We start from the raw sequence: 54,700 nt of genomic DNA on the forward strand, positions 1-54,700 counted from the left end.
GTAGTGAACTTTTATACCATTGGACGATGATTCAACTCCATCATTTCCCATCATTCTTTATACGTTAAATATTAGGGTGGTTATAATCGGAGTATTTAAGCACGGTGCTTAGGGACAACAGAGCGGGTCATTAGCTCAGTTGGTAGAGCAGTGGACTTTTAATCCATTGGTCGATGGTTCAAGTCCATCATGACCCACCATTCTTTATTCGTTGAATAATAGGGTGGTTTATAATCGGCGGATCTACGCAGCGTGCTTAGGCAAATCAGAGCGGGTCATTAGCTCAGTTGGTAGAGCAGTGGACTTTTAATCCATTGGTCGATGGTTCAAGTCCATCATGACCCACCATTCTTTATTCGTAGAATAGTAGAGTGGTTATAATCGGCGGATTTACGCAGCGTGCTTAGGCACATCAGAGCGGGTCATTAGCTCAGTTGGTAGAGCAGTGGACTTTTAATCCATTGGTCGATGGTTCAAGTCCATCATGACCCACCATTCTGGTTTATTCAATTTCAGTTTATCTGACTCCCAGTTAGTAAATTCATATCGCTTCATATAAAAAGCAAAAAACACTTACATAATCATCGTCAAGCTAAATATAATTGCGTTAATCAAATTGCTTTACTCACCATTACTGTTATTTAGTTTTATATTCTCGTATAATCCGCCCCATAATTGCACTGTAGATTAAGTGGTCGAGAAATGAATTTAGCTCAAACTATTATGCCTGAAGGTTATATCTTTCCTCCTAAACCAGCTCCATTGAATAATGATGAGCAGGCGCAATACAAAGCACGTATCAAACAATTATTGATTGATAAAAATGCCGTATTGGTTGCCCATTATTATACTGATCCTGAAATTCAAGCGCTTGCAGAAGAAACCGGTGGTTGTGTTGCTGATTCGCTAGAAATGGCTCGCTTTGGTGCTAAGCACGATGCCGACATGATTATCGTTGCCGGTGTACGTTTTATGGGTGAAACAGCAAAAATACTGACACCGAATAAAACCGTGGTTATGCCAACACTAGAAGCAACCTGTTCGCTTGATATTGGTTGCCCAATTGATGAGTTCTCTGCGTTTTGTGATCAGCACCCTGATCGTAAAGTAGTTGTATACGCAAATACATCAACTGCCGTTAAAGCTCGCGCTGATTGGATTGTTACCTCATCGTGTGCCCTTGAGATTGTTGAGCACCTAGATGAAATGGGTGAAAAAATCATTTGGGGCCCAGATAAACATTTAGGTGCCTATATTCAAAAGAATACTGGCGCTGATATGATCATGTGGAATGGCGCATGTATCGTGCATGACGAATTTAAAACCAAAGCGTTAAAAGACATGAAAGCGCTGTACCCTGATGCTGGCGTTTTGGTTCATCCAGAATCACCAGCAGAGATTGTAGCGTTAGCTGATGCAGTAGGTTCAACCAGTCAATTGATCAAAGCGGCACAAACGATGAACAATCAAAAGTTTATTGTAGCTACAGATCGCGGCATTTTTTATAAAATGCAGCAGTTATGCCCAGATAAAGAATTTGTTGCCGCACCAACGGCTGGCGAAGGCGCAACCTGTAAGAGTTGTGCGCACTGCCCGTGGATGGCAATGAACGGCCTCAAAGCGATTGAGGAAGCGTTATTAGATGCAACTGGCAAAGAAGTGTTTGTAGATATGGACCTTCGTGAAGGCGCACTCAAGTCGCTTAATCGGATGCTCGACTTCTCAGCGTCACTCCAACGCTAAACCAAGTTATAAAGATAAGGCCGCTGATACTGCTATCAGCGGCCTTTTTTGTTTGTTTACTAGGCAGTTAACAGGCAAAAGGGAAAAACACCTTGCACCGCCGCGTGCTATTTCATACTATTACGCCGCGTTATACATTAACGCCTGCGGTGAGGTGGCTGAGTGGCTGAAGGCGCACGCCTGGAAAGTGTGTTTAGGTTAATCCCTAACGAGGGTTCGAATCCCTCCCTCACCGCCATTATTCTATATTAGGACGCCTCATGGCGTCCTTTTTTGTGCCTGCATCAATACGAACTTTTTCAGCCCTTGATATCAAGGTTATTAACAATATAATTATTTTAGTCTGTAAATAGCTCATTAATTCAATTGCTATAAAGTAAAACTAATTATTCAAGTTTAGTCCAATATCTCCCACTACTATAAAATTATTAACACGTTGATTTTATATTTTTCAGTTAGTTTTTATTTACTAAGTAGCTAATTTATAAAGTAAATGCTTATTCAAGAAGAGTGCAGTTTATAATGTATGAATAAAAAGCAGCCAAACGGATAGCGTGTAATAATTATGCTTTGTTGTTATCTTAAATGGATTGTCCAGTAATCTTTTTGATAATAATTATCATTGCAATTGATTTTTGCGTTGCCATTACTGGTAAGTACCTTTATTATATTGCCCTTAATTTATATTACAATAATATTGATGGGTTGGTTTATGCTTTTTTGTCGTTTTTTAAAAGCTACGTTTATATTCCCTAAGCGGTTCTTTGTTTTTTCTTGTTTAAGTCTTTTGTTATTAAGTGGTTGTGTATCTGTACCGGAACAATCGAAGCCTTGGGCTGATGGCGTTACAGTCGGTAAGCTCGATAATGGTTTAACTTATTATTTGTATGACAGCGAAGAACAAACAGATCCTTTTAATATCCGTTTAATTGTTAATGCTGGCTCCGTTGATGAGGCAACGCCAAGCGGCGTTGCTCATATGGTTGAACATATGGTATTTCGTACCACAAAATCACACCCAGAATCCCTTCATCAGTATTTTAATACTTTAGGTTGGTCAACGGGCAAGCAGGTCAATGCTGTTACTCGTGAATCATTAACCCAGTTCATGATCCGTACGCGTGTTAATGATGCACTTGATTTATCACAATCTTTGGCGCTAATGGCTGATATTGCCTTTGGTGCGCAATTTAAAGAGCAAGATTGGCAAAAAGAGCAAAGCATTATTTTAGAAGAGTGGCGTCGCGGTGAAAATGTTGCTAAGCGTGTTAGCCGACTTAAAAAAGAGCAGGTTAGACATGGCTCTCGTTATGTGAGCAGGCCGGCTATAGGTACAAGAGAAAGTATTTTAGCAACGACGGCAGCTGATATTGCTCAGTTTTATAAAACGTTTTATGTACCGAGTAATATGTCGTTGGTTATTTCTGGCAATATAGACAAAAAACAAGCAATTGAAGCACTTAATAAATATTTTGCACCGCAAAATAACACGCCTAAGCCGAATAGAGACTACGTTGAGTTACCATTAAAAAAACAATTTCATATTGGTAGTATTCAAGATCCACAAGGAAGCTCTACTGCAACCGTTCTCGGTTTTAGAAGTAAACTTGCTGAGCCGAGTTCTCTTGCCGCTGAAGAAGACCGCTTAGTTCGCTATTTTTTACGTAAAATGATCCGTGATCAAGTTATCCGTGACCGTAAATTTTATGATCAACGTAAAGTCAGTTTACATTTAAAACAACCAACCAATGAGCGAATTATTGCTGCTTTTGTGTCACGTTCAAAAAACCACCACCAAGGTCTCAAGGACATCTGGACAGAGCGCCGTCGTTTATTAAGCTTTGGATTGGATGAGCTTGAGTTACAAGCACATAAAGAAAAAGCCCGAGCGATACTGCAACGCCAACTAGGTAAAGGAGAAGACAGCCGCGATTATAATGGCTGGGAAGATAAAATCACCAATGCTGTGACCAGTAATAAAATACTGCTCAATAGTCGTGACAAAGCACGTTTTCAACTTGATTTACTTAATAAAATTACAATTGAACGTTTAAATATTCGTCTTAAAGAATTGCTAAACGCGGGCGATCAATTTTTGTATTTACAATTTCCCGGTGATGTTGAAAAGTATCAATTATCATTAACACAAGTCAAAGCGATACAAGCGTTAACAGCTAAAGACCTTGCTCCACCTGTCGCTTATACAGCGCCTAAAAAGGAACCAAAGCCTGTACTGCCGTCAGTAAATTTGCCAGATATGAGCAAATTTGTTGCGGGTCACATCATTAGTAAACAACAAATTGCAGCCAGTGGTGATGCGCCTGAGATCACTGTTTGGCAATTAGATAATAATGATGAAGTTGTTTGGTTAAATAAACCAACCGCAAAAAACCAACTTTATATCAATATTACGACAGCAGCAGGTTATGATAATCAACAGCAATCACCTAGCTTAAGTCAGCTTGCAGTGCAATTGTGGCAACAAACACCGCCTAAAGGGTTTACTGAACAACAGTGGCAGCAATTACCCAAGTGGTCTTGGGTGTATAAAGCTGATCAACTAAGTATTGGTGCCGTTGTTGAAGAACACGAGTTTACTGATTTATTGAAAACTTACCGCTTACACATTGAGCAAGGCCAACTTGACTCACAAGGCTTTGCTGACACTAAGCAGGAACTTATAAAGTTTTACGATAAACAAGCTAAGCCAAATACATCACTGAAAAAGATCATTTCTCAAGCTCGTTTTTCAGCAGATGATTTAGCTGATACTGCCAGTGATAATATTGAGGGCTTAACTAAGGCATCATTAGAGTCGATAGCGAAAGATGTTTTATTGCAACCAGTAACGATATATATTTTAGGAAAACAACCCGCTAACAGTGATGAGCTGTTAACTCATTTATTAGCATCTATTAAGCGAACTCCTGCACTAACATCCAAACCAGTCATACAGCAAAGTGGCATTAAGCAGCTAGAGGTTAATTATTATAATGAACCTAAAAGTAAAGTTATGCGAGAAGGCTTTACTTCGTTTACGTGGACTCCTGAAAACGCTTTTTTAGTGGCAACCTTATCAGAGGTGACACGTCAACAATTAAAACAGCGTTTAAGGTATGAATTATCAGGTATATATAATATTGATTTTTCGATGAAATTAGATCAATTTACGAATCAGGTGCAACTATCGTTATCATTTATTTGTGCACCAAATAGACGTGAAGAGCTAATAGCAGCGACAGATAATGTACTTGCGACTATGCCAGAGATTTTAAAAACACTTGATTTAATTAAGCTAAAGCAAAACCTTGTATATGCCGAAAAGCAACGTTTAAAGCAACCATCTACATGGTTAAAGCGTTTGGAACTGAGTATGCAAAGTTATGATGATGCGCGGTATTTAGCTCATATAAATAGTTTACCTAGTTTAGTAACGAATATGAGTTTGTCATCTATTGCGGGGCAAATTTTGCCATTACAAAATCAAGTTACGCTTGTAACAAAACCAATTGAAGAAACTAAATAACTCATTTTAAATACATTATAAGGATTCGATATGTTTGCAAAACACTTAGTGGCAGCTTTAATAGCCTGCTCAATGTTTTTTACTGTACACGCGGCGCAAAACCAGTTTGGTGAAACTGTTAATTCAGATGACGTTATCAAAGTATCAACTGTATTAGCAACGCCAGATAGTTATGTTGATAAGCAAATCGTTATCAAAGGAATTGTTACCAATGTGTGTAGCAAAAGAGGCTGTTGGATGACGGTACAATCTGATCAGCGCTTTCAAGAACTTTTTGTAAAAGTTCGTGATGGTGAGATGGTTTTTCCGATGAGCGCACGTGGCAAAGATGCTTTAATAAAAGGAAAGCTCACAAGCCATCCGTTATCTCTTGAGCAAAGTAAAAGTTATTTAGCTGATGAAGCTAAAAAACAAGGCAAAGCGTTTGATCCTGAATCAGTCACGGCGGCGGTTAACTTTTATCAATTAACACCATCAGGGGTAACCATTCTTGACTAGAAAGCAGTCTTTTAGCTGGTTTAAGTTAAACCGTACATTGCACCGAGACATTGGCTATTTTTGTATCGGTTTAACTATTATTTTTGCGGTTTCAGGTATTGCAGTTAATCATATTGACGACTGGAATCCTAACTATGCGGTTGAGCGTTCAGAGTATAGTTTGCCTAAGCAACCCTGGTTAGAAATGAATGATGAGGCAATTAATAAAGCCGTAATAAAAGCTGTTGATACCAGTAAAGGTTTTAAAAGTAGTTACTGGAGTTCGGCGCAAGAATACCGAGTATTTTTAAAAGATGGCTCAAACCTGACTTTAAATATACCTACGTCATCATTGGTGTTTGAAGAAATATCACCGCGATATGTATTGCAAGCATTTAATCGTTTGCATTTAAACGAAAGCCATAAAGCATGGGTGATTTTCTCTGATATTTACGCTGTATTATTATTATTTTTAGCGGTGTCGGCGTTATTTATGGTGAAAGGTAAAAATAGTCCGTGGCGCAAAAAATCGATCTACTTGGTCGCAGGAATTACATTACCAGCACTATTTATATTTTTATAAAAAGCAGTGCAGTTATGGTGTTTAAAATAATAAATAAACTGCACAGCAATCTAAAATGACAATTTAAAAGCTTAAAAATCGAACTTTTGCAATCACGATAGTGAATACTAATTATTTACATTGGTGTGTCGTTGTTTGTTTTCAATAAGGATTGAGTCAATAAATGAATGTATTATTTAAAAGTTTGCCTATAGCAGCTGCGCTTATAATGGCTGGCTGTGGAGGAGGTAGCGATAGTGATGAGGCTCCCACTTTTGCCAATGAAACACAAACGGTTGTGCTCAAAGAGGATACTGCTTATACCGATCAAGTCGCTGTGACAAATGCCAGTGATGATATTCGCTATATTTTAGGTTCTGCAGCAAACCATGGCGCGGTAAAAATTAATAATAATGGCGAGTATACTTATACGCCCGATGAGAATTATTTTGGTGCAGACAGTATTAACATCACTGCAACAAATGGCTCAAAAAGTAGCCGTGTTGTTATTAACTTTACAGTTGAAAATGTTAATGATATTCCGCAGTTGTTGTCAACGAGCGTTGCCGTTACATCATCGACAACCACTGAAGGTCAGATTGAATTTTACGATCCAGATGGCGACTCAGTGACAGTCAAAGTGCTAAAGGCGCCAGAAGAAGGAACGCTAGTACTGAATGAAAATACGGGCGAGTTTATTTATACCGCACCGACACTCAACAGTATTTCTGGTAGTTTTACCATCAGTTATACAGATGGCCGTATTGAAACGCCATTGACTGCTGTTATTAATCTTATTCCTTCGTATGTTACTAACCAAGACAAGCATAATTATTATTATAGTTCTTCTAAGTCACACCTTAAGCAAGCTCAGGTAATTGCAAACACCATCAATGATGATCTAATACTTAATGACATTCGAGAGGCATTATCAATTAGTTATACTGTTGCGGGGTTTGAAGAAACAGGCCAAGAGTTTATTGATAAAATGTCCGATGAGTTTGTTCGTTCACAAGCTTATAAAGCGTTAGCTGATAAGTATATTGAATTGGGCTTAATGGATAAAGCATACCCTTATTTAATGACCAGCTTTAGCTTAGCCAATAGTTCGCTTGCAAACAAGGGGGTTGCCAATATTACCAGTAAAGATACATCGTTTTTTTATACGTTGACGAAAGGCTTTATCAATGCGAATTATGTGAGTGAAGCAGTTACTGTACTCAATAAATTGAAAGAGTATGCACTTGTAGTGCGTGAAGATACATATACAAGTTCTTATGGTTATTATCTTAACGGTGCGTATTCAGCAACTAGCCAGTTGTTAGATAACTACTTGGCTAAACCGACATCTGAAAACCGCGAACAAGCCTCCTTGATACTGGATAATTACATTGAGTTAATTGAGTTGACCCCGCCTTACATTCAAAAAAGGGGTGTTTATAAAGATGAAAAGCAAAATCAATTTAATGCATTACATATTGCTCGAGCGACTCAGCTTGCCTACCAATTAGGAAAAATAGACTTAGCTAAACAACTTTTAAATAAAGGGCTTAGTTACTATGGAATTGTTGGCCTCGATAACGCTTATCCTTATACAGCCTCGCCTTATTCAGAAGCAACGGTCGGCAGTTATACTTACCCTTTAACTTCTTTATCGGGTTTAATTGTGGCGCTGTACGGTGAACAAGAGACGAACCCTGTTTACGCTAAACTCACTAAATCAACAGATATTGATAATGCCAAAGCGGCTGAATTAAAATATATTGTTTTAACAAAACTATTGAATGGTTTTAGTGTTGATGATGCTTTTGCACCGCTCGATAAACTCTATCAAGATAACGCAGACACAAGAGATTATGTAAGCTTAATTTTAGACGCTGATACTGGTTTGATGACACTACTGAATAATTTGGGTGAAACTCAGCTGGCGCTTAAATTAGTAGATAAAGCTAACACTTTAATCAGTAATGATGAGTATATTCTCCAGCAACTTACTAGTTATATTAGTGGTTATAAAGGCTGTACACTCATAACTAAGCATGTTGCTAATTTAGGTGGTGATGTAGCAGCACAGATCCAGTTTTGTAGTGATTTGGTATTCAATAAGCTTCTTTCAGAAACTAAAAATACACAGTCTCATATCTCAGCGCTCAATGATTTATTAAAAACCCACATATTCGCCAACGATAAAACAGATACCAGTAGAGTAACAAATTCATTAAATGCAGAAATTGCTCGTTTATTTGAGGGTGAAAATACTGAAATAAAAGATCAATTTAAATTTCTATATGAGTACTTAGGCTCTTACATCCAATTAGGCGAGTTAGCACCAGCACAAGAGCAAATCAAACGCTCTTTAGCGATATATAAACAACATGCAGATACCTTAACGGCAAGCGACCGAATGGTTATCTTAAAATCTATTAATACTTACCTTATTAATAACCAGATAGATAGCTCTTTGAGCTTTGTTGCACAGCTGTCGATTAGTGTCGCTAATATTCCTGACTATCAAGCACAGCGAGCACACGTTATTGAAGTAGCTACTGAAATCGTTAACTCTATTGTTGATACAACACTGCAATCTTCAGATAAAGAAATACAGGATGCAGGAGAAGAAATGGTTTTTGCTTTAACTATGTTAAACGCATATGACAAAGCATTACAAGTGGTTAACTCATCTGCTTTTGCAGAAGCTGATCGCATGGAATTAAATGCACAAAGAGCACTGTTGATCGCCCAAAAAGATGATTTTTTAGGGAGCCAAGTGGCAAGTGTCGATACCGATTATGATGGTAGACCTAACTTTTTCTTACCAGGGGTTTCGCAAAGTGAAATTGATGAGTCTGGTTTGGTGGCTGATGACGACGCAGATAGCGATGGTATACCAGACAATCAAGACATAACACCCATTGGGAATTAATAGGATGAAACAAATGCAACACATGCAAACACCGTGTCTATTGACGTGTTTACTCTTTGTTACTGCATTACCCAATGCTTATGGGAATGAAGTAAAAGAGCAGAGTAATCAAACAGAAAAACAGCACTGCGAAACAAAAGATTGTGCAAACCTTGAGCACATTCAGGTTAATGGCCAGTTTATTGGTATTGAAGTGCCCGAAGTGATTGGCCGCGCATATTTAAATAGAGATTTTATTAATGCGACTCCTAAAGGAAACGGCGATATTAATGAACTAATTTCTCTTTTGCCTGGTGTGCAATTAAGTGATGAAGCGATGAGTATTGATAGTCTTGCGGAAATTACCGCACCTGAGATCTCAATTTCAGGTGCTCAGCCGTGGCAAACAGGGTTTAGTTTAGATGGCATGAACTACAATAATCGTGTTGATCCTGCAACCAGCTCACGGCTTACGGCCAGTGCAAATGATGTATCTGGTGGTGTGCAAACGATGAATGTAAACAGCGATATTGTTGATTCAATAACGGTGTACGATCACAACATTCCCGCCGAGTATGGGGATTTTTCCGGTGGCATTGTTGATGTAAAAACAAAGTCCCCCTTTTTAACTGGCGACTCGGGCAGTATTGCGTATCGTACAAATCAAAGTGACTGGGGGCAATACCACGTTATCCAAGGTGATGAGGAAAGAGTTAGCGAGACGGCGGGTGCGTTAGAGCCACCCAGTTATACAAAAGAAAACCTAGATTTATCATTACAAAAACGCTTTAACAAACACCACGGTGTTTTATTCAGCGTTAATTATATGCAAAGTGAAATATCGGATTTGTCATTACAAACTATGCAAACGCAAAAGCGTACAAATATAAATTCGTTAATTAAATACAGCTATCGTGATGGCTGGATAGATAAGCTTGATTTAACTGCAATGTATTCACCGTATCAAAGTGATGCTTATTTAAAAGATGTTGCTGCAAGTGATTATAAACTTGAAGGTGGCAATATGGGACTTATTGCAAATTTTGCTAATGACACTAAGTTTGGATATTGGGATACAAAAATTAACTACAGTCGATCAGACAGTAGCCGAGAAGGGCCCGAGCATTACTTTAGTTGGCTACAAATTAAAGGAAAAGAGTGGGGACAGTTAGCCGATCAGGGAGATGATATTCGGTTATCGCAAGAGGGCGGTTATGGTAATTTGGACACAGTGCAAGATACTATCAATATTAAATCATCGTTAGATGTCCCTCGTTTTGAATGGTTAAGTATGGAGCATGATATTAAGCTCGGAGGTGAATACACTTCGCAGTCAGTAAAACGCGATCGTGATCAAGACAGCTATAATTACAATGCCCCTCAATATATTTTTAATCCTAACAATCCACTGGATTGTAACGGCTACACACTTGATTGTGTACAAGAGCAGTACCGCGTTGACTTAACCACCTTAGCTGAGCAATTTGGGGGGACATTTAATTTTAATGATCCCGAGCAATCATTAGCATATGCTGAGAACACTCTCGTTGCAGCGCAATATTTTTCATCACGTCAGGTAACGCCGCAAGAACATATTGATGTGTCGTTATCTCGTCAATCTCTGTTTATCACCGATAGTTTAAAGTGGTGGCGGTTATCGCTAAATCTAGGTTTGCGTTATGATTATGATGACTTTTTAAAAAATCACAATATAGCTCCACGCTTATCAGTGGGTTACGATATTTTTGATGATGGCAACACATTGCTCACGGCGGGTGCAAACCGTTATTATGATGCTAGTTTGATGAGTTATAAAATTCGTGAACAGCAACGTTTTTCTTATCGGGAATATCGTCCTATTCGTGATTCACGTTTGCAAGGCTGGCAGCCATCGGCTTATACCGGTGAGTTTAAATACCAGTTTGATGAGCTTGATACACCCTATGATGATGAAATTGCTTTAGGCCTTAAACACGCAACACAAAGCTTTGGTAATTTTTCGGTTAAGTATGTAAGGCGACTTAAAAAACAACAGTTTTCACGTGTTAGATCAGATGAAGTCAGTGAAGATGGTTATAAATACATCCGAATGACCAATAATGGCACAGGCTCAAGTAAACGTTACTCAATAGCCTGGGATGCGCGCTTTGCTGGGCACTCGTTATGGGCGAATGTTAGCTATAGTGAAAATAAAGCGTCGAACCTTAGTTACGATGCCGATGCAGATAATACTCCGCTTGAAGAATTAGTTTATTATCAAGAGGGGGACGAAGGACGAGCGGTAAGTTTAAGTCAGCTACAAATGTTGAAAACAAACTTTGCCAGCCCCGTGATTGCAAATATAGGTTGGAATGTCGATTGGCTAGATAGCTTAAGTACAGGTTTAAGCGCGACCTACAAAGGTGCTTATGATAATGCAGTAAAAACAACTAGGCTCGAATCATATGGTTTAACGCAAGAGTGCAGTACCTGCGCTATTGAAACTGTTTATCTATCCGTGTATGAAAAGCGTGAGATTGAAGCACGTATTATGGTTGGCTTAAATTTACGCTTTAATTATGAGTTTGTTAAAGGTCAAAATGTTGAGTTAAGAGCCGATATTACTAATTTATTTAATGCACGTACCAACACAGTGACCGAAGGGTTCTCAGGCGTTGAGCCTGGTCGAATGTATTGGTTAGGCGCAAGCTATAATTTTTAGTAAGCTTATTACCTCTAAGTGCAGTTTTATAAAAGGACGTTTTGACGTCCTTTTACCGTTTTATAGGTATTTACAAGCTATTTTATAAAGGGACTAAAGTGGCTAATTGCAACCGAAATTGTTATGTTATAGGTAACATTTAAAATAAATTATCTGTAATGAAAAAAAGTAAACGTTCCTCTTTGCAGGATATAGCCGATGCTGTAGGTATGACTAAAATGACGGTAAGTCGTTATTTAAAAAGTCCTACAAAAGTATCTGAGGCTACGCGCAGTAAAATCAGTGCAGCGATTGATTTACTTGGTTATATACCTAATAAAGCCCCCGATTTATTGTCAAATGCGAAAAGCTTTTCTATTGGTGTGCTGGTTCCATCATTGACTAACCAAGTGTTTGCACAAGTGATCCGAGGAATTGAAGAAATAACTGAACCGGCAGGTTATCAAACCATGCTCGCGCATTATGGTTATAGCCCAGAGATTGAAGAGAAAAGGGTGGAGTATTTATTGTCTTATCATGTCGATGGATTAATTTTATCTGAGACAATTCACACCGAACGAACACGGCAAATGATAAAAATGGCAGGTATTCCAGTTGTTGAAATAATGGATATTAACCATCCACCCATTCAGTATTCAATTGGCTTTGATAATATTAAAGCGGCCTTTGATATGACCAGCGCTCTTATAGATAAAGGCTATAAACATATTGTTTATTTAGGTGCCAGGCTCGATATGAGAACCAAACTGAAACTGCAAGGTTATACCGCTGCGATGACTAAAAGGGGATTGACGCCACAAAGTATCATGACAGATAAACCATCGTCGTATAGTTTAGGTGCCAAGCTTATAGTGAAAACACTCAAGGATTACCCTGATACAGACTGTGTTTTTTGTACCAATGATGACTTGGCGATTGGTGCGATTTTCGAGTGTCAAAAAAGTAATATAGCAGTACCAGAGCAAATGGCTATTGTTGGCTTTCATGGTCACGATGTCGGTCAATCTATGGTGCCGCAACTTGCCAGTGTAATAACGCCACGTCAACGGATTGGTAATCTTGCTGGTGAAACGTTACTAAGTGCGATTGATAACAAGCTTGATATTATAGCTAAAGACCGGGTTTTTGATGTGGGTTATAAAATTAATTTAGGCGAAAGTGCTTAGTATTAAAAAATGCTCAAGCGAATATAGCTTGAGCATTTAGTCGCTATAGAAACAGCGAGATCAATATTGCGACTATCGCGCCACATGTACCAATAATTGTTTCCATCACCGTCCACGTTTTAAGAGTTTGCATTTCAGTTAGACCAAGATAGCGACTTGCCAGCCAAAACCCCGAGTCATTAACATGAGAAAGCACGATAGAGCCACCACCTATCGCAATCGTAATTGCAGCAAGTTGCGCGCCACTGAGCCCAAGAGGCGCTAACATTGGGGTAATTAAGCCACATGCTGTTAGCATAGCAACGGTTGCAGAACCTTGAATTACTCTAACTGCCGCGGATAAAATAAACGCTAAAATAACAATGGGTAAACCTGAACCTGCAAGATAATTACCCAATGCATCACCGACACCAGAATCAATTAATACTTGTTTGAACACACCACCAGCACCGGTTACAAGAATAATGACTCCCGCGGGTTGCAGCGCACTACCGCAGATCTCCATTATTCGGCTATTAGGCACACCTCGTCTGGCACCCAGAAGATAAAAAGCCATTAAGCAAGCGGTTAAAATGGCAGTAAAAGGATGACCAATAAATGCAAGCCAATGTGCGATGTTCGAGTCGTTTTGCACAAACCGGCCACCTAAGGTGTTTAAGCTGATCATAAGCAAAGGTAGGGCAATTAAACCAAGGGCAAGAGCGAAGCTAGGAGTGCCTTTACCTTCTCTTGTTTCGTTCTCTGTTTGAGCATGAGCGGGCAGTTCAACATGAATAGATTTTGAGATAAACGCTCCCCAGATAGGGCCGCCAAGTAGCATCGCGGGAATACCTGCAAGTAAGCCAAACAAAATCATATAGCCATAGTCAGCCCCTAATTCAGAAGCCACTAAAATAGGGCCCGGCGCGGGAATTAAAAATGCTTGGCAAGATGCTATTCCTGCTAGTAAACCAATGCCAATTTTAATTACACTGCCGCCGCCTTTTCTGACCACCGCAAAAACAATCCCAATTAAAAGCACCACAGCAACATCAAAAAATAATGGTAAAGCACAAATGAAACCAGTAAAAGTCAGTGCCCAATTGGCATTTTTATCACCAAACCTGTGTAAAAGAGTATGTGCAATGCGATCCAGTGCACCCGTTTCTTCCATAACCTTGCCAAACATAGCACCTAAGGCAACCACTACAGCTACAAAGCCGAGTGTCCCAGCCATGCCTTTTTCAATTGTTTTTGTGATCATTTCAGGGCTCATGCCTGAGCACAATCCTGCGATCATCGAGACTAATATCAAAGATACAACGGCATGAAGCCTTACTTTCATTACGAGAAAAAGTAATAAAAAGATAGAGCCTACTGCAGTTAAAATTAAAGATAAATCTGACATATACTTCCTACTAATACGATCTTAATCATTTTTCGGTTAATTGTGTTTAACTTCACATAATTAATTGTTACGGGTAACATACTACCTGTAACTTAAAATAATAAATACATTGAACAGCAATGAATTTAAAATTAAATAGAGGTTAATCAAGTGAGCCAAACAAAAACTGGGCGTATATTTATTATTATGGGCGTATCAAGCACTGGCAAATCAAGTGTTGGCTCAGCATTAGCAAAAAAAATGAACGTTAAGTTTATTGATGGTGATGACCTGCATCCAAAAGCAAATATATTAAAAATGTCTGCTGGGGAGCCACTTAATGATAATGATAGAACGCCGTGGTTAGAAAGAATTCGTGATGCTGCTTTTAGTATTGAAAAGAAAAATGAAGTCGCAGTGATAGTTTGCTCTGCCTTGAAGCAAAAATACCGTCAGCAAATATGTGATGGCAATGTGGGAATTACGTTTTTACACCTTCATGGTGAGTTTGAACTAGTGAAAAAAAGAATGCACGATAGAACTGGGCACTTTATGCCAGTTGAATTGTTAAAAAGCCAATTTGATACGCTTGAAATGCCGGATGAAAACAATGTTATTACTATCGATATAGACCAACCATTTGCAGACGTCGTTGAAAGTTGTTTTAAAGCGACCTTGAAATAAACCTATAAAGTGCTTCTTTCAGAGGGGGTGTGAGTAATAAAAGTCGCAGGAAACCAAGTAACCTGCGACTGATACATATTTAATTAGTAACGCTTTTTAGGTGCTTTTAGTTGTGAATCAAATTCATCAGGAAATAAAATTGTGCCGTCGTCTTCTTCAGTTGGAAAAACGGCGATAAGTAAGTCATCTTGTTCAAGACCGGGTGTCCATCGGGTTGTCCAATCTTTCAATGGAATTGCTTTAGCTGTGCAATTTTCCCACTCACCGGTAGCCCATGCCTCGGCATAAATACGTTCAGGCCATACCGGTACACAATCATCATCTTCGTTGGCGAGCATAACACAGCCATCGTCGTCATTTAATATCCACACTTGTTTGAACTCTTGGACGGTCTCAAACATAAAAGCCAATCTTTTTTTGGCTCCTAAATTTAAGATTGTCTCGAATTTTTCAGATGCGGTTGCAGTTGCATTACTCATTAATAGACTCTCTCTAGAATGGCTTAGGTATAGTATATTTACTAATATGACAAAATGTCGGTTAGTTAAAAATTAATTACACATTGCGTGGTATAAATCGTCGGCGAGTTGGCTTAGATCTTGTTCGCAGCGGTTAGTCAGTGCATAGGTTCGCAAGCCGTAAAGGCCCATTGCTAAAAAACGAGCTAGATGCTCAGCTGTGCGTGTGTTTGGTATTTCACCTGCTTTTATCGCGCGCTCAAATTGTTCGGCGAGGGCGTTTTCGTAAGCGTTTAAATTTGTCATCAGTACGTGGCTGATCTGTGAATCTTGCCCTTCAACTTCACTAATACTTTTAGTCAGTAAACATACTTTCATCGCATCACCACTGATACACTCGTTGACTATTGAGTCTAAGTATTGGCGTAGGCTTGGTAAAACGGGTTTATGTTGACAAAAAAGTGACGTAAATTGCTGATTTCGATCAGCCTGATATTGCTCAATAGCCGCTAAAAAAATACCTTTTTTGTTGCCAAACGCAGCATATAAAGATCCCGGATGAAGCGCTGTAACTTGCGTTAATTTTTGCATACTCGTTTTAGCATAACCGTGTTGCATAAAAGCCAGCATCGCTTGGCGAAGTACAAATTCACGGTCAAATTCGGCTATTCTCATAGGGCGCTCTGTTGCATTCTATTTGACTTATAAGGTGTATGTGGGGTTAGTTTACTTAATCTTGAACAAATATTCAAAAATAGACTTGAATGTTTTATTGTTCGCCCTTATCTTGAATGTACACTCAAGATAAGGATTGATAAGAATGACCACTGATCTACTGCAACCGTTTAAGCTTAATGACACGATTGAATTACAAAACCGTATACTTATGGCACCGCTAACGCGTTGTATGGCTGACGATAACTTAGTGCCAACCCAAGCGATGGTTGATTACTACGCACGCCGTGCTGAAGCCGGTTTAATAATTAGTGAAGCCACGATTATTCGCCCTGATGCGCAAGGTTACCCGAATACGCCAGGTTTATTTACCAGCGCACAAATTCAAGGCTGGAAAAAAGTAACCGATGCTGTGCATGAGCAGGGCGGTAAAATGTTTGCACAACTTTGGCATGTTGGTCGGGTTGCACATCCACACTTTTTTGATGGCGACGTTTTAGCCCCATCTGCGATTGGTGTTGAAGGCTCTGTACCACGTATGCGTGAGCTTACTTATATTACCCCAAAAGCAGCAACCACTGCCGATATTAAGTCATTAATTGCAGATTATGCAAAGGCTGCAGAGAATGCGCTTGAAGCAGGGTTTGATGGCGTTGAGATCCATGGTGCGAATGGTTACTTAATCGATCAGTTTTTACATTATGCAGCCAATGAGCGTGATGATGAATACGGGCAAACTCCAGAGAATATGTCGCGTTTTGCACTTGAAGTTGTTGATGCGGTAATTAATGTCATCGGCGCAGATAAAACTGGGCTACGTTTATCTCCTGGTGCTTACTTTAATATGAGCGAAGATAGCCGCGATAAAGCGGTATTTGATTACCTCTTAAACGAGTTGAATAGCCGAGCACTCGCTTACTTACATGGCGGTATTTTTGACGATAGCATGCGCTTTGCAAGCCTTGCAGATAAAACGACGTCAGAATATTTACGTGCGGCTTATTCAGGTACTTTAGTGGGTGTTGGTAGCTATGATTTTGACACGGCTAAAGCTGCTATTAACGCCAATAAGTTTGATTTAATTGCTATTGGTCGCCCGTTTATTGCAAACCCAGATTACATCAGTAAAATCAAAAATGCTGAAGAAGTGGTTCCGTATAGTGATGAAATGTTGGCTGAACTAATTTAAACGTAATTTATTTTAGTCACTAAACCACCTACGCCCGTAGGTGGTTGCATTAACGCCATGCATGTTGATTGCAAACTCGTTTTAGGTATTTATTTGCGATTAGCAATATTGCCTTTTAATCGTTACTAATACTGTGAAAAATACTCTTTCGTATTGATTTAACTCCCTCTCTATTTCCTACAAATATTACCGCGATAGACTGTTATTTAAATTATAATATCTTTATATGTTAATTGGTTAAGCTGCATTGTTGCCATAAATAATCAATATATTTGTCACTGTTACGTCAATTTTTTCGAGCTTTTTTGTCATATATTCCCTCCATACTTTGCCCGTATACAAAACAATAATTGCAAATGGGACAACAATGCGTACTTTTACTAAAAGATCGACTTTAAGCTTAGCAATCGCTTTAGCGTTTTCAACTAATAGCTTTGCAAATACCAACGAAATAGAAGAAGTCACGGTCGTGGCAAAACCAACGAGCTATGCAAATAGTGTGATTGAGCAATCAATGATTGAACAGCAGAGTTCGGTATCAAGTGTATTATCGGTGATGGATAACCTACCGGGAATTAGTATTAACGAAGGTGATGCATTTGGTGGTGATGATTGGTCTACCACTATTACGATGCGCGGCTTTAGTATCGATGGTAACCAGCAGCAGTTAGGTATGACGGTTGATGGTATTCCAAACGGCGGCTCTAATTATGGCGGTGGTGCAAAAGCTAATCGCTATCTAGACAGCGAAAACTTAGCCACGGTTGAAGTGGGCCAAGGTACCTCAGATATCGCCTCAGCATCACTTGAAGCACTCGGTGGTACGTTTAATTTTGTTAGTAAAGATCCTAGCCTTGAGCGAGGAACTACATTTGCTTACACCAATGGTGACCATGATGCGACCCGTTATTATTTTAAGCATGAAACTGGCACTCTCTTTGATAACACGCAAGCTTATGTGAGTTATTCACAAACCAATACTAGCCGCTGGATAGGTGATGGCAGTAATGGCGGTAAAGATAATCAACATGCTGAGGCTAAATTTGTATCTAATTTTAATGCGCTGACTGTAACAGGGCGTTTATCGTATGATGATGTAAGTGAGACCAACTATAACAGTGTGAGCTTGCAGCAATTTGCGCAAACACCAGATTGGGATCAACTAACTTGGAATTGGACTGGCGTGCCACACTTTGACCAAATGTTTGCAGAAGGTTGGGGTACATTGCGTGAAAATGCGTTAGGTTACGTAAAGTTTGAATACGCAATCTCACCTTCGTCATTATTAACAATCAGCCCTTATTACCATAAAAACTCAGGGCGTGGTGATTGGATCCCACCTTATTTAACATCACCTGTCGATAAAGACGGTAATCCAACAACCGAAGGCGGCACAAATGCTGGCTCATATGGTTTTGCAGATAGCCAAGGTAAGCCATTAACGCCTAATGCAAATTGTACGGATACACTCAGTTGGCCATGGGATTCAGGCACAGGGTTGAATCCGGCGTGTTACCCAGATTCCGCAATACCGGTAATGTCATATCGCCATACACACTATGACAAGGACCGTTTAGGTTTAACCGCCGATTATAAATTAACCTTAGGGATGCACGATATTGAAGCAGGTATTTGGCTTGAGCAAACTGATCGTGACGAATCTCGTGATTGGCATAAAGTTATTGACGCTCGCGTGTATCATCACTTTGATAGCACCCCATACTGGACGCAATATAAAAATACTTTTGAAACAGATACCTTTAAGTGGTACGTACAAGATTCTATCAGCCTAGGCGATTTTACAGTTAATCTTGGCGCTAAACAGTATTTAGTTGAATTACAAAAATACGATCATTTTGCAGATCTACGCTCTGATAAAATAAACAGTGATTCAGATGTGTTATTTAGTGCAGGTGCTTTGTACCAGCTAACTAGCAGTACTGAGTTATTTGCCAGTTTTAGTGAAAATTTCTCAGCAATTAAAGATGGAGTGCTGGAGCGTGATAGTTCTACACTCACAGAAATTGAACCAGAAACAGCTGAAAATATCGACTTTGGTGTACGTTATAAAGCAGACCGCTTGAGCCTAACTGCGACCGCTTATTCTATTGCCTTTGATAACCGTATTACTTTTATCGCACCTGGCAGTGATACCGGCGGGATTGATTATACGATAGGTACAAATGGCTCTTACATCAATGTAGGTGGTATTGACTCGCAAGGTATTGAACTATCAGCAAGTTATATGCTTACAAATGAATGGAATATTTATACTTCATACACTAATAACAGCTCTGAATACGCATCGCACGATCCAAGTGCCTACGATGCCGATGGTGTTATCCTCAAAGATGAAGACGGAAAAGCGCTACCGCCAAGCTTTAAAAAAGGCGATGACGTTATCGATTCACCAAGCGATATGTTTGTGCTTTCGACCGATTATTACAGTGGCGACTTCCGCTTTGGTATATCCGCTAAATATACCGGTGAACGCTTAGGTGCATTTTTAGATGAGCAAACTCGTACACGTAATAAAGTTGATGGTTATACCGTGCTTGATATCAATGCCGGTTATGCTGCAGACGTCAATGCCGGCCCATTTAAATCAATCGATATTGCTTTTGCTGTCACTAACGTAACAGATAAACAGTATTTAGCGGGTGGGACAGGTAATGGCAGCACTTATTTTATTGGTGCACCACGAACTGCAGCACTTACATTTACTGCTAATTTTTAAGCCCTAATTATAAAAATAATAACCAAAACCCATCCTTGTTGATGGGTTTTTATTGATAGGAATACTATGAAAGCAATAGCTAAACTGGCCGTAATAGGCTGTACATTAATGGTAAGTCATATTGTCAAAGCCAGTGATAATGTCGTGCTTGTGACGCTTGATGGAGTGCGTTGGCAAGAGGTATTTAACGGCGCCGATCAAAAATTGTTAGCAAATCCCGATTTTGTTAAACAGCCTGAGCAATTGAAACAACAGTTTTGGCGCGATGACAAACACGCCCGACAAGCTCAGTTAATGCCATTTATTAGCAATACGATTGCTCAACACGGTGTGTTAATTGGCGATAGAGAGAATGGTTCAACAATGTCGGTGAGTAACCCGTGGTATTTTTCATACCCAGGCTACAGTGAGATCTTAACTGGCAGTGTTGATGAGGCAATTAACAGTAATGATAAAACGCCAAATCCAAATAAAACTATTTTAGAGCGATTAGAGCAACGCGCTGACTATAAAAATAAAACCGCCTTATTTGGTAGTTGGGATGTATTTCCGTTTATTGTTAATACCAAACGCAGCGACGTATATGTAAATGCGGGTTTTATGCCAATTGAGGCAGACTTATTTGCCGATGCGCCACTATTAAATGCTTTACAACAGGAGATCCCAAGTCCTTGGCATAATGTGCGTTTAGACAGTTTTACATATCGTTTTGCCAAAGCTTATATGCTGGCAAAAAAGCCTAAGTTATTAGTGATCAGCTTAGGTGAAACCGATGATTTTGCCCATGATGGTCATTACGATCACTATTTGCAGTCGGCTAAACAAAGTGACGCTTTTATCAAAGATTTATGGCAAACCATTCAGACTACACCTGGCTATAAAAATAACACAACGCTTATTATCACCACGGATCATGGCCGTGGCAGTAACGCTAATGATTGGCAGCATCATAGTTCAAAACAAGCAATGGCAAAATCGGAGCAAGGTCGTAAAGCTTTTCCTGAGGGAATTATTGGCTCTGAGCATATTTGGTTAGCTGCAATTGGCCCAGATATTAAACCGCAAGGTTTATTAAAAACAACAACAGAGCTCAAACAAGCACAAGTTGCGGCAACGATTTTAACCGTACTTGGCGAAAACCCTAAGCAGCTTAATCCCGCTATGGCGGATGCAATTAATGAGATTTTAAAATGAAGCATTTAATTAAAGCGGCCGCATTGGTAAGCATTGTTGCGAGTTTTTCAGTATTAAGTACACCGCAAAAACTAACGCCACAAAAAATACTGTTTGGCTCATGTGGGCATCAAGATAAAGATATTCCGATTTTTGACGCGATCAATAAAGAGCAGGCAGATTTGTTTATCTTTTTGGGTGATAACATCTACGGCGACACCAACGATATGCGCGTACTTGCCGATAAATATCAGCGCTTAGGCGCTAAGCCCGGCTTTAAAACGTTAAAAGCACAGACTCCCCTTATTGCCATGTGGGATGATCATGATTTTGGCCAAAATGATGCAGGTAAAGAGTACCCACATAAAGAACAGTCTCGGGAAATTATGCTCGACTTTTGGCAAGAGCCACCGGGTTCAGTGCGTCGCACACGTGCCGATGGGATTTATACCTCGTATATGTATGGTGAAGGTGAGCACACGATACAAGTGATCATGCCTGATCTGCGTTGGAACCGCGATGCACTTAACCACGTTAGTGAAACACAATACAAGACTGAGCGTAAAGCGAATAATCAAGGGCCTTATAGCCCAAGTGAAGTAAAAGGCGCATCGATGTTAGGTGAGGCGCAGTGGCAATGGCTTGAACAAGAGCTTAAAAAGCCTGCTGCAATTAAACTGATTGCTTCGAGCTTACAGTTACTGCCTGACTTTACCGGCTGGGAGTCATGGGCTAATTTTCCGGAGGATAGAAACCGTTTATTTGCGTTAATTAAAAAACACAAAGTAAACGGCGTGGTAATTATCAGTGGTGACACACATTGGGGTGAGATATCAAGGTATGAACAAAACCTTGATTATCCACTGATTGAAATGACCAGCTCAGGCCTTACTGAAAAATGGAAAAACGTTAGTCCTAATAAACACCGCGTGGGGAAGTTCACACATGACGTTAATTACGGTGATTTAAGCATTGATTGGCAACAAACAGATCCAGCTATTTCACTCCAGCTAAAAGGCATTGATGGCGATGTGATCATGCAAAGCCAATTTAGCTTATCAAGTATTAGCCCATATAAATAATGACTCCCTCAGAAAATAAAACGCACAGTAGCTATACTGTGCGTATAAAAAGTGAGTTAATTATTGTGCTAACTCGCTGATTTATTAATGCCAATTAGCGACAATGGCTACCCCTATAATTGAAAATATCTTACACTGTTTTTATCTCAAGCAAGAACAGTGTCGCTATGCTCAATATTATTCAATCTAACCGTATGGAAGCCCTGCAAGCGCAGTTTCATCAGCTTTTAAAAGTAAACCCATTAAGCAGCCCGTTTGATAAAGAAGTGGTGTTGGTGCAATCTCCGGGTATGTCGCAGTGGCTGAAAATTGGTTTAAGTGAAAGTTTGGGGGTGGCAGCACAGGTAGATTTTCCACTGCCGTCGAGTTTCATTTGGCAGTTATACCAGCAGCTATTACCGAATGTACCCAAAGAGTCGGCGTTTAATAAACCTAATCTTGCTTGGAAGTTATTTGCTATTTTACCAAACTGCATTGATGAACCGTTATATTTACCCCTTAAAACCTACCTAGCAGGTGATACTGACGGTCAAAAAACCTTTGCTTTATGTGAAAAAATAGCCGATGTATATGACCAATATTTAATGTACCGTCCGCACTGGATAGCCACATGGGACAGCGGCACTGATAAATTAGATGATGTAGATATTAGTATCGCGCCGTGGCAGCCTGATCTGTGGCGAAAAATAGTAGCGCATAGTCAAGTGCTTGGGCAAAGTCAGTTTCATCGCGCCAATATGCAAGGGCAGTTATTAGCCGCGCTTGATAAAATGGACAGTAGCTTATTACCAAAGCGGATCAGTTTATTTGGTATTTCAGCCATTGCCAGTTCGCAACTTGATGTGTTTGATGCATTAAGTAAAAAAACTGAGGTGTTTTTATTCTTTTTTAATCCCAGCGAACATTATTGGGGGGATTTAATTGATGAAAAAACTGCAGCTAAAATAACGGCTAAATACGCCAAAATGCCATTGCTGGAAGCGCAGCAAAAAAAGCAAAGTGAGCCAGAGCAAGACTACTATTTTATTGGTAATCCGTTGTTATCATCGTGGGGTAAATTAGGCCGTGATTACTTTGAACAACTGGTACAGCGTGACGCAAGCTGGATTGATGGCTTTATTGATGTGTTTGACGACAGTTTACTTGGTCAAATTCAAAGCGAAATTTACCAGTTAGCGTTTAAAGGTGAATCCCTTACTGACAATAAAGAATGGTTTATAAACGATGAAGGTAAGCTTGCAATAAGCGCTACCGATACCAGCATTGCTCTAAGTGATTGCCATACTCCACTTAGAGAAGTTGAGCGTTTGCACGATTACTTACTTAATTTATTTAATCAAAACCCCGCACTCACCGCAAAAGATATTATAGTAATGATGCCGGATGTTGGCACTTATAGCCCTTACATCGAAGCGGTATTTGGTGGTGCGCAGGGTAACCGTTTTATTCCCTATGCGTTAGCCGATCTAGCCATTGAGCAAGAAAAACCGGTACTGAGTTCGTTTGCAAGCTTAGCTGATCTGCCGTTTTCGCGCTTTGGTGTGTCAGATATCCTTGATTTACTGCAAGTGACGCAAATAGCTGAAAAGTTTAGTGTTGAAGCGCACGAATATGAGCAAATTCAATATTGGCTTGAGCGTGTTGGCGTCAAGTGGGGAATAAACGCCGAGCATAAGCATAGCTTTGATTTACCCGCGATAGAATTAAATACCTGGCAACATGGCTTAAACCGCTTATTGTTAGGTATTGCCCAACGTGATGAACAATGCCCGTTTAATGGCATATATAGCGCTGATGAAGTGGAAGGGATGGCACTTGATACACTCAATAAATTAGTGCATTTTATTGATGTATTGCAACACTTTAAACACAGGCTCACCCCAGACGACACGCTAACTAATAAAACCCTTATCCTGAGTGAACTATTAACGGCTATTTACGAGAGCGAAAGCGACGATAGCTGGGATTTACTGGTACTGCAAAAGGTGCTCGAAGAGCTGCAAAAGCACCATGATAATGGCGATTACACGCAAGTAGTGTCACAGCGTATTGTGAGTTATTTAATTAAACAAGGCATTCAAGAAAAAGGTGTAGGGCAACGCTTTTTAGTCGGCCAAGTGAACTTTTGTACGCTAATGCCAATGCGTGCTGTGCCATTTAAAGTGGTGTGTATGTTAGGGCTTAACGATGCCGATTACCCACGAACTGTGCAGCCGATTGGTTTTGATTTAGTGCCTTATTCGAAAAAGCAAAAAGGTGACCGATCGCGCAAATTAGATGACCGTTACTTATTTTTAGAAGCGCTGCTCAGTGCCCGTGATAACTTATACATGAGCTATATTGGCCGTTCATGTTTTGATAATCAACCGCGTATGCCATCAACCTTAGTGAGTGAATTACTAGAATACATTGGCCGCAGTTTCAAATTTGCTGAGCCAAGTGAGCAAACCTTGCCTGAGTGTTTGATCAATAAACAGCATTTACAGCCTTTTAATAGCCTAAATTATCAGGCAGATACCACTAATACGCTGCAATCCAATCACAGTTATAATCCAATTTGGTTACCCGCTCAGGCGATAATCCCAGAGCCACTGACGGCGCTTGAGGTCAGCGCACCTGAACATCTTGAGCTGGATATGTTTATCCGCAGCGTATGCAATGCACAAGAGAGTTTTTATCAGCAAAGTTTAGGGTTGCGTTTAGCACAATTTAACGAAGTAGCTAAAGATGAAGAGCCATTTAGTTTAGACGCACTGCAGCGTTATTTTTATCTCGACGAAATACTCGAAGCGGCTATTTTTGAGCAGCCCCTTAGTCGTGAGCAAATACTGCAACGAGGCGAGTTACCGCAGGCGCATGTTGGAGATTTGATCTTTGAGAAAATGCAGCACCGGGTTGATGCACTGGCAGGGCAAGTTAAAGAGCACATCAAGGGCGGCAAAAATGAACCGATTGAAGTTGCGCTAACACTTCACAGTGATAACAACAGTACTGAGCTTGAAGGCTGGTTAAATCATCTTTATCAGCACAAACAAGTGTTTTATCGTAGTGCCAGTATCAAGGCAAAAGATCTCATCAAGGGCTTTATATATCACCTTGTTGCGCAGTGCGTGGATCAACATGTAGAAACTGTATTACTTGGGCTTGATAAACAAATCACTTTTGCAGCTTTGGATAAAGCAGATGCCCAAGCACTGTTGCAAGATTGGTTTACTTTATATAACGCGCTACTTAAAGAACCCGTAGCGTTTTTTCCTGTGAGTGGCTATGAATACGTAAAAAGTGGTGGCGATATTGGCAAAGCAATGAGCAAATTTAGCCCACAATATATTGGCCGAGGCGAGGGCGAGAACCCCTATATTCGCTTAACAACGCAATCGTTGAATGAGTGCCAAGAGGAATTTATACGCTGGAGCGATATGCTACTTGCGCCGTTATTTGCACATGCAAAGGAGAGTGACCATGCAAGCGCTTAATCCACTTACGATGCCGCTTATTGGGCAAAGTCTCATTGAAGCCAGTGCAGGCACCGGTAAAACTTATACTATTACAGGTTTATATTTACGTTATTTACTCGGCATGCAAATCGCGCAACAACACTCATCGCCCGTAAATACTCCGTTGAGTGTTGAACAAATATTGGTCGTTACGTTTACCGATGCCGCCACCCAAGAAATTAAAGACCGTGTGCGCACTCGTATTATAGCAGCACGTGATGCACTGCTTGGCCAAGCAACAGAGGATGAGCTGATCAATGCTGTGATCGCCACAATCGATGATAAACACCGTGCATTTGATTTGCTCGATGCCGCCGCTAAATCGATGGATGAAGCAGCAATATTCACCATTCATGGTTTTTGCCAACGAATGTTAAAACAGCATGCGTTTGAGTCTGGTGTGGCGTTTAATTTGGAGTTTATTTTAGATCAACGGGAGATCTTGCTTGAAACCATTAAAGATTTTTGGCGAGTGTTTGTATATCCACTCAATAAAGAAAAAACCGATGCAATTTTAGAGGTATTTGCTGCCCCTGAAGCGTTATTTAGTAAAGTGGCCAACATACTTAATAAAGGCAATGCGCTGGTTACTCCGCAAATAAAACTAGATGATGTGTGGCAAGCACGCGAGCTATATCTTGGTAAAGTCGCGAGCTTTAAAAAAGCCTGCCTTGATAGCGAATTTATTGCAGCTGTAAAAAGCTCTGGCTTAAGTGGTGCCAAAACACCTGCACGTAAAGGTAGCCTTGCAGCGCTTGAGGCATTTTGTAAAGGTGATGAGCTATTTTTTGAGTTTGGTACAAACAAGTACTCTTATGAAATATGGAGTACTGAAAACCTCAGTGACGAAGCTAATTATAAAAAAAATCAGCCTTTGTTTAGTCATGTAATGCTTAGCCAGTTTGATGAAATGGCTAAGCTTGTTAACACTGTTAATCAAGGCTTGGCAATCGCTATTGTGCAACATGCGGCAAGTTGGGTTAAACAAGCCATTGTAAAACGCAAGCAAGAGCAAAGCGTTATAACTCCTGATGATTTATTAACTAATTTGCACAGTGCACTCAATACAGAGCAAGGCGCAGCACTGGCAGAAAAAATAGCGCAGTTGTTCCCGGTAGCGATGATTGATGAGTTTCAAGATACTGATCCCATTCAGTACGGTATTTTTAGTAAAATTTATAGCCAAGAAAACACCACGCTTGCCATGATAGGCGACCCTAAACAAGCTATTTACGGTTTTAGGGGCGCGGATATTTTTACGTACATTGGTGCTAAACACGAAGTGGCAAAGGAGCAGCAATTTACCCTTGGTACTAACTTTCGTTCCAGTAGCGATGTGGTTGCAAGCGTCAATGCACTGTTTAGTAAACACGATAACAGCTTTATTTATAACGATGCGATCCCGTTTAATCGCGTGGCGGCACAAGGTAAAAAAGCCGATAAATCGTTTTTAATAGATGGCCAACCTGCCACCGCCTTTGAGTTTTGTGTGTTTGCAGATAGCGCCGCAGATGAAAAAAATAAACCAACTAATAAAGGCATTGGCCAGCAACATTTAGCTAGCTATTTTGCCAATAAAATAGTGATCTTACTTGAGCAAGCACAGCAAGGGCGTGCGTGTATTGCGAATAAGCCAGTCACGGCGGCAGATATTTGTATTTTGGTGCGTGATCGGGTTGAAGCGCAAATTATGAAAAAAGCCCTCAGTGATGCCAAAATTGCGAGCGTGTACTTATCCCGTGAGAGTGTATTTAGCCAAGAGCTGAGCCATCATTTACTTAATTTTTTATCGGCTTTACATGGCCAATACAACGAATCATTGTTGCGAGGCGTGTTAGCTGGGCCACTATTTTGCTTAAGTTATAATGACATTTATGCCTTGGCTGATGATGAAGCACAGTGGCAAGAGCATCTTAACTTTTTTGCTTACCTGAGCTCTATTTGGTACAAACAAGGTGCAATGGCAATGCTTGAGCACTTACTCAGTCACAATCAATTAAGCGCGAAATGGCAAGGGTTGGGTTACAACGTTGAACGTTGGCTGACCGATTTTCGTCATTTAGGCGAGATCCTACAGCAAAAACAAATCGAGCTAGAGGGTACTTTACGGTTATTACGTTGGTTTGCGCAGCAAGTAAGTCAACAAGATGGTGAAACCGTGCAAGTACGCCTTGAGAGTGATGCCAATTTGGTAAAAATAGTCACTATGCATGCTTCAAAAGGGCTTGAATACCCGCTGGTATTTATGCCATTTGCCAGCGGTTATCGTGAAACGAAAGATGCGTTGTATCATCAGGATGGCCAGCTGATTTACGATCTCAGTAAAAACGATGATGCGTTACAAAAAGCGGAGCAAGAACGCCTAGCTGAAGATCTACGGTTATTGTATGTTGCACTCACTCGCGCCGTTCATTACTGCGCAATTGGTATGTATAACCTAGGCCAAGGACAAAGTAGTCGGTTGGCAATTCAAAGTAGCTCCTTAGGGCATGTATTATTTGCAGGACTTGATATCACCAGTAGTTTAGTGTGGCGCACGCATTTACAAGAGTTTTGTGCTGACAAACCAGCCATGAGCTATCAACAGTTTACTAGCGAAGAGTTATCTCAGCAGGGTGCATTATCACTGCAATCAAGCCAAACACAAAGTCACAGTGTGAGTGTTAATAAGGTTAAAGTTAAAATTGAACGTGATTGGCGCATCACCAGTTTTAGTGCGCTGAGTTTTAAAAGTCATAGCGAGCATTTAGAACCTGGGCGCAGCGACGAAGATCATCAAAAAGATGAGTTTGCCACGCAACAAGACGATATTCGCTCACCTTATAGCTTTCCCAAGGGGGCAAAACCGGGTAGTTGTTTACACGAGATTTTTGAGCAATTGGATTTCACCAGCCCAGAGCAGCACCCCACAAACCATGAGCAAAACCTAAGCGTGGTAGTTGAGCGCAGCTTAAACAAATACCATATTAGTGAGCAATGGCAAGAGACAACTGAGCAATGGGTGCTTGCCGCGTTAAACTGCCCATTGAATGAAAACGGTTTAAGCTTAAGTAAATTAACGCCACGGGATTGTTTGGTTGAAATGGAGTTTAATCTGCCAATTACCAGTTTAACGGCAAAAGGCTTGAATGAAACATTGATTAAGCACTTTGGTTTTAATCAAAGTAGGCTCGATTTTTATGATGTAAAAGGCTTATTAAAAGGGTTTGTCGATTTAATATTTTGTCATAACGAGCAGTATTTTATTTTGGATTATAAGTCTAACTTTTTAGGCAACCAGCCAACTGATTATGAGCAAGAGCATTTAGAGCAAGCTATGAGTAGCCACCAGTACCATTTACAGTATCTAATTTACACCGTGGCATTGCATCGGTTATTAAAACAACGGATCAACAATTACAGCATTGAGCAGCATTTAGGTGGCGTATATTACACCTTTTTACGTGGTATGGCAGATGGAAAAGGTGTGTACTTTAAAAAGTTGACCGCCGAGCAAGTTATTATTTTAGATGGGCTTTTTAGTCAAGGCAGTGTTGCCCAAAGCATAGATGAGGCAACCGAAAATAGCCAAGGAGCAATGCTATGAGCGTGTTAGATACCAATACAGCCATTGCAACAGCAGCGACGAACGACGTACAAATAGTGCCATTATTTGATTACCTACTTAGCGAAAACCGGCTACGAATGGTTGATATAAAACTGGCAGAATTACTGTGTAGCAGTGAGCAAACTCAACAACCAAACGACGTTTATTCACTGCTTTTATTACTCTGTTTATCGCAGCAAAGTCAGCACAGCTGTTTAGATTTAGCGCAGGTAGATTGGCGTAATCCGTTTAATTTACGCCAAAGTGATTTTACCAAACTAGCGGGCATAATTCCTGACACACTCAGCCCGTTTAACGACACATTTACCACCGCAGAGGCAATTAATTGCTTGCAAAACCATCCTAGTGTCGGGGAGACTAAACCGTTACAGTTACTTGAACAACGACTTTATTTTGCACGTCTAAGCGGTTATGAGCAAACACTGGCATCAAGATTGTTGTTAATGAGTGAGCGTAAGCTCGATATTGATAGCGATAAGTTAACTCAGTTACTTTGTGACTATTTCCCCGAACAAGATGCACCAGAGCAAGGGCTCGATTGGCAAAAGGTTGCCTGTGCGATGGCAGCAACCAAAGGCTTTAGCGTTATTACCGGTGGCCCAGGAACAGGTAAAACCACGACCGTGACTAAGCTACTAGCAATTTTACAATCGCTTTATCAAAATGCCCCACTGAGTATTAAGTTGGTGGCACCGACAGGCAAAGCCGCTGCGCGATTAAGTGAATCAATCCTTGGGGCAAAACAACAGTTAAAAGATAAAATAAGCGCTGCTATTACGCCGCTGATCCCAGAAAGCGCGCAAACGATTCACCGGTTACTGGGGGTAAAACCGTTTACTAATAAGTTTAGGCATAACCGCAGTAATCCATTGCATTTAGATGTATTGATCATTGATGAAGCGTCGATGGTTGATTTATCGCTGATGGCTAAACTAATTGAGGCCTTACCAGAGCATGCGCGACTTATATTACTCGGTGACAAAGACCAGCTTGCCTCGGTTGATACCGGCAGTGTAATGAGCGATTTATGCCAAGGTTTAGTGCTTGGCCAAACACCAAGTTATTCAGAGGCGCGTTGCGCTGAACTAAACAGCTTATGCTTTAATAACCAGCGCAAATTAGTCGCAGGTAATAGTCAATTCAAACTGGCCGACTGTATCGCGTTTTTACAGCACAGTTACCGTTTCACAGCCGACAGCGGCATAGGTCAATTAGCATTAGCGGTTAATACCAATAACAGCGGCAAGCTCAATTATGTAGAGCAAGAGCTGAGCAGCGGCCAATTTAAAGACGTTATTTTAGACTATGACATTGTAAGTAAACCGATTGATAAACTAGTACAAAGCGCCGCCAGTAAATACGCTCAGTATCTTAATTTAATTAAACAACACGCGAGCGTACAAGACATACATAAAGCTTTTGCCAGTTACCAGTTGTTAGCCGCAGTACGCGAAGGCGATTATGGCGTTCATAGTTTAAATAAACGCATTGAAACGCAATTAAGCCAGCAAGGATTGATTAATGTAAACTCAAATCAGCGGCATTATTTGGGCATGCCGATTATGATTGCGCAAAACGATTATCAGCTAAAACTATTTAATGGAGATATTGGGATTTTAATGCACGACGACAGTGCCCAGCTCAAAGCCATATTTATTGACGAGCAGGGCAATCAACGGGCATTTTCACCAGCCAGACTACCAGCCCATGACACAGTTTATGTAATGACTATTCATAAATCACAAGGCTCCGAGTTTGCCTATACGGCTATGGTACTGCCACCACAAAACCAAGCAACTGCCGGCATCAACCGCCAGTTAGTCTACACCGGCATTACCCGTGCTAAAAACACTTTCGAGCTGGTGGCTGATAAAAAAGTGTTGTTAATGGCAATGAATAAATCAGTCAGCAGGGCATCAGGATTGTATGAGAGGTTGGTGGAGTTTTGAAAGGGAAAGCTTTAAGTTTTAAGCTGCTTGCTCTGACCCCGTTAAATTTATCATGTAGGTCAAGCTTTAGCTTTTTTGTTGTCACAGATGCTTTGATATAAAATGCTGGTTAATCAGAATCATGGGATTAAATAGATGAATTCTTTATTGGTTATTTTGCTTTTAATACCATTTGTGGCATTTTCACATAGCCCAAAATTTCAACAAGTGGAGCAAGAAGCTAGGTTAATCGAAGTGACGCTTTCGGGCCGGATAGGGGTAACGGTTCTTGATACTAAAAATGGAGAATACTGGGATTACAAAGGTGATGAACGCTTCCCTTTGACAAGTACTTTTAAAACAATTGCTTGTGCAAAGTTATTGTATGACTCTGAGCAAGGGGATATTAATCTTAATAGTACAGTCAAAATTAAAAAGACAGATCTTGTGACGTATTCTCCGGTTATAGAAAAGTATGTAGGACAAGCAATAACCCTCGATGATGTGTGCTCTGCAACCATGAAAACAAGTGATAATACCGCGGCAAACATCATCATAAATGCAGTAGGGGGCACAGAAAGCATAACTGATTTTGTAAGGCACACAGGGGATGAAAAAACTCGCTTAGACCGTTTTGAGCCCGAGTTAAATGAAGGAATACCAGGAGACTTAAGGGATACAACGACTCCTAAATCAATAGCAAACACTTTAAATGAACTATTATTCGGCTCAACACTTTCTCCAATGAGCCAAGAAAAGTTAAAAGCATGGATGGTCAATAACCAAGTAACTGGTAACTTGTTGCGCTCAGTGTTGCCTGAAGGTTGGAACATAGCCGATCGTTCCGGAGCTGGTGGCTTTGGTGCTCGAAGCATTACAGCTGTAGTATGGAGTGAACATCAATCACCGATCATAATTAGCATCTATATAGCGCAAACTGAGGTCTCAATGAAAGAACGCAATGAGGTGATCGCTAAACTAGGGAACTCCATTTTTAAAGTTTATACATCGCAGTCTCGTTGATAAAGCTAACGTTGAGGTCTTTCATGGATAAAGAGTTAAGTCTGATGATCCTGCCAGAACAGCTAAACCATTGAATCAAAATAGCAACTCGGCTATGGTTGATGGATTAAAAGATAAATAAAACGAGTCACTTTTAAGGCTCGTTATAGAGGGAGTAGGTACAGGTGGATATTGAAGTTGCTTTGGTAAGTGCGTTTACAGTAAATGGCAAAGGTGGCAACCCTGCTGGTGTTGTGTTTAATGCTGACAGGTTCACAGATGCTCAAAAATTAAAAATTGCCCAAGCTGTTGGGTATTCAGAAACGGCTTTTGTTGCTAGTGATAATGAAGCTGATTTTGAGGTGTCTTTTTTTTACTACAACAGCAGAAGTTGATTTTTGTGGCCATGCTACGTTAGCTACTTTTTCTACTATGTTCCAAGAAGGTATGCTTACTGCGGGCACTTATGTTCAGCGCACCAAGGCTGGCATGTTATCAGTGAGTATTGAACCAAATGGTAAGGTTGTCATGGATCAGCAGTTACCTGAAAAAATAGCTGGTTTTTCATATCAAGAAATTGCCCATGTGATAGGTATTGAAAGTGATATACTTGAAAGCACAAACTTACCTATTGAAGCTATTTCAACAGGACTAGCCGATGTCATTATTGCTGTTCCTCATGGCTATTTAGATGCAATAGAGCCAAACGATGAACGTATCGCTGATTTTTGCAAACAGCATAACCTTGTTGGCTTTCATGTTTTTGAGCTTTGTGAAGTGCAAAGTAAACATACAGCCAGCTGCCGTAACTTTGCTCCTTTGTTTGGTATTTCTGAAGAGTCAGCAACAGGAAGCTCTTGTGGGGCTTTAGCATGTTACCTTACCGAGCACCTTACTGAGTTAGGAAGTGAATATGTTTTTGAACAAGGTAGGGCTATGAATTGCCATTCAATAATTACAGCATCAGTTGAGTCTAACAATTCAATAATAAACAGCGTAAAGGTGGGTGGTTTTGCCAATAGTATAGGCTCAGTAATAGTTGCCGTATAACAGCTACTCTCTTAAGCCTAGTAATTGACAATAGCGTACAATTGACTGTTTTTATTCTATGTTGAAGAAGCTTGTTTTAGCGAAGGTTAGATTACTTTAAAGGACTCAGTGTGAAATGAATACTATATTTTTGCCCATGTTCGCGCACGTGATTTTTGTGTGTTGTGCTATATGGTTTGCTCACTATTGCCAGAGCCCCAAGTGTATGGGGGCTTGGTAAAAGAGCGGATGGCTCTAATCCATTTCAATCTATACAGCCAAAACTCAGCGCTAATTTGAGCAACCAATTCGAGTGGCCGGTATTTTTTCATCTGGTTTGTGTGCTTTTAATTTCTACTGATTCAACAATTAGTTCAGCTTATTATTTGCTAGCTTGGGTCTTTATCGCTGGGCGAGTGTTGCACAGTGGTGTTCAAATATTCACTTCAAACATCAGGCTGCGAGGAAGTGTTTTTACAATTAACTTCATCGCAGTACTCGCAATGTGGGTGATGTATAGCATTGAAAAAATGAGCAGTTAACAAGGTGGAAAGACTCGCAAACGTATCAAAAAATCAAACTAAACAGCTTGTAACCACTTAAGCCAAAAATAAGCACTAACACCGGTAAAGTAAGTAAGTTTACCAACATTGAGTTGGTGTATTTGCCCATTACTGTTTTTTGGTTAACCAGCCACACTAGGTAGGTGGTTACAATAGGCAGTAATAGTCCATTAGCTGCTTGGGCAAAAATTATCACGGCAACAGGGTCTAAACCCAGAGACGCCACGGCTGCACCAAATAATAAAATAACAATGGCGACACTTTTAAAGCGGGTGTTATCCATTTTATTTGACCAACCTAACATGCCACATACTGCATACGCACCGGCAAGAGGGGCTGTTATTGCGCTGGTTAAACCTGCTGCAAATAAGCCAATAGCAAAAAAGTAATGGGCAGCATCGCCAAGTAATGGCTCAAGTTGTACCGCCATGTTGGCAGCGCTAATTTGCCCTGCATCTGTGCCATAAAATGCCACTGACGCGGTTGATAAAATAGCCAGCGTGATCACGCCACCTAAGGTGATAGACACACCCGTATCTACATTAGTTTGCTTAATGACTTTTTGCTTATCACTTTTGCTGTCGTGTCTTGCAGCTAAAACACCTGAGTGTAAAAATAAGTTATACGGCACTATGGTGGTGCCCACTAATGCCAATACGGTGGTAATTGAACCCTCAGGCATACTAGGAATAAACCCTGCTAACACATCACTCAGCGAGGGAGCAGCCATAACTAACGTAGAGATAAACACTAGGCTCATTAAAATCACTAATAAAATAAGCGCGTTTTCAACGACTTTGTGTTTACCGCTGTAAAGTAACACCGCACTTAAAAATGCAATGAGTGGCGTCCAAAGCTGGGCATTAACATGAGGGAATATTTCAATTAATCCCATGCTGGCACCGCTAAGGTTGCCAGCTTCATAGGCGGCACTGCCTACTCCAATGGCGCTGATCACTAAAAATATAGCGAGAGATTTAAATAGGGGCGTTTCAATGTGAGCTCTTAGCGCTTGCGCTAAATCTTGCCCGGTGGCTACGCCAAGGCGCGCCGCCATAGATTGTAATAATATGGTGGCAATAACTGAAAACAGTAATGTCCATATTAGTGCAAAACCAAAGTTTGCACCTGCCACGCTGGCAGTCGTAATAGTCCCTGGTCCAATGAAGGCAGCGGTGACGAGTAGTCCTGGTCCTAATCGCATAATTGACCTTAATAGTACTTTTGTATATTGCTATTTAAAGTTACATCTAACGTTTTATAACGCGATGCCTGTATTATTGCTGCCACTTATATTAAGTGCCTTGCAGCGATAGCCGCCCCTTGGCAAACCCTTTTTTGATGATAATCATATGTTAAAAAAGGTCGCGTAGCATACCAACTTATATATAAATTTAAAGGGGGTGTGGCGCGTTTGCACAAAATTAATACAATCAATAAATAACAGTAATAACCGCTTACCTCAGTTTAGGGCTTATTTAACGGCTTAGAGGATGACTGAATAACCTTAAATTGTTTACAGGTTTATGCCAATAACTATAGGCACTATAAACGCTTTGCACGCACTGTATTCACGCAAAGGGTTTGAATGCCCCACACAATATCACTCCATTCATGCCATCACGGCTTTAATGGCCTCTAAGCCTTTTCGCAAAGTGTTGGCATCGGTTGCATAATTAATGCGAATGCACTGGTGTTTGTGTGCCCAAGCATCATCAATACCAATAAAAAAATTATGCCCGGGAATAATATAAACATCCTGCTCTTTAAGCTTTTGGTAAAGTTGTTCGCTGGTTATTTTTGCCTCTTTAAACCACAGCCACATAAAAAATGCGCCTTCTACTTTGTGTAAGTAAACGGGGAGGTGGGCAAATATTTCATCAAACAAGTTCATTGCTGTTTGTGCTTTTTCTCGATAAAAAGGCAGCACTGAATTTTTACACAGCGGGAGGAGTTCATCTTCATTAATTAGGCGTGTTACTAAACTTGGGCCAAAACTGTTAGGCGATAAAACCATACTGCCATTTACACGGCCAATGGCTTTAATTATGTCATTGTTAGCCACTACAATACCGGTTCGCAACCCCGGTAGGCCAAGCTTTGAAAGCGACATGCATAAAATAATGTTTGAGTTCCAGGTTAAGTTTACATCGGTATAAATACACCCAGGGAATGGGTCGCCGTAGGCGTTATCAATGATCAGTGGGATATTATATTGCTTAGCCAATAAATCGAGATGATGTACTTCTTCATCAGTAATGACATTGCCTGTAGGGTTAGTCGGGCGAGACATACACAGTGCGCTAATGCTGCTGTCGCTTGCTAATACTTGCTCAACAGCTTTAAAATTAATGATATATTTAAATTGGTTTGAGCCACTTTCAGTATTTAAAATTTCGATATCGGGCTTTATTGCTACAAACATATCGTCAGTTAAGCCTTGATCTGCATAGCCTACATATTCAGGTGCCAGCGGAAATAAAATCTTTTTATGGCTTCCATCAGGCATACTGCCAGCTAACAGATTAAATAACACAAAAAAATTGGCTTGGCTGCCATTACCAAGCGCTATATTATTTGCGGTTAAATCCCATGAGTATTCACTTTTTAGTTGCTTGGCCAGAGCTGCACGAAATGCATCATTACCTGTTGGGCCATCGTAAAGTCCAAATACGTTGGAAAGTGTATTATTAGCAACAAGCTTTTGTAACTCATTGATAAAAATATTATTAACCTCAGGCACTAAGGCCGGATTACCACCACCGAGCATAACAATATTTGGATTATTACTGTTTTTAGCATCGCCTAAATCTTCCATTAACTGAGTAATACCATTAGGTTGAGTAAATTTAGTGCCGAAGTTTGAGTAATCCATAATGACCGTGTGCCTTAAAAAATGATAAGTTAGTGTAAATTAACACTATGAATTTGATATTGAAAAATTTTCACCGATTAGATTACTATAGCGATAACCCGCTATAATCGTTTTTCATATTTTAAGTAGGGCAGCCTTATCAGCAACCTTGAATCACACACTAAAACACCTTTAAACACCACAGCAGACGATTCGGTTATTACTGATACGATTCTTAAAATTGCCACTTTTAACTTGTTTAATTACCTTGAGCCGCCTAATGCCTATTATGAATTTGAACGCATATACACCGCAGAGCAGTGGGCTAAAAAGCAGCGTTGGCTTATTAATTACTTAACCGAGCATCAGCCTGATGTGATTGGTTTTCAAGAAGTATTTAGTATTGAGTCGCTTAAAGAATTAGTTAAAGAGCAAGGTTATGCGTACTTTGCCGTGGTAGATGAGCCCCAGGTAATCGACGACTTTATTTACAAACGCCCTGTAGTAGCGCTTGCTGCTAAATACCCCATCGTTGAAGTGGCAACTGTTGAGCATGACCATGAGTTTGCTGAAACCCTTGGTTTAACTGAGGATTTTACATTTAGCCGAAAGGTGCTTAGAGCTACAATAACCTTACCGCATATCGGCAACACGGATTGTTATGTGGTGCATTTTAAGTCTAAGCGCTCAATGATAGAGCTTGATGAGCAAAACAAAGACCTCACACCCGAAAAAAACATTATTGAGTTATTAAAAGCCGATATAGCAGGGAGTTGGGGCTCAACTATTCAGCGCGGCAGTGAAGCCACATTACTGATGATGGACATCATTGCGCGCCGCGAATCTACACAAAACCCAATGGTTTTAATGGGCGATTTTAACAACGACTTAGCCGATGGCGTTTTAAGCCATTTACTAACAAATACACTGCGCTTTGCCCCCACGTTTGACAGTAAAACTTACCTTGTAAAATATTGCCTTAACGACGCATGGCAGTTATTTGCAAAGTCGCAATTAAATTTGGCTAATCAAAATAATGAAAATACAGTGGATTTAAAGCGAAAGCCTACCCATTATTTTGGCGCGAGAAGCTCAGTGCTTGACTACATTTTGCTATCTTGCGAGTTTGACTCAAGTTACGACGACAGCTTTTTTGAGGTGAGCCAGTACCATACTTACGATCGTCATTTAATTAACCCTGAATTTGAGCGTGATGATTTAAGCACCGATCATGGCGTGGTATTGATTAGCTTAGCATTAAGGTCGTAGCGGGTTTTGTTACTATAAATTGTAAGCTAATCTGCCGCTGACATAATTAGTATTAAGGCGCTCAGTAGGTGCCTTGATGTTTTCCCTTTCTTTTATCCTGCTGTTTTAAAAAATCAGCAGTAATTAGTGCATTAACTCTAATTTATATTGATCTACATCATCTTTATTAACGGTGAGAGTGGTAAATTAGTGACGGTGGATTTTTAAGTTCGTTTAAATCACTTATTACAACTACCCTTGTTGTACTTACAAAGCAGGGTTGCTTTCATATAACAATTAGCGTGCTGTATCCTAACAATTTTTACCTTAACTACCCTCACTTACATTACTTTTACATACATGGAGTTTTAGCACATGACAATTAAATCAACGTTCAAATCTTTGAGTAAACTCGCTGTTTTGGTCATTGTGGGCGGGGCTGGCTGGTATGCTTGGCAAACCTTGCAACCTACATCATTTGCTGAACAACTCCCTGACAGTGTTGCCTATGGAAATGGCCGAATTGAAGCAACCGAGTACGATATTGCTACAAAACTACCGGGCCGCTTAGTTGACGTTATGGTGCAAGAAGGCGATATGGTCAAAGCGGGTCAAACGTTAGCGGTTATTGATACTGATGATTTAAATGCACAGTTACGTGAAGCTCAGGCGGGGCTTCGTGTTGCCAATGAGTCTCGTAAATACGCATTAGCGATTGTAGAGCAGCATAAAAGTGAGCTTAATTTTGCACAAACTGAATTGCGCCGCTCTGCAAAATTATTAGAAAAAGGCCATATTTCAAAAGAAGTGGTAGATCAACAACGAACCACCTCTGCTATTGCGCAAGCTGCTTTAACCGCGGCAAACGTAAAAGTTGTGCAGTCGGATGCTGAAATAGAAGCAGCGCAGGCACGTATTGAGCGATTACAAAGCAACATAGCCGACAGCACGCTCACAGCACCAATCAATGGACGCATATTGTATCGATTAGCTGAGCCTGGCGAAGTGCTTGGCAGTGGTGGCAAGGTTTTATCGTTATTGGATTTAACCGATGTTTATATGAGTATATATTTACCAACAGCGCAAGCAGGCAAGGTAACAATAGGCTCACAAGCACGCATTGTTATTGATGCTGTTGCCGAGTATACATTACCGGCTAAAGTGACGTTTGTGTCTGCACAGGCGCAATTTACCCCTAAATCGGTAGAAACCCGAAACGAGCGCGATAAACTGATGTTTAGAGTTAAGGTAAAACTCGACTCGCAGTTATTAAAAGACCATATCAAACAAGTAAAAACAGGGGTGCCAGGGCTTGCTTATGTGTTGTTAGCGCCTGAAAAAAATTGGCCTACGTCATTACAGGTACGAGTACCTGAATAATGGATAACGACGATAAAAACATTCAACAGCCACCACGTGAAAGTGTGGTTACGCTTACTAAGGTGAGCCATCGCTATGCTAATAATCGCGTGCTGGACAACATTAGTATTTCATTACCTGCCGGGAAAATGGTCGGGTTTATAGGCCCTGATGGCGTAGGAAAATCAAGCTTGCTGGCACTTATAGCGGGGGCAAGGGCGATTCAAGTGGGAGAGGTTGAGGTATTAAACGGCAATATGCGCAGCAGTGGTTTTCGTAATACGGTGCAGCCACGCATTGCTTACATGCCTCAAGGGCTTGGCAAAAATGTGTATCCAACACTTTCTGTGTTTGAAAATATAGATTTTTTTGGTCGTCTATTTTCTCAAAATAAAGCCGAGCGAAAACAACGAATTAATAACCTTTTAAAAAGTACAGGCTTAGAGGCATTTGCCGATCGCCCCGCAGAAAAGCTCTCTGGTGGGATGAAACAAAAACTCGGTTTGTGCTGCGCACTGATCCATGACCCTCAATTATTAATTTTAGATGAGCCAACTACCGGAGTTGATCCGCTATCGCGTCGTCAATTTTGGCAATTAATAAACAGTATTCGTGCTGAAAATACACAAATGAGCGTACTGGTTGCGACCGCCTACATGGAAGAAGCCGATGATTTTGATTGGCTAGTTGCTATGGACGATGGAAAAGTAATCGGTACGGGCAGCCCACAAAACCTGAAAGCGCAAACTAATAAAGAATCGCTTGATGAAGCCTTTATAGCATTACTTCCTGAAGAAAAGCGCCATGATCATCAGCGGTTAGTTGTGCCACCTCGTAAACAAGACTTAAACACAACTCAGTTCGCTATAGAAGCAAATGGATTATGTAAAACATTTGGCGATTTTACCGCCGTTAACAAGGTGAGCTTGAGTATTGAACAAGGTGAAATTTTTGGCTTTTTAGGCTCAAATGGCTGTGGAAAAACTACCACAATGAAAATGCTTACGGGGTTACAACCGGCAACCAGTGGCGAAGCAAAATTGTTTGGTGAAAAGGTCGATGCCAATAACATCGAAAGCCGCAAGCGCGTTGGTTTTATGTCACAAGCGTTTTCGCTTTATAACGAGCTTACAGTGAAGCAAAACTTGGTATTGCATGCGCGTTTATTTCACTTACCCGCAGAGAAAATAGAGCCGCGCGTTAAAGATTTAATTACTCGGTTTAACCTTAAAAAATACAGTGACGATTTTCCTACCGATTTGCCCCTAGGTATTCGCCAGCGTTTATCGCTTGCTGTTGCGGTAGTACATAGCCCTGAAATGCTCATACTTGATGAGCCCACATCGGGGGTAGACCCCGTTGCAAGGGATGACTTTTGGCAGCTACTCATAGAGCTTTCGCGCGAACAAGGCGTGACTATTTTTATTTCGACTCACTTTATGGATGAAGCGGCACGTTGCGATAGAATTTCGTTAATGCATGCAGGTAAAATACTTGCCAGCGATACGCCAGCTGCACTGTGCCAAGCGCGTAATACCGACACACTAGAAGCTGCCTTTATTGAATATTTAGAAGAGGCGGTAAATGCAGCGGGAGCAAGCTCGGCGATACAAGCATCGATAACGGATAAACCCAAAGCATTGGCTACAGCGCCCGCTACTCGTAAAAATAACACTAACCCCACATTTAGTTTGTTGCGGTTATTTGGTTATGCGCATCGCGAAACGCTAGAGTTATGGCGCGATCCTATTCGCCTAACGTTTGCTTTGCTGGGCTCGATAATTTTGCTGTTTATTTTAGGTTATGGCATTACATTTGATGTTGAAGATTTAAGCTTTGCGGTACTAGATCAAGACCAATCACCCGAGAGCCGCAACTACATTCAAAATATGGCAGGTTCGCGTTACTTTATTCAAAAAGCAGATATTAAAAGCCCGCAAGAACTTGATAAACGAATGCGCAGTGGTGAGTTAAGCGTGGCCGTTGAAATTCCACCTAACTTTGCTCAGCAATTTAAACGCGGCCGTAAACCTGAAATTGTAGTGTGGATTGATGGTTCTATGCCGTTTAGGGCAGAAACGATTAATGGTTATATGAGCGGCGTGTATTACAGCTATTTAACCAACTTATCTTTACGCACTTATGCACAAGTACCAAACTTAGTGCCAGCTAATATTGAATCTCGATATCGTTATAACCAAGATTTTAAAAGCATTGAGGCCATGGTGCCGGCGGTTATTCCACTACTATTGGTATTTATACCTGCGATATTGATGGCGCTTGGCGTAGTGCGGGAAAAAGAGTTGGGTTCAATCATAAACTTATATGTAACACCGGTTAACCGGCTGGAATTTATTATTGGCAAACAGCTGCCTTACATTTTAGTGAGTATGATCAGCTTTTTTGGCTTAGTCGCACTTGCTATTACCGTGTTTGGTGTGGCGCTAAAAGGCAGCTTTTGGGCGCTTAGTTTGGCTGCATTATTATACGTTACAGCGACTACGGGGGTGGGGCTGTTAATTTCGGCTTTTACAAAAACACAAATTTCAGCACTGGCAGCCACTACGGTGGTGGTGTTGATGATTGCCGTTAACTTTTGTGGGCTAATTGACCCTGTTTCTTCCTTGGAAGGGTTTGGGGCGATTATTGGCAAATTGTTTCCGACCACCTACTTTTTAGAAGCGTGTCGAGGGGTCTTTAATAAAGCGCTTAATTTTTCTGATTTATCAGCCCAGCTACTGCCTTTATTCGCTTTTATACCCGTGCTGACTCTGGCCAGTGTATTTTTACTTCCAAAGCAGGACAAATAGCCATGCAACGTCGCGGAAACATTATTAATTTAGGTATTAAAGAGTTGCGTAGTTTATGGCGTGATAAGGTTTTACTGCTATTTGTTTTTTTTGCTTTTACTGGGCTGATTTATGTAGTGGCTTCAGCCACGTCGATAGAGTTAAATAATGCACCAATTGCAGTTGTTGATCACGACCAATCGCAATTATCCAAGCGTATTATTGATGCCTTTTATGAGCCTTACTTTAAAACGCCAGACAGTATTTCATTAAGCGATGTTGACTCAGCTATGGATAATGGCCGTTATACTTTTGTGCTTAATATCCCGCCTTATTTTGAGCGTGATGTACTTGCAGCTAAGCAACCTACAATTCAAGTAAATATAGATGCTACGCGCATGTCGCAAGCATTTATTGGTGATAACTATATTCAAACCATTATTAACGGCGAAGTAAATGAGTTTGTGCAAGGTTATCGAACCGTTTATTCATTGCCAATAAAGCAATCGGCGCACATTATGTTTAATCCAAACATGACAAGCGTATGGTTTGGTAGCGTAATGGAATTGATGAACGTGATCACAATGATTTCGATTATTTTAACTGGCGCCGCGGTGATCCGTGAACGCGAACACGGCACATTAGAGCATTTATTAGTGATGCCATTAAGCCCTTTTGAAATAGTGATGGCGAAAATTTGGGCCAATGGGTTAGTGATTTTATTACTGACTACGTTTTCATTATTTATTGTGATCGAAGGTTTGTTACAAGTGCCTATTCATGGCTCGCCAGGCTTATTTTTATTTGGCGTTGCTATTCATTTATTTGCGACCACATCACTGGGTATATTGTTAGGGACGCAGGCGCGTACCATGCCGCAACTCGGGTTATTGATGATCTTAATTTTATTACCATTACAAATGCTCTCTGGCGGTGTTACGCCGCGAGAAAGTATGCCTGAGGTGGTGCAAAATATTATGTTATTGGCGCCAACAACGCATTTTGTAAAATTTGCTCAAGCAATTTTATACCGAGGGGCAGGGTGGGATGTAGTTTGGCCTTACTTTTTAGCGTTAGTTGTTATTGGCAGTGTGTTTTTTACTGTTGCATTAATGCGCTTTCGTAAATCAGTGGCGCAAGGTTAGGGTAATATACCAACCTGCATAAATATTTGAACAATTTAACGAATTAAATCACCCTATAACGTTGTTAAAAATTTTTCATTTAGAACAACTAGATATCAAAAATTTTGCCTAGTTATAGAGCAATTTTCTTATCGTTAAAATAGATCCCATATCCAAGCAGATTGGTATTAAATATAACGCGTGTTTTCAAAAAAGTGGCTGTTTAAGATAAAGCCACCCGTTAACGTTAAAGCGCTAATGGGTGGCTATTGAAGTATGGGGGAGTGATACCATCCGCAATAATAATTAAGCGAATGGGGATGACTTAGTTTAGTCTTGGGTTAATTTCTAAAGGAGACAGCGTAATGGTCGCATTACTGCTTGCTCCTTTATATTCTTGATAGTCTTTGTTTTCAAACAGCGTGTAAAAAACATCAACATAATCGTCATTATTAGTAAACCATTCATCCGGCATTGCTTTTAGTAGTTCATTGGTCAGCTTAGGGATAATGGCATAACCTTGCGCTTGTAAATCAGGAATGCTCGCCATTACTTGCTCTGATATTTCTAATAATTTTATTGCTAGAGTTTTATAGTTGGTGTTGTCATCTTGTTCCATTAAGAGTAAATCGACCGCTTGCCAACGATAACGCTGCCAATGAATTAAAACCTGATTAGGGCTGTAATCGGTTTGATCATGATCTAAATACGGTAAATCAACGATATCTAATATTGGTTCATCTCGTGTCGGGTCGATACCCGTTACAATGGCATAAATTTCAGCACCACCTGAGATCCAAGGTTCTTTGTCATCTTCTAAGCGTATTTTTTTCAATACACTGGTTTGCAGAGGTTTTTCATTGCTTAACTGGTTTTGTGGACTAACCGTGGTTTTACTGAATTTGTTAGCAGATAAAATTCCTCTCATTACTGCAATACCCGCATCTTGTACTTTTTGTTGATCTAATTCGACAATAAATACAGGTTGGGTCGGCATTTGATCAACACTAAGATAATGAATGTCACCATACTGATCGAACGCTTCAATTTCGCTCCATTGCGTATCGTCACCAGCAGGTGCAAATGCAAATAAAGGGCGTTCGCCTTGCTGCCAAGCGCTAAGCATTGTGTCACTTGCCAAACGCACTTGTAACAAACTACCGGTGTTTTGTGGTAAACCTTTAAGTTGTTGTAACGCGCTGTTTGCTAAACGAGTATTTTGTTGTGTGTGCATGCCTAAAGACGGTAGCTGGTCCGCATTCAAAACCAGTTTATATTGGCTTAGCGTTTGTTTAAGATCAGCGTTTAATACACTGTAATTAAGCGCTATTTGTTTTGCGAAATTGCGTTTAATGGTGGTTACGTCTTTGTATTGCGCCAACTTAGACAAGTTTTCACCTTTTTCGATTTCATATTGAGCTGAAAAAGCGGGCGCTGATACACAGTTCAACAGCGCTAAAGTTGCTAAGCACTTGGTTATTTTATTCATCATATTTATTTTACCGTTCCGTTATCAGTAACGTTATAAAACAATACTTAGAATAAATAATCAAATAAAAATTATAAAATACGTAATTAGTACTGGTTTTAAGTTGCGCTCAGACTCTAAAAAAATACCAAGACGCTGTGATAGAGTAAGTTTTATATAAAGAATGAATCTATTACAAAAAATTATTTTACTAAAAAGTAATTGCTATATACATCAGTGGCTTATCTTTGGCTTGATAGTTGCTGTAACTACTACTCTAATAACAACACAAAGGATTAAACAATGACCGATATAGCACATTCAGCGTTTATAGCATTTTATTTATATTTAATTATGATGTTAGTACAGTGGGCAGTGGCGACGTTTAGTAAAGCCAAACAGCCTGGGGCTGTGCCAGGAAAAATTGATAAAGACCTATCTCATGAGAGTTTTATATTTAGAGCGCATCGCACCTTTCATAACACATTAGAAAACAGCGCGTTATTTATAGGAACGGTTTTATTTGCTTTTGTGATGAATTACCACAGTTCGGTTTTTGCAATCTGTATTTGGGTTTACGTCATTGCACGTTTAATTCATATGGCACTGTATTACGCAATTGCCACCGAGAAAAACCCCAGCCCGCGTAGCTACTTCTTTTTGATTGGCGTAATTGCGAATCTAGTTATGCTGGTGATGCTAGGGCTAAGATTAGCCAGCTAATAAAACCTGATAAAGCGAGAAGCATTATTTGCTTCTCGTTTTTAAATTTAATTATCTACTACAGGTTTTTTTGTGCGAGAAACCCAAAAGCAAATTAACGAACCAATCGTCACCAGCACAACACCTTGTTAAAAAGAGTCAGCTAAAGCAACGGATAAGTAAATAGAGGCAAACACAGTTGAAAAAATAGGGGTAAAATAAGACAAGGTGCCTAAAAGTATCATATTGCCACCTATAACGGCCTGATTCCACAAAGCATACCCTTACCTAATAACAAGAGTATCGAGACTGGAAATACGATGATCTACTTATGGAGCTTGAATTTAAGGCAAACGATATATTCTTGCTTATTTCAGCTTAAATAACTATGAATTTTATGGTGTAACCTGGTACGAAAAATGGAAATTGGGACGTAAGATTCAGTTTAATACGTCATCATCGATGAAAAAGGTACGTACAAAAGTTCGGCGTTTTAATCGGAACTTCACATAGCAAACTATTGTTTTCTAACCGACCTTTTTCTAAATATATTTGGTTGCCATCCCCAGTGTAGGGAACCGAGCCGTAAAAATACGGTAATAAAGAGTGCGCCTAAAATACACCAAACATAAGGTACTTCTAATAGAAACAGTGTGGCATAAGTTAAGCCACCAGATAGGCACGCGGTGGAGTAGAGCTCTTCGCGCATGACAAGGGGGACTTCACGGCATATTACATCGCGCATTAGACCACCAAAGATGCCCGTGGTCATGCCCATAGTAATAGCCACAATCATCGTAGTGCCTTCGATTAAGGATTTTTCAATGCCAACAATATTAAAAATTGCCATGCCCAAAGCATCGACCAGCAACATGTAATAGTTTGATACGTGAGGTAAATGACGAATAAATATTACGGCGATAAATATGGCGCTGTATGTTGCGTATAAGTAATCCGGTTCGGCTATCCAAAATACTGGCTGGTTTAACAATACGTCGCGCAGTGTGCCACCGCCGAGCGCTGTTACTGACGCGACAACCACAACACCAAAACCTCCTATGTTTTTTTCATGGCCCATCAGAGTACCTGAGATGGCAAAAAACGCTACCCCGATCAAATTTAACAAATGAAAATAGTCAGATGCCATTGTGGTCTCCATACCATTACCAAAAAAGTAGCTTATTAGGATAGCGTACTGATGATTTATTTAGCCTGAACATAGGTATTGTGCATGATTAAGTTTTAAAACAGTGCTTGCAGGGCTCTTATATTCTCAGTACAAGAATGCAAATAAGCGCTGATACAGATAAATTCGGCACTATAAATTGACTTAAATCGCAAATAAATTGAACGCATTAAATGGTTGTTCGTCCATAAATCATTGCTATTAGCTGTTGTTATAGTTATAACTGATGTTGGTTGTTTCAGAAATTTCTGAAAGTAAAAAGGAGGTTGCCGAGTGTTTTGCACTCAAATTACCAGAATAATACCCATCTAATGCGCGTGCTTTGCGCCTCTCTAATTGGAGAAGTAAGTGAATAAACATGTTTTTGCTGCTGCCGCCCTCAGCTCTGTTATGGGCTTTACGCTTCCAGCGTTTGCTGATGTTCCAAACCCGATTGATACTCCATATTCCGGCACTATAAAAATAGCGGTTGATGCCACAGATCTAGCTCATCGTATTTTTAAAATAAACGAAACTATCCCTGTTAGTGCTGGTGAAATGACTTTGCTTTATCCACAATGGATACCTGGACATCACTCACCAGTTGGACCAATAAGTCAGTTGGCTGGATTGAAAATGTCAGCAAAAGGTAAAGTGATCGAATGGCAACGAGATCCTGGCAATGTATATGCTTTTAATCTTAAGGTTCCTAAAGGTGTACGTGAGTTGCATGTTGAATATCAATTCTTGTCACCACAAAGTTCAGCGCAAGGGCGCGTTATGATGACGCCAGAAATGCTCAATTTACAATGGGATACAGTAGCGCTTTACCCTGCTGGGCACTATAGCCGTAAAATTAAATTTCAACCGAGTGTAACGTTACCAAAAGGGTGGCAGTTTGCTACTGCACTTGAAAAATCTTCGCAAAAAGGCAATACAGTTACCTTTGAGGGAATTGATTTTGAAAACCTTGTAGACTCGCCAATGTTTGCCGGTAGCCACTATAAGCGTGTTGATTTAAACCCAAATGCAGATACTCCGGTGTTCTTAAATGTCTTTGCCGATAAAGAAAAAGATCTTGAGATCAGTGCTGAAGGGTTAACAGCACACCGTGAGCTTATTCAACAAATGTATGCGCTTTATGGTGCACATCACTTTGATCATTATGACTTTTTACTTGCCCTGACAGATAAGTTAGGCGGTATCGGCATGGAACATCATCGCTCAAGTGAAAATAGCGCGAAAGAAAATTATTTTACTGACTGGGATAAGTCATGGGTCGGTCGCGATTTATTAGCACACGAATTTAATCATTCATGGAATGGTAAATATCGTCGCCCTGACGCATTATGGACACCGACCTATAACCAAGTTAAAGAAGCTAATGGTTTATGGGTATATGAAGGGCAAACACAGTTTTGGGGGCAAGTCATTGCGGCTCGTTCTGGACTTTGGAGCCAAGAAAATGCGATGGATATGCTAGCTCGTTTAGGTGCAACCTATGACCAAGGACGCCCTGGCATGGCATGGCGTAATATTTTAGATACAACCAACGATCCAACTATCGCTCAGCGTTCATCATTGCCTTATCGTAGTTATCAAATGAGCGAAGACTATTACTCTGGTGGAGAATTAATTTGGTTTGCAGTTGATGCAAAATTACGTGAATTGAGTAACAACAGTCATTCATTAGATGATTTTGCCCAGAACTTTTTTGGCGTAAATCCGGGTGATTGGAATGTGTTGACCTATAAATTTGATGATGTGATTAACACGCTTAATGGCATTGAAAAGTATCAATGGGATGACTTTATTAATTCGCGTTTAAAAGGCCATGTTAACTTATCTAAGTCGCTGGAAGACCAAGGTTGGAAATTGACTTATAACGATAAAGCATCTGATGGAATTAAAGCGATTGAAAGCCGCTATAAATCAACTGATTTACTTTATTCTCTGGGCTTTTCAGTAAATAAAGAAGGCAAAATGCGTGATGTATTATGGGATAGCCCTGCATTTAATGCGGGTCTTGCGCCAAGTATGCAAATTATTGCCGTTAATAATACTCAGTTTAGTGCTGATGCACTCAAAGATGCAGTGACAGATGCTAAAGGTTCAAAAGCGCCAATTATGCTATTGGTGAAAAACTTTGATCAGTACAGTGAAATCCAGATTGATTACCATGATGGCCTTAAATATCCTCACCTTGAACGTATTGAAGGTAAGCCTGATTATTTATCACAGTTACTAACAGCACGATAAAATAAGTCCGTATAGGTTTATCAATACTTTTAAATATACCCACAGAGTGTGGGTATATTTATTCTATGCCAACCGATTATGATTTTGCATATACGCTGGTGTGCTGGTTATTTTTTCATTGCAAAGTAATCCACAACTAACTGCGTCATAGCATTCACGCCTAATTGCAGTGCTTGCTCGTCAGCGAAAAACTGTGGTGAATGATTACTTGCTGCCGTTTTTGCATCTTGGCCTTGTGGGGTAACACCTAAAAAGAAAAACAATCCAGGAGTTTCTAAAGCGTAATAGCTGAAATCTTCAGCGCCGGTGATCAAATCAGTGGTAATGATATTCTCAGCCCCAGCAACTTTAGTTAGTGTTGGCGTCATTTTTTGCGTGAGTTTTACATCGTTTACGGTGACAGGGTAGCCGTGGTCGATATGTACATCAGCTTTAGCACCACCGGATTCAGCGACCATTTCAGCTGTTTTCACTAAACGTTTTTTGATATCAGCGCGCATTGCTTGGTCAAAGGTGCGAATCGTGCCAATTAACTCGACACTATCCGGAATGATATTGGAACGTACGCCGCCATTAATAGCACCAAACGAAATAACTGACGGCGCTTTAGTAACATCAACTTGGCGAGATGAAATTGTTTGTGTGGCCATAATTATTTGTGATGATGCCACAATCGGATCAACACCATTCCATGGTCGTGAACCATGAGTTTGGCGGCCTTGTACATTGATTGTAAATGAATCTTCACTGGCCATAAGCGGACCTTCACGGAAGCCAATTTGGCCTGTGTTTAATGAACTGGTTACATGTAGACCAAACACGGCGTCAGGTTTTTCTTTAAATAAGCCTTCTTTTAGCATGAGTTCAGCACCGCCTTCTTCACCTTCTGGGGCACCTTCTTCAGCTGGTTGAAAGACAAATAATACATCACCCGCTAAGTCATCTTGAATTTTAGCCAAAGATTCAGCTACAGCCATTAGAATAGCGACATGGTTATCATGGCCGCAGGCGTGCATAACACCTACTTCATTACCACGGTAGGTTGAGGTCTGAGTTGAAGCAAACGGTAAATCAACTTGCTCAGTGACAGGCAAGGCGTCCATATCGGCACGCAGTGCCACCAAAGAGCCTTTTTTACCACCTTTGAGTTTAGCAACTACACCAGTATGGGCTATCCCAGTTTGTACTTCGAGCCCCAGTGCTTTTAAATGTTTAGTAATGTATTTAGCCGTTTCAAATTCGCGGTTACTAAGCTCTGGGTATTGGTGAAGATGGCGTCGCCAAGTGATCACTTTTTCACTTACACTGTGGTTAGCTTTTTTTAGATTCTTGTTGAGCTGTTGATCAGGAGCTGCTGCAAAACTTGGTGCAGATAACGTACTTAGCAATAACCCGCTGTAAATAACTTTGTGTAACATAGTGATCCCTTTTATTATTTGATTATTAAAACTAATGTAGAGTAAACCGATATGAATGAACAGGACCGTGCGATAATTAACCAAGGAAATTGGTTTAGTAGCCGCTCGGAAGAATTTCAACACCAGCTATTGTTACATGCAAAAGTAATTAAACTCGATGCGGGTGAAGCATTATTTTTAAGAGGAGATGAAAATGCGGGTTTATACGCTGTTGTTAATGGAGTTATGCGAGTCAGTGGAGTAAATGGAGGAGGTAAAGAAGCGGTACTGAGTTTTATAGATCCCGCTATTTGGTTTGGTGAAGTTGCTTTATTTGATGGTGGTTTGCGTACCCACGATGTTTATGCACAAACACCCGCTCGATTGCTACATGTACCGCATCGGGCACTGATACAATTATTAACAATCACGCCTGTTTATTGGCATGATTTTGGTGTTTTACTTTCACAAAAAATGCGGCTGCTGTTCACTTCATTAGAAGATCATGCTTTATTAACTGCACAGCAGAAAGTCTGTAAACGGCTGGTTATGATGGCAACCATGTCGCTGCCCAGTAATACCGCTACTATTATGTTATCGCAGCAACAACTCGCAGATATGACCTATTTAACTCGTCAAACTATTAATCAAATCTTGCAGTTATTAAGTGCAAAAAAGCTTATTTCCCTGCATTACCAGCGTATAGAAATTCTTGATAAACAACAGCTGGCTTTACTTGTACATTAGCTGTGCTATTTTTTACCTGATATGGGTTCACTGGCCTTAAATTTGCTTTATAAAATAAAACTATCAATGGATTCGAAGCAATAACCGAATTGCCAGAAACGGCAAAAAATAGCCAAGCTGATACTGTTAGTAGCCTTAAAAACCCTTCATATGGAAAAGACTTTTTAGAAGAAGTAAATGAAGCGCTTATTTATCAACGACTAGGTGTTGATAAAGATTAAATAGCTGAACATAAGGCCGCGATTGAAAAGCTGACAGAAAAAATACAACAGCAGGGGGGAATGACGAATTAGCAAAACAAATGGAATCGTTACAAAAAATGCTTGGACAAGAATATCAAAAAGGCCGTGAGTTACAATCTAAAACCCCGGATCACGATAAAGGTAAAATCATAAGCGCATTTGTATAAGTGGATTTTACAAATGTCGGGTAGAAGACATTGTTACGTTGTGTTAACTGCTAAAGTAAATAATAAGATAATTATATAAAGTAGAGAAAATGAAAACACTGCAACAACAACTGGGCAATTATGGCTTATATCACCGTTCAAAACGCAATGTACTCACACACTTTTTTGGTATTCCACTCATTGTATACGCTGTATTGTGTTTATTAGCGCGTATTAATTTACCGGTTGCTGATCATGTTATCAATGGCGCTCATGTTTTTGTGTTAGCTACTGTGATTTATTATTTACTGCTTAATGTCTCACTAGGTTTGATAATGGCTGTTATTTTAGTAGTAATGAGTATAGCGGCTGCGCCAATAGCTTCACTTAGTTTTACTAGCTGGTTAGCTGTTAGTATAGGTGTTTTTATTTTTGGCTGGGTTTTACAGTTTATTGGGCATTATTTTGAAGGTAAAAAACCAGCTTTTGTTGATGACTTAATCGGGCTTATCATTGGGCCATTATTTGTGCTTGTTGAGGCGCTTTTTTTACTCGGACTATATAAACAACTTGAGCAACAGATCACAGACATTGCGGGTCCTACAAAGCCTTAATAATAATCATAGGTAGAGCATGAACTTTAATAATAAAACGGTGTGGATCACCGGGGCATCATCAGGTATTGGTAAAGAGTTAGCGATACAGTTAGCACACTTAGGCGCTAATATTATTTTATCAGCCAGAAGTGCAGATAAACTAAATCAACTTTGTAGCGAGTTACCGGCTGGACAACACAAAGTAATACCTCTTGATTTATCACAACCTGAGCAGGTACTTGAGTATGTTACAAATAGTATGGCTACGATTGGTAACGTTGATATTTTAATTAATAATGGTGGCGTGTCGCAGCGTAGTTTGTTTTTAGAAAATGACTTTATTGTGTATCGTCAACTTATGGAAGTTAACTATTTTGGTTTGATTGCGCTAACTAAAGCGGTATTACCGAGTATGGTTAAAAATGGCGGCGGCTGTGTAGTATCAATCAGCAGTGTCGCAGGTAAAGTTGGCTCTAAGTTCAGAACCGGTTACTCAGGCTCTAAATATGCAGTCGTTGGTTTTATGGATTGTTTGCGAGCTGAAGTGGCCAATAAAAACATTCATTGTTTGACTATCTGCCCAGGCTCTATAAAAACGGCTATTGCTCATAATTCACTTAATGAACATGGTATTGCGCAAAATAAGGCTGAATACTCCATTGAAAATGGTATGGATGTAACGGCTGCTGTGAAGCAAATGGTCAGTGCAATAGCTAAACGTAAAGATGAAGTGGTGGTTGGCGAGGGGATCAGTGGCTGGGCTCCGACTATAAAACGTTTCTTTCCTAGTTTTTTTAATCGTATGACAGCGAAAAAGAATTATCGTTAAACAAACGATGAATAATACCGTGCTGGTATGCATTAACAACGGCTTTATAGTTTATAAATTAGCTATAAATTGATTTTTCTGCTGTATTAGTAAACAGTTGTGCGTAGAACGATGGGTTAGAGTGTAGAAAAAACAGGCGATCGTTTATGCTCTCGCTGGAATTGGTCTTTTATACTTGCGCCGATAATTATATGCCCTTAAAGTAACTAAAATTATGTAAACGAGTGATGAATACTGTGGAACAAAAACAACTTAAAGAATTAACACCAGAAGAACAAGAACAAGCAAAGCAGCAAAGTATTGCATGGCAACGTGAGTGTTTTCAAAATGCACAAAAGCATTTAGCAGAGAAGGGCGTAATGCCAAAAACTTTGCTAGAAAAAGAAAGCCGCTTTATCGCTCCGTTATGTGCCCTATGGAAGTTTAAAGGCCAAGACGGTAAAAGTTATTGGGTTATCACCGGTCGCTTACCAACTGATCATGCGTTAGCATCAGTTGCCGAAAATGCGCGTGATGCGCTGCGATATTTTTCTCTGCAATGGCAGTTAAAAGCAGATCAAATTATGCAAACCGGTGGACACGATAAAACTAAAGTTGATTTTGCAAACCTACTAATTAATCGTGCGCATGGTATTTATGAAATGTACGAAAAAGAACAGCTGTGGGCAAACGAAGTTAATTGACCTGAAAGCTTATTTATAATTTTAACTTAAAGATTTTAATATAAAGAACAGCTTTAAAAATTAAAAAAGCGAACGTGTTATGTGGAGTTGCACATTAATATGTTCGCTTTTTTAATGCCCATTGCGTTAAATTGGTGGTTTTTAACTCGCTAGGATGGCCATTTTTAATAAATTTTTATCAATGCACCAGTGTAAATGGTTTCGTATTGAATTTATTAATGGGGCATTGCATACGAAGCCGTGGAATACCTGCTTCCATAAACACACAACCTTGTTGTTCAAAGCCATTACGTTTAAATCGTTCTACCTCATTTAAAATACAATTAATGCTGACGCAATCACAACCCTGCTGTTGTGCAAGCTCAACGATATAATTCAGCAATGAACGATAGACGGAGCGATTACGGTGCTCTGGCAGCACCGCAATACGGCCAATAAGGCCATCGCTACATAATCGGCCTGTTGCAACTGGGCCTTGGCTGTCATCTGTTACCAGTATATGATGAGCATACCTATCAAGATTATCAAACTCGATATGTTTGGGAATATGTAGTTCACATACAAATACCCGCTCTCTGATCTGTTGTAGTAACTCCTTACCTATATCCCATTCTACCTTGTTGATATGATAGCCCATACAAACACACTCCTAGCAAAACCAAATCCCCTCATTAATTAGTGTAGTAAAGGTTTGTATAAAAACTAAACTATTTTTTGAACTATTTAGTTGCTCTGCTGTCACCATAGTGTGGTCAGTGAGTAATTTAACCGCAGTTAAGTCACTAACAGGGAGCGGGTAGTTTTCACCATTTACGCTGAGAAGTATTTCATTTTCAAAAACTTGATACAATGCACGGGTGCCACCGAGGCGCTCAAAAATCAAATCATTATCATTCAATAGGCCGCGTAGCGATCCCGCTTTGTCGGAGGTTATAAGCTCAAGTAACAGTAAATCACCATCAAGTATTGGGTGTTTACCGCCATTCATTGAGTTACCTGATGCGCGTGCTAAAAAATGTACTTGT

Annotated in this window: 40 protein-coding genes, 4 tRNA genes and 2 pseudogenes; 35 read left to right on the forward strand and 11 right to left on the reverse strand. The window is 40.2% G+C overall.

All coding sequences use genetic code 11. The features are described from left to right. Positions 1–124: 124 nt before the first annotated feature. From H5232_RS08695 to gntR, 11 genes are all read left to right on the forward strand, one after another. Positions 125–200: transfer RNA gene (locus tag H5232_RS08695), tRNA-Lys, on the forward strand. 72 nt (positions 201–272) lie between these two features. Next, positions 273–348, forward strand: a tRNA-Lys gene (locus H5232_RS08700). Positions 349–419: 71 nt separating this feature from the next. After that, positions 420–495 (forward strand) — tRNA-Lys (locus H5232_RS08705). Between the two features lie 207 nt (positions 496–702). Continuing rightward, entirely contained in the window at positions 703–1,743 is a 1,041-nt protein-coding gene (gene nadA / locus H5232_RS08710; RefSeq protein ID WP_149982565.1) for a quinolinate synthase NadA, read from the forward strand. Positions 1,744–1,891: 148 nt separating this feature from the next. Continuing rightward, positions 1,892–1,981: transfer RNA gene (locus H5232_RS08715), tRNA-Ser, on the forward strand. Positions 1,982–2,455: 474 nt separating this feature from the next. Further along, entirely contained in the window at positions 2,456–5,269 is a 2,814-nt protein-coding gene (locus H5232_RS08720; RefSeq protein WP_182830786.1) for a M16 family metallopeptidase, read from the forward strand. Between the two features lie 30 nt (positions 5,270–5,299). Then, a complete protein-coding gene (locus tag H5232_RS08725; RefSeq protein ID WP_182739635.1) occupies positions 5,300–5,767 on the forward strand; it encodes a DUF4920 domain-containing protein in 468 nt (155 codons plus the stop codon). Further along, complete coding sequence (locus tag H5232_RS08730; protein ID WP_182739634.1) at positions 5,760–6,329, forward strand: PepSY-associated TM helix domain-containing protein; 570 nt, start codon at positions 5,760–5,762, stop codon at positions 6,327–6,329. The genes H5232_RS08725 and H5232_RS08730 overlap by 8 nt, the downstream gene beginning before the upstream one ends. Positions 6,330–6,492: 163 nt before the next feature. Beyond that, positions 6,493–9,231, forward strand: coding sequence for an Ig-like domain-containing protein (locus H5232_RS08735; protein WP_182830787.1), 2,739 nt, complete (start codon positions 6,493–6,495; stop codon positions 9,229–9,231). A 4-nt stretch (positions 9,232–9,235) separates the two neighbouring features. Next, positions 9,236–11,911 carry a TonB-dependent receptor plug domain-containing protein gene (locus H5232_RS08740; RefSeq protein WP_259400118.1) on the forward strand — a complete coding sequence of 892 codons (2,676 nt, stop codon included), beginning with the start codon at positions 9,236–9,238 and terminating at the stop codon, positions 11,909–11,911. A gap of 158 nt (positions 11,912–12,069) precedes the next feature. After that, the gene (gntR, locus tag H5232_RS08745; protein ID WP_182785159.1) at positions 12,070–13,077 is read left to right on the forward strand and encodes a gluconate operon transcriptional repressor GntR; all 1,008 of its coding nucleotides are present in this window, start codon (positions 12,070–12,072) and stop codon (positions 13,075–13,077) included. Positions 13,078–13,120: 43 nt separating this feature from the next. On the opposite strand, the gene gntU is transcribed toward gntR, so the two are convergent. Continuing rightward, positions 13,121–14,464: a gluconate transporter gene (gene gntU / locus H5232_RS08750; RefSeq protein ID WP_182785158.1), complete on the reverse strand. Its 1,344-nt coding sequence runs from the start codon at positions 14,462–14,464 to the stop codon at positions 13,121–13,123. A gap of 150 nt (positions 14,465–14,614) precedes the next feature. Between gntU and H5232_RS08755 the strand changes: the two genes are divergently transcribed. Further along, positions 14,615–15,127, forward strand: a complete 513-nt coding sequence (locus tag H5232_RS08755) for a gluconokinase (protein WP_275074474.1) — start codon at positions 14,615–14,617, stop codon at positions 15,125–15,127. A gap of 83 nt (positions 15,128–15,210) precedes the next feature. Here the strand turns inward: H5232_RS08755 and H5232_RS08760 are convergent, their stop codons facing one another. Both H5232_RS08760 and H5232_RS08765 read right to left on the reverse strand, forming a co-directional pair. Further along, a complete protein-coding gene (locus tag H5232_RS08760; RefSeq protein WP_145233101.1) occupies positions 15,211–15,606 on the reverse strand; it encodes a DUF2750 domain-containing protein in 396 nt (131 codons plus the stop codon). 72 nt (positions 15,607–15,678) lie between these two features. After that, a complete protein-coding gene (locus H5232_RS08765) occupies positions 15,679–16,260 on the reverse strand; it encodes a TetR/AcrR family transcriptional regulator (RefSeq protein ID WP_182830788.1) in 582 nt (193 codons plus the stop codon). A 145-nt stretch (positions 16,261–16,405) separates the two neighbouring features. Between H5232_RS08765 and H5232_RS08770 the strand changes: the two genes are divergently transcribed. The 11 genes from H5232_RS08770 (at position 16,406) to H5232_RS24185 (ending at position 34,046) form a co-directional block, all read left to right on the forward strand. Beyond that, on the forward strand, positions 16,406–17,449 hold the full coding sequence (locus H5232_RS08770; protein WP_149982560.1) for an alkene reductase: 1,044 nt from the start codon (positions 16,406–16,408) through the stop codon (positions 17,447–17,449). Positions 17,450–17,816: 367 nt separating this feature from the next. Further along, positions 17,817–20,186, forward strand: coding sequence for a TonB-dependent receptor domain-containing protein (locus H5232_RS08775; RefSeq protein ID WP_182717389.1), 2,370 nt, complete (start codon positions 17,817–17,819; stop codon positions 20,184–20,186). Positions 20,187–20,252: 66 nt separating this feature from the next. Further along, on the forward strand, positions 20,253–21,380 hold the full coding sequence (locus tag H5232_RS08780) for an alkaline phosphatase family protein (RefSeq protein ID WP_182717390.1): 1,128 nt from the start codon (positions 20,253–20,255) through the stop codon (positions 21,378–21,380). After that, positions 21,377–22,441 carry an alkaline phosphatase D family protein gene (locus H5232_RS08785; RefSeq protein ID WP_182717391.1) on the forward strand — a complete coding sequence of 355 codons (1,065 nt, stop codon included), beginning with the start codon at positions 21,377–21,379 and terminating at the stop codon, positions 22,439–22,441. The genes H5232_RS08780 and H5232_RS08785 overlap by 4 nt, the downstream gene beginning before the upstream one ends. A 167-nt stretch (positions 22,442–22,608) precedes the next feature. Further along, positions 22,609–25,917: an exodeoxyribonuclease V subunit gamma gene (recC, locus tag H5232_RS08790; protein WP_182830789.1), complete on the forward strand. Its 3,309-nt coding sequence runs from the start codon at positions 22,609–22,611 to the stop codon at positions 25,915–25,917. Next, positions 25,904–29,524: an exodeoxyribonuclease V subunit beta gene (gene recB / locus H5232_RS08795; RefSeq protein ID WP_182739630.1), complete on the forward strand. Its 3,621-nt coding sequence runs from the start codon at positions 25,904–25,906 to the stop codon at positions 29,522–29,524. Before recC ends, recB begins: the two co-directional genes overlap by 14 nt. Next, positions 29,521–31,494 carry an exodeoxyribonuclease V subunit alpha gene (gene recD / locus H5232_RS08800; protein ID WP_182717394.1) on the forward strand — a complete coding sequence of 658 codons (1,974 nt, stop codon included), beginning with the start codon at positions 29,521–29,523 and terminating at the stop codon, positions 31,492–31,494. Before recB ends, recD begins: the two co-directional genes overlap by 4 nt. A 135-nt stretch (positions 31,495–31,629) precedes the next feature. Then, the gene (blaCARB, locus tag H5232_RS08805; protein WP_182734283.1) at positions 31,630–32,496 is read left to right on the forward strand and encodes a CARB/PSE/RTG family carbenicillin-hydrolyzing class A beta-lactamase; all 867 of its coding nucleotides are present in this window, start codon (positions 31,630–31,632) and stop codon (positions 32,494–32,496) included. 164 nt (positions 32,497–32,660) lie between these two features. Further along, positions 32,661–32,870 carry a PhzF family phenazine biosynthesis protein gene (locus H5232_RS24180; protein ID WP_310736869.1) on the forward strand — a complete coding sequence of 70 codons (210 nt, stop codon included), beginning with the start codon at positions 32,661–32,663 and terminating at the stop codon, positions 32,868–32,870. Next, positions 32,833–33,525 carry a PhzF family phenazine biosynthesis protein gene (locus H5232_RS08810; protein WP_259400119.1) on the forward strand — a complete coding sequence of 231 codons (693 nt, stop codon included), beginning with the start codon at positions 32,833–32,835 and terminating at the stop codon, positions 33,523–33,525. The genes H5232_RS24180 and H5232_RS08810 overlap by 38 nt, the downstream gene beginning before the upstream one ends. 164 nt (positions 33,526–33,689) lie before the next feature. Then, the gene (locus H5232_RS24185) at positions 33,690–34,046 is read left to right on the forward strand and encodes an MAPEG family protein (protein ID WP_310736870.1); all 357 of its coding nucleotides are present in this window, start codon (positions 33,690–33,692) and stop codon (positions 34,044–34,046) included. Between the two features lie 25 nt (positions 34,047–34,071). Here the strand turns inward: H5232_RS24185 and H5232_RS08820 are convergent, their stop codons facing one another. Continuing rightward, entirely contained in the window at positions 34,072–35,271 is a 1,200-nt protein-coding gene (locus H5232_RS08820; RefSeq protein ID WP_013464769.1) for an Nramp family divalent metal transporter, read from the reverse strand. A gap of 408 nt (positions 35,272–35,679) precedes the next feature. Next, positions 35,680–36,942: a valine--pyruvate transaminase gene (locus tag H5232_RS08825; protein ID WP_182830790.1), complete on the reverse strand. Its 1,263-nt coding sequence runs from the start codon at positions 36,940–36,942 to the stop codon at positions 35,680–35,682. Between the two features lie 234 nt (positions 36,943–37,176). Between H5232_RS08825 and H5232_RS08830 the strand changes: the two genes are divergently transcribed. The 4 genes from H5232_RS08830 (at position 37,177) to H5232_RS08845 (ending at position 43,462) form a co-directional block, all read left to right on the forward strand. After that, positions 37,177–38,190, forward strand: a complete 1,014-nt coding sequence (locus H5232_RS08830; protein ID WP_182830791.1) for an endonuclease/exonuclease/phosphatase family protein — start codon at positions 37,177–37,179, stop codon at positions 38,188–38,190. Between the two features lie 354 nt (positions 38,191–38,544). Beyond that, the gene (locus H5232_RS08835; protein WP_128583623.1) at positions 38,545–39,549 is read left to right on the forward strand and encodes an HlyD family secretion protein; all 1,005 of its coding nucleotides are present in this window, start codon (positions 38,545–38,547) and stop codon (positions 39,547–39,549) included. After that, positions 39,549–42,338 (forward strand): ribosome-associated ATPase/putative transporter RbbA, encoded by a 2,790-nt coding sequence (gene rbbA, locus H5232_RS08840; RefSeq protein WP_182830792.1) that lies wholly within the window; start codon positions 39,549–39,551, stop codon positions 42,336–42,338. The genes H5232_RS08835 and rbbA overlap by 1 nt, the downstream gene beginning before the upstream one ends. A 2-nt stretch (positions 42,339–42,340) precedes the next feature. Next, positions 42,341–43,462, forward strand: a complete 1,122-nt coding sequence (locus tag H5232_RS08845) for an ABC transporter permease (RefSeq protein ID WP_182739625.1) — start codon at positions 42,341–42,343, stop codon at positions 43,460–43,462. A gap of 304 nt (positions 43,463–43,766) precedes the next feature. Here the strand turns inward: H5232_RS08845 and H5232_RS08850 are convergent, their stop codons facing one another. Then, positions 43,767–44,933: a DUF3103 family protein gene (locus H5232_RS08850; RefSeq protein ID WP_182830793.1), complete on the reverse strand. Its 1,167-nt coding sequence runs from the start codon at positions 44,931–44,933 to the stop codon at positions 43,767–43,769. A 279-nt stretch (positions 44,934–45,212) separates the two neighbouring features. Between H5232_RS08850 and H5232_RS08855 the strand changes: the two genes are divergently transcribed. Further along, entirely contained in the window at positions 45,213–45,632 is a 420-nt protein-coding gene (locus H5232_RS08855; protein ID WP_182717402.1) for an MAPEG family protein, read from the forward strand. Positions 45,633–45,679: 47 nt separating this feature from the next. Here H5232_RS08855 and H5232_RS24190 read toward each other — a convergent pair. Beyond that, positions 45,680–45,895, reverse strand: a pseudogene (locus tag H5232_RS24190) (EamA family transporter); the annotation flags it as partial. Between the two features lie 11 nt (positions 45,896–45,906). On the opposite strand from H5232_RS24190, the pseudogene H5232_RS24615 reads away from it, so the two are divergent. Further along, positions 45,907–46,124, forward strand: a pseudogene (locus tag H5232_RS24615) (ClbS/DfsB family four-helix bundle protein); the annotation flags it as partial. A gap of 4 nt (positions 46,125–46,128) precedes the next feature. Here H5232_RS24615 and H5232_RS08865 read toward each other — a convergent pair. After that, positions 46,129–46,758, reverse strand: coding sequence for a trimeric intracellular cation channel family protein (locus H5232_RS08865; protein WP_182717403.1), 630 nt, complete (start codon positions 46,756–46,758; stop codon positions 46,129–46,131). Between the two features lie 387 nt (positions 46,759–47,145). On the opposite strand from H5232_RS08865, the gene H5232_RS08870 reads away from it, so the two are divergent. Further along, positions 47,146–49,035: a peptidase M61 gene (locus H5232_RS08870; RefSeq protein WP_310736871.1), complete on the forward strand. Its 1,890-nt coding sequence runs from the start codon at positions 47,146–47,148 to the stop codon at positions 49,033–49,035. Positions 49,036–49,142: 107 nt separating this feature from the next. Here H5232_RS08870 and H5232_RS08875 read toward each other — a convergent pair whose 3' ends face one another. Continuing rightward, positions 49,143–50,453, reverse strand: a complete 1,311-nt coding sequence (locus H5232_RS08875; protein ID WP_182717404.1) for an amidohydrolase — start codon at positions 50,451–50,453, stop codon at positions 49,143–49,145. Positions 50,454–50,504: 51 nt separating this feature from the next. On the opposite strand from H5232_RS08875, the gene H5232_RS08880 reads away from it, so the two are divergent. The 5 genes from H5232_RS08880 to H5232_RS08895 all read left to right on the forward strand — a co-directional run bounded on the left by H5232_RS08880 (position 50,505) and on the right by H5232_RS08895 (position 53,675). Beyond that, positions 50,505–51,179, forward strand: a complete 675-nt coding sequence (locus tag H5232_RS08880) for a Crp/Fnr family transcriptional regulator (RefSeq protein ID WP_182830794.1) — start codon at positions 50,505–50,507, stop codon at positions 51,177–51,179. A gap of 89 nt (positions 51,180–51,268) precedes the next feature. Further along, entirely contained in the window at positions 51,269–51,400 is a 132-nt protein-coding gene (locus H5232_RS24200) for a hypothetical protein (protein WP_259398447.1), read from the forward strand. Between the two features lie 277 nt (positions 51,401–51,677). Continuing rightward, positions 51,678–52,181 (forward strand): DUF962 domain-containing protein, encoded by a 504-nt coding sequence (locus tag H5232_RS08885; protein WP_182830795.1) that lies wholly within the window; start codon positions 51,678–51,680, stop codon positions 52,179–52,181. Between the two features lie 19 nt (positions 52,182–52,200). Then, positions 52,201–52,992, forward strand: a complete 792-nt coding sequence (locus tag H5232_RS08890; RefSeq protein ID WP_182830796.1) for an SDR family oxidoreductase — start codon at positions 52,201–52,203, stop codon at positions 52,990–52,992. A gap of 227 nt (positions 52,993–53,219) precedes the next feature. Then, the gene (locus tag H5232_RS08895; protein WP_220491234.1) at positions 53,220–53,675 is read left to right on the forward strand and encodes a DUF4826 family protein; all 456 of its coding nucleotides are present in this window, start codon (positions 53,220–53,222) and stop codon (positions 53,673–53,675) included. A gap of 178 nt (positions 53,676–53,853) precedes the next feature. Here H5232_RS08895 and H5232_RS08900 read toward each other — a convergent pair whose 3' ends face one another. Together H5232_RS08900 and H5232_RS08905 are read right to left on the reverse strand one after the other, a co-directional pair. Beyond that, positions 53,854–54,312, reverse strand: coding sequence for a GNAT family N-acetyltransferase (locus H5232_RS08900; protein ID WP_145233126.1), 459 nt, complete (start codon positions 54,310–54,312; stop codon positions 53,854–53,856). A 12-nt stretch (positions 54,313–54,324) separates the two neighbouring features. Beyond that, a partial coding sequence (locus H5232_RS08905) for a winged helix domain-containing protein (RefSeq protein WP_310736872.1) occupies positions 54,325–54,700 on the reverse strand: 376 nt, incomplete at its 5' end.

Origin of the sequence: Pseudoalteromonas sp. SG41-5 (genome assembly GCF_014164495.1) — a bacterium.
GTDB lineage: Bacteria > Pseudomonadota > Gammaproteobacteria > Enterobacterales > Alteromonadaceae > Pseudoalteromonas > Pseudoalteromonas rhizosphaerae.

What these genes read in the sequence shown, in the direction of transcription:
- H5232_RS08900 (WP_145233126.1), bottom strand. Translation starts at nt 54,312, where the DNA reads ATGGGCTATCATATCAACAAGGTAGAATGGGATATAGGTAAGGAGTTA.
- H5232_RS08775 (WP_182717389.1), top strand. Translation starts at nt 17,817, where the DNA reads ATGCGTACTTTTACTAAAAGATCGACTTTAAGCTTAGCAATCGCTTTA.
- rbbA (WP_182830792.1), top strand. Translation starts at nt 39,549, where the DNA reads ATGGATAACGACGATAAAAACATTCAACAGCCACCACGTGAAAGTGTG.
- gntR (WP_182785159.1), top strand. Translation starts at nt 12,070, where the DNA reads ATGAAAAAAAGTAAACGTTCCTCTTTGCAGGATATAGCCGATGCTGTA.
- gntU (WP_182785158.1), bottom strand. Translation starts at nt 14,464, where the DNA reads ATGTCAGATTTATCTTTAATTTTAACTGCAGTAGGCTCTATCTTTTTA.
- H5232_RS08875 (WP_182717404.1), bottom strand. Translation starts at nt 50,453, where the DNA reads ATGTTACACAAAGTTATTTACAGCGGGTTATTGCTAAGTACGTTATCT.
- H5232_RS08835 (WP_128583623.1), top strand. Translation starts at nt 38,545, where the DNA reads ATGACAATTAAATCAACGTTCAAATCTTTGAGTAAACTCGCTGTTTTG.
- H5232_RS08720 (WP_182830786.1), top strand. Translation starts at nt 2,456, where the DNA reads ATGCTTTTTTGTCGTTTTTTAAAAGCTACGTTTATATTCCCTAAGCGG.
- H5232_RS08770 (WP_149982560.1), top strand. Translation starts at nt 16,406, where the DNA reads ATGACCACTGATCTACTGCAACCGTTTAAGCTTAATGACACGATTGAA.
- H5232_RS08780 (WP_182717390.1), top strand. Translation starts at nt 20,253, where the DNA reads ATGAAAGCAATAGCTAAACTGGCCGTAATAGGCTGTACATTAATGGTA.
- recC (WP_182830789.1), top strand. Translation starts at nt 22,609, where the DNA reads ATGCTCAATATTATTCAATCTAACCGTATGGAAGCCCTGCAAGCGCAG.
- H5232_RS08855 (WP_182717402.1), top strand. Translation starts at nt 45,213, where the DNA reads ATGACCGATATAGCACATTCAGCGTTTATAGCATTTTATTTATATTTA.
- H5232_RS08820 (WP_013464769.1), bottom strand. Translation starts at nt 35,271, where the DNA reads ATGCGATTAGGACCAGGACTACTCGTCACCGCTGCCTTCATTGGACCA.
- H5232_RS08740 (WP_259400118.1), top strand. Translation starts at nt 9,236, where the DNA reads ATGAAACAAATGCAACACATGCAAACACCGTGTCTATTGACGTGTTTA.
- H5232_RS08785 (WP_182717391.1), top strand. Translation starts at nt 21,377, where the DNA reads ATGAAGCATTTAATTAAAGCGGCCGCATTGGTAAGCATTGTTGCGAGT.
- recB (WP_182739630.1), top strand. Translation starts at nt 25,904, where the DNA reads ATGCAAGCGCTTAATCCACTTACGATGCCGCTTATTGGGCAAAGTCTC.
- H5232_RS08850 (WP_182830793.1), bottom strand. Translation starts at nt 44,933, where the DNA reads ATGATGAATAAAATAACCAAGTGCTTAGCAACTTTAGCGCTGTTGAAC.
- H5232_RS08865 (WP_182717403.1), bottom strand. Translation starts at nt 46,758, where the DNA reads ATGGCATCTGACTATTTTCATTTGTTAAATTTGATCGGGGTAGCGTTT.
- recD (WP_182717394.1), top strand. Translation starts at nt 29,521, where the DNA reads ATGAGCGTGTTAGATACCAATACAGCCATTGCAACAGCAGCGACGAAC.
- H5232_RS08885 (WP_182830795.1), top strand. Translation starts at nt 51,678, where the DNA reads ATGAAAACACTGCAACAACAACTGGGCAATTATGGCTTATATCACCGT.
- H5232_RS08845 (WP_182739625.1), top strand. Translation starts at nt 42,341, where the DNA reads ATGCAACGTCGCGGAAACATTATTAATTTAGGTATTAAAGAGTTGCGT.
- H5232_RS08825 (WP_182830790.1), bottom strand. Translation starts at nt 36,942, where the DNA reads ATGGATTACTCAAACTTCGGCACTAAATTTACTCAACCTAATGGTATT.
- H5232_RS08760 (WP_145233101.1), bottom strand. Translation starts at nt 15,606, where the DNA reads ATGAGTAATGCAACTGCAACCGCATCTGAAAAATTCGAGACAATCTTA.
- blaCARB (WP_182734283.1), top strand. Translation starts at nt 31,630, where the DNA reads ATGAATTCTTTATTGGTTATTTTGCTTTTAATACCATTTGTGGCATTT.
- H5232_RS08725 (WP_182739635.1), top strand. Translation starts at nt 5,300, where the DNA reads ATGTTTGCAAAACACTTAGTGGCAGCTTTAATAGCCTGCTCAATGTTT.
- H5232_RS08880 (WP_182830794.1), top strand. Translation starts at nt 50,505, where the DNA reads ATGAATGAACAGGACCGTGCGATAATTAACCAAGGAAATTGGTTTAGT.
- H5232_RS08890 (WP_182830796.1), top strand. Translation starts at nt 52,201, where the DNA reads ATGAACTTTAATAATAAAACGGTGTGGATCACCGGGGCATCATCAGGT.
- H5232_RS08735 (WP_182830787.1), top strand. Translation starts at nt 6,493, where the DNA reads ATGAATGTATTATTTAAAAGTTTGCCTATAGCAGCTGCGCTTATAATG.
- H5232_RS08895 (WP_220491234.1), top strand. Translation starts at nt 53,220, where the DNA reads ATGAATACTGTGGAACAAAAACAACTTAAAGAATTAACACCAGAAGAA.
- nadA (WP_149982565.1), top strand. Translation starts at nt 703, where the DNA reads ATGAATTTAGCTCAAACTATTATGCCTGAAGGTTATATCTTTCCTCCT.
- H5232_RS08765 (WP_182830788.1), bottom strand. Translation starts at nt 16,260, where the DNA reads ATGAGAATAGCCGAATTTGACCGTGAATTTGTACTTCGCCAAGCGATG.